Annotated in this window: 53 protein-coding genes, 1 pseudogene and 1 riboswitch (1 of these 55 cut by a window edge); of the genes and pseudogenes, 22 read left to right on the plus strand and 32 right to left on the minus strand. The window is 67.8% G+C overall.

The annotated features are described in order from the left end of the window. On the minus strand, nt 1-658 hold a 658-nt coding region (locus ACIQ67_RS03510), incomplete at its 3' end, for a TorF family putative porin (protein WP_397532969.1). A 213-nt stretch (nt 659-871) separates the two neighbouring features. On the opposite strand from ACIQ67_RS03510, the pseudogene ACIQ67_RS03515 reads away from it, so the two are divergent. Further along, a pseudogene (locus ACIQ67_RS03515) lies at nt 872-1801 on the plus strand (ATP-binding protein); the annotation flags it as partial. Between the two features lie 127 nt (nt 1802-1928). On the opposite strand, the gene metH reads toward ACIQ67_RS03515, so the two are convergent. Then, the gene (gene metH / locus ACIQ67_RS03520; RefSeq protein ID WP_397532970.1) at nt 1929-4667 is read right to left on the minus strand and encodes a methionine synthase; all 2739 of its coding nucleotides are present in this window, start codon (nt 4665-4667) and stop codon (nt 1929-1931) included. Nucleotides 4668-4728: 61 nt separating this feature from the next. Then, a riboswitch (S-adenosyl-L-homocysteine riboswitch) is annotated at nt 4729-4822 on the minus strand. 97 nt (nt 4823-4919) lie between these two features. Here metH and ACIQ67_RS03525 point away from each other — a divergent pair. Beyond that, nucleotides 4920-6113, plus strand: coding sequence for an HD-GYP domain-containing protein (locus ACIQ67_RS03525; RefSeq protein ID WP_397532971.1), 1194 nt, complete (start codon nt 4920-4922; stop codon nt 6111-6113). 24 nt (nt 6114-6137) lie between these two features. Here the strand turns inward: ACIQ67_RS03525 and ACIQ67_RS03530 are convergent, their stop codons facing one another. After that, the gene (locus ACIQ67_RS03530) at nt 6138-7202 is read right to left on the minus strand and encodes a homocysteine S-methyltransferase family protein (protein ID WP_397532972.1); all 1065 of its coding nucleotides are present in this window, start codon (nt 7200-7202) and stop codon (nt 6138-6140) included. A gap of 37 nt (nt 7203-7239) precedes the next feature. Between ACIQ67_RS03530 and ACIQ67_RS03535 the strand changes: the two genes are divergently transcribed. Then, entirely contained in the window at nt 7240-7635 is a 396-nt protein-coding gene (locus ACIQ67_RS03535; protein WP_397532973.1) for a rhodanese-like domain-containing protein, read from the plus strand. Between the two features lie 92 nt (nt 7636-7727). Further along, nucleotides 7728-8543 carry a prohibitin family protein gene (locus ACIQ67_RS03540; RefSeq protein ID WP_397532974.1) on the plus strand — a complete coding sequence of 272 codons (816 nt, stop codon included), beginning with the start codon at nt 7728-7730 and terminating at the stop codon, nt 8541-8543. A 20-nt stretch (nt 8544-8563) separates the two neighbouring features. Here the strand turns inward: ACIQ67_RS03540 and ACIQ67_RS03545 are convergent, their stop codons facing one another. Then, nucleotides 8564-9328: a TOBE domain-containing protein gene (locus ACIQ67_RS03545; RefSeq protein WP_397532975.1), complete on the minus strand. Its 765-nt coding sequence runs from the start codon at nt 9326-9328 to the stop codon at nt 8564-8566. A gap of 67 nt (nt 9329-9395) precedes the next feature. Between ACIQ67_RS03545 and modA the strand changes: the two genes are divergently transcribed. From modA to modC, 3 genes are read left to right on the plus strand one after another with little or no spacing between them, the layout of a single operon-like run. Beyond that, entirely contained in the window at nt 9396-10148 is a 753-nt protein-coding gene (modA, locus tag ACIQ67_RS03550; RefSeq protein ID WP_397532976.1) for a molybdate ABC transporter substrate-binding protein, read from the plus strand. A gap of 3 nt (nt 10149-10151) precedes the next feature. Continuing rightward, nucleotides 10152-10841 (plus strand): molybdate ABC transporter permease subunit, encoded by a 690-nt coding sequence (gene modB, locus ACIQ67_RS03555; RefSeq protein ID WP_397532977.1) that lies wholly within the window; start codon nt 10152-10154, stop codon nt 10839-10841. Next, nucleotides 10838-11941, plus strand: a complete 1104-nt coding sequence (gene modC / locus ACIQ67_RS03560; protein WP_397532978.1) for a molybdenum ABC transporter ATP-binding protein — start codon at nt 10838-10840, stop codon at nt 11939-11941. Before modB ends, modC begins: the two co-directional genes overlap by 4 nt. Before the next feature lie 24 nt (nt 11942-11965). Here modC and ACIQ67_RS03565 read toward each other — a convergent pair whose 3' ends face one another. From ACIQ67_RS03565 to phnG, 15 genes are all read right to left on the minus strand, one after another. Further along, a complete protein-coding gene (locus tag ACIQ67_RS03565; RefSeq protein WP_397532979.1) occupies nt 11966-13561 on the minus strand; it encodes a diguanylate cyclase domain-containing protein in 1596 nt (531 codons plus the stop codon). A gap of 140 nt (nt 13562-13701) precedes the next feature. Further along, a complete protein-coding gene (locus tag ACIQ67_RS03570; RefSeq protein ID WP_397532980.1) occupies nt 13702-13911 on the minus strand; it encodes an oxidoreductase-like domain-containing protein in 210 nt (69 codons plus the stop codon). A 49-nt stretch (nt 13912-13960) separates the two neighbouring features. Then, nucleotides 13961-18853, minus strand: a complete 4893-nt coding sequence (locus tag ACIQ67_RS03575; protein WP_397532981.1) for a PAS domain S-box protein — start codon at nt 18851-18853, stop codon at nt 13961-13963. A gap of 118 nt (nt 18854-18971) precedes the next feature. After that, nucleotides 18972-19331 (minus strand): thioredoxin domain-containing protein, encoded by a 360-nt coding sequence (locus tag ACIQ67_RS03580; RefSeq protein ID WP_397532982.1) that lies wholly within the window; start codon nt 19329-19331, stop codon nt 18972-18974. Beyond that, nucleotides 19331-20320 (minus strand): cysteine synthase A, encoded by a 990-nt coding sequence (gene cysK / locus ACIQ67_RS03585; protein WP_397532983.1) that lies wholly within the window; start codon nt 20318-20320, stop codon nt 19331-19333. Before cysK ends, ACIQ67_RS03580 begins: the two co-directional genes overlap by 1 nt. Nucleotides 20321-20418: 98 nt before the next feature. Beyond that, entirely contained in the window at nt 20419-21105 is a 687-nt protein-coding gene (locus ACIQ67_RS03590; protein WP_397532984.1) for an MSMEG_1061 family FMN-dependent PPOX-type flavoprotein, read from the minus strand. A gap of 2 nt (nt 21106-21107) precedes the next feature. After that, entirely contained in the window at nt 21108-21785 is a 678-nt protein-coding gene (locus ACIQ67_RS03595) for a DUF4197 domain-containing protein (protein ID WP_397533041.1), read from the minus strand. 44 nt (nt 21786-21829) lie between these two features. Next, a complete protein-coding gene (locus ACIQ67_RS03600) occupies nt 21830-22975 on the minus strand; it encodes an alpha-D-ribose 1-methylphosphonate 5-triphosphate diphosphatase (RefSeq protein ID WP_397532985.1) in 1146 nt (381 codons plus the stop codon). Next, nucleotides 22972-23703, minus strand: a complete 732-nt coding sequence (phnL, locus tag ACIQ67_RS03605; RefSeq protein ID WP_397532986.1) for a phosphonate C-P lyase system protein PhnL — start codon at nt 23701-23703, stop codon at nt 22972-22974. The genes ACIQ67_RS03600 and phnL overlap by 4 nt, the downstream gene beginning before the upstream one ends. Continuing rightward, nucleotides 23700-24500, minus strand: a complete 801-nt coding sequence (phnK, locus tag ACIQ67_RS03610) for a phosphonate C-P lyase system protein PhnK (protein ID WP_397532987.1) — start codon at nt 24498-24500, stop codon at nt 23700-23702. The genes phnL and phnK overlap by 4 nt, the downstream gene beginning before the upstream one ends. Further along, the gene (locus tag ACIQ67_RS03615; protein ID WP_397532988.1) at nt 24497-25006 is read right to left on the minus strand and encodes a GNAT family N-acetyltransferase; all 510 of its coding nucleotides are present in this window, start codon (nt 25004-25006) and stop codon (nt 24497-24499) included. The genes phnK and ACIQ67_RS03615 overlap by 4 nt, the downstream gene beginning before the upstream one ends. Beyond that, on the minus strand, nt 25003-25878 hold the full coding sequence (locus ACIQ67_RS03620) for an alpha-D-ribose 1-methylphosphonate 5-phosphate C-P-lyase PhnJ (protein ID WP_397532989.1): 876 nt from the start codon (nt 25876-25878) through the stop codon (nt 25003-25005). The genes ACIQ67_RS03615 and ACIQ67_RS03620 overlap by 4 nt, the downstream gene beginning before the upstream one ends. After that, nucleotides 25875-26948 carry a carbon-phosphorus lyase complex subunit PhnI gene (locus ACIQ67_RS03625; protein ID WP_397532990.1) on the minus strand — a complete coding sequence of 358 codons (1074 nt, stop codon included), beginning with the start codon at nt 26946-26948 and terminating at the stop codon, nt 25875-25877. The genes ACIQ67_RS03620 and ACIQ67_RS03625 overlap by 4 nt, the downstream gene beginning before the upstream one ends. 1 nt (nt 26949) lies before the next feature. Then, nucleotides 26950-27576, minus strand: a complete 627-nt coding sequence (gene phnH / locus ACIQ67_RS03630; protein WP_397532991.1) for a phosphonate C-P lyase system protein PhnH — start codon at nt 27574-27576, stop codon at nt 26950-26952. Then, nucleotides 27573-28052 (minus strand): phosphonate C-P lyase system protein PhnG, encoded by a 480-nt coding sequence (gene phnG, locus ACIQ67_RS03635; protein ID WP_397532992.1) that lies wholly within the window; start codon nt 28050-28052, stop codon nt 27573-27575. The genes phnH and phnG overlap by 4 nt, the downstream gene beginning before the upstream one ends. 69 nt (nt 28053-28121) lie before the next feature. Between phnG and phnF the strand changes: the two genes are divergently transcribed. Both phnF and ACIQ67_RS03645 read left to right on the plus strand, forming a co-directional pair. After that, on the plus strand, nt 28122-28850 hold the full coding sequence (gene phnF, locus ACIQ67_RS03640) for a phosphonate metabolism transcriptional regulator PhnF (protein ID WP_397532993.1): 729 nt from the start codon (nt 28122-28124) through the stop codon (nt 28848-28850). Nucleotides 28851-28852: 2 nt separating this feature from the next. Then, complete coding sequence (locus ACIQ67_RS03645; RefSeq protein WP_397532994.1) at nt 28853-29548, plus strand: DUF1045 domain-containing protein; 696 nt, start codon at nt 28853-28855, stop codon at nt 29546-29548. Here ACIQ67_RS03645 and ACIQ67_RS03650 read toward each other — a convergent pair. Beyond that, complete coding sequence (locus ACIQ67_RS03650) at nt 29521-30522, minus strand: fumarylacetoacetate hydrolase family protein (protein ID WP_397532995.1); 1002 nt, start codon at nt 30520-30522, stop codon at nt 29521-29523. The genes ACIQ67_RS03645 and ACIQ67_RS03650 overlap by 28 nt on opposite strands. Nucleotides 30523-31153: 631 nt before the next feature. Between ACIQ67_RS03650 and ACIQ67_RS03655 the strand changes: the two genes are divergently transcribed. The 3 genes from ACIQ67_RS03655 to ACIQ67_RS03665 all read left to right on the plus strand — a co-directional run bounded on the left by ACIQ67_RS03655 (nt 31154) and on the right by ACIQ67_RS03665 (nt 34320). Beyond that, entirely contained in the window at nt 31154-31474 is a 321-nt protein-coding gene (locus ACIQ67_RS03655; protein ID WP_397532996.1) for a hypothetical protein, read from the plus strand. A 153-nt stretch (nt 31475-31627) separates the two neighbouring features. Then, complete coding sequence (locus tag ACIQ67_RS03660) at nt 31628-31918, plus strand: DUF3567 domain-containing protein (protein ID WP_397532997.1); 291 nt, start codon at nt 31628-31630, stop codon at nt 31916-31918. A 113-nt stretch (nt 31919-32031) separates the two neighbouring features. Then, nucleotides 32032-34320 carry an ATP-binding protein gene (locus ACIQ67_RS03665; RefSeq protein ID WP_397532998.1) on the plus strand — a complete coding sequence of 763 codons (2289 nt, stop codon included), beginning with the start codon at nt 32032-32034 and terminating at the stop codon, nt 34318-34320. 134 nt (nt 34321-34454) lie between these two features. Here the strand turns inward: ACIQ67_RS03665 and ACIQ67_RS03670 are convergent, their stop codons facing one another. From ACIQ67_RS03670 to ACIQ67_RS03690, 5 genes are all read right to left on the minus strand, one after another. Continuing rightward, nucleotides 34455-35018, minus strand: a complete 564-nt coding sequence (locus ACIQ67_RS03670) for an HD domain-containing protein (protein WP_397532999.1) — start codon at nt 35016-35018, stop codon at nt 34455-34457. Continuing rightward, on the minus strand, nt 35015-35824 hold the full coding sequence (gene phnE, locus ACIQ67_RS03675; protein ID WP_397533000.1) for a phosphonate ABC transporter, permease protein PhnE: 810 nt from the start codon (nt 35822-35824) through the stop codon (nt 35015-35017). Before phnE ends, ACIQ67_RS03670 begins: the two co-directional genes overlap by 4 nt. Nucleotides 35825-35864: 40 nt before the next feature. Continuing rightward, nucleotides 35865-36851, minus strand: coding sequence for a phosphonate ABC transporter substrate-binding protein (gene phnD / locus ACIQ67_RS03680; RefSeq protein ID WP_397533001.1), 987 nt, complete (start codon nt 36849-36851; stop codon nt 35865-35867). Nucleotides 36852-36896: 45 nt separating this feature from the next. Next, nucleotides 36897-37751: a phosphonate ABC transporter ATP-binding protein gene (phnC, locus tag ACIQ67_RS03685; protein ID WP_397533002.1), complete on the minus strand. Its 855-nt coding sequence runs from the start codon at nt 37749-37751 to the stop codon at nt 36897-36899. 638 nt (nt 37752-38389) lie between these two features. Further along, nucleotides 38390-38803 carry a VOC family protein gene (locus ACIQ67_RS03690; RefSeq protein ID WP_397533003.1) on the minus strand — a complete coding sequence of 138 codons (414 nt, stop codon included), beginning with the start codon at nt 38801-38803 and terminating at the stop codon, nt 38390-38392. A gap of 47 nt (nt 38804-38850) precedes the next feature. Here ACIQ67_RS03690 and ACIQ67_RS03695 point away from each other — a divergent pair, with 47 nt between their 5' ends. Genes ACIQ67_RS03695 through ACIQ67_RS03705 form a run of 3 tightly spaced genes read left to right on the plus strand, consistent with a single transcriptional unit; the run spans nt 38851 to nt 41322 of the window. Then, nucleotides 38851-39345, plus strand: coding sequence for a TIGR02281 family clan AA aspartic protease (locus tag ACIQ67_RS03695; RefSeq protein WP_397533004.1), 495 nt, complete (start codon nt 38851-38853; stop codon nt 39343-39345). Between the two features lie 42 nt (nt 39346-39387). Further along, the gene (locus ACIQ67_RS03700) at nt 39388-40119 is read left to right on the plus strand and encodes a PhaM family polyhydroxyalkanoate granule multifunctional regulatory protein (protein ID WP_397533005.1); all 732 of its coding nucleotides are present in this window, start codon (nt 39388-39390) and stop codon (nt 40117-40119) included. 18 nt (nt 40120-40137) lie between these two features. Then, entirely contained in the window at nt 40138-41322 is a 1185-nt protein-coding gene (locus ACIQ67_RS03705; protein WP_397533006.1) for an FIST N-terminal domain-containing protein, read from the plus strand. A gap of 26 nt (nt 41323-41348) precedes the next feature. On the opposite strand, the gene ACIQ67_RS03710 is transcribed toward ACIQ67_RS03705, so the two are convergent. From ACIQ67_RS03710 to ACIQ67_RS03735, 6 genes are all read right to left on the minus strand, one after another. Next, nucleotides 41349-42224 (minus strand): hypothetical protein, encoded by an 876-nt coding sequence (locus tag ACIQ67_RS03710; protein WP_397533007.1) that lies wholly within the window; start codon nt 42222-42224, stop codon nt 41349-41351. Nucleotides 42225-42297: 73 nt separating this feature from the next. Further along, the gene (locus ACIQ67_RS03715) at nt 42298-43191 is read right to left on the minus strand and encodes an EamA family transporter (protein WP_397533008.1); all 894 of its coding nucleotides are present in this window, start codon (nt 43189-43191) and stop codon (nt 42298-42300) included. A gap of 14 nt (nt 43192-43205) precedes the next feature. Further along, the gene (locus ACIQ67_RS03720) at nt 43206-44180 is read right to left on the minus strand and encodes an SDR family oxidoreductase (protein ID WP_397533009.1); all 975 of its coding nucleotides are present in this window, start codon (nt 44178-44180) and stop codon (nt 43206-43208) included. Continuing rightward, entirely contained in the window at nt 44177-45091 is a 915-nt protein-coding gene (locus ACIQ67_RS03725; protein WP_397533010.1) for a bile acid:sodium symporter family protein, read from the minus strand. The genes ACIQ67_RS03720 and ACIQ67_RS03725 overlap by 4 nt, the downstream gene beginning before the upstream one ends. 13 nt (nt 45092-45104) lie before the next feature. Beyond that, nucleotides 45105-46421: a flavin-containing monooxygenase gene (locus tag ACIQ67_RS03730; protein WP_397533011.1), complete on the minus strand. Its 1317-nt coding sequence runs from the start codon at nt 46419-46421 to the stop codon at nt 45105-45107. A gap of 11 nt (nt 46422-46432) precedes the next feature. After that, on the minus strand, nt 46433-47260 hold the full coding sequence (locus tag ACIQ67_RS03735; RefSeq protein WP_397533012.1) for an SDR family oxidoreductase: 828 nt from the start codon (nt 47258-47260) through the stop codon (nt 46433-46435). 142 nt (nt 47261-47402) lie between these two features. Between ACIQ67_RS03735 and ACIQ67_RS03740 the strand changes: the two genes are divergently transcribed. Further along, entirely contained in the window at nt 47403-48170 is a 768-nt protein-coding gene (locus ACIQ67_RS03740) for an IclR family transcriptional regulator (RefSeq protein ID WP_397533013.1), read from the plus strand. Between the two features lie 58 nt (nt 48171-48228). Here ACIQ67_RS03740 and ACIQ67_RS03745 read toward each other — a convergent pair whose 3' ends face one another. After that, nucleotides 48229-49611 (minus strand): MATE family efflux transporter, encoded by a 1383-nt coding sequence (locus ACIQ67_RS03745; RefSeq protein WP_397533014.1) that lies wholly within the window; start codon nt 49609-49611, stop codon nt 48229-48231. A gap of 65 nt (nt 49612-49676) precedes the next feature. Between ACIQ67_RS03745 and ACIQ67_RS03750 the strand changes: the two genes are divergently transcribed. The 6 genes from ACIQ67_RS03750 to ACIQ67_RS03775 form a co-directional block, all read left to right on the plus strand. Next, the gene (locus tag ACIQ67_RS03750; RefSeq protein ID WP_397533015.1) at nt 49677-50276 is read left to right on the plus strand and encodes a TetR/AcrR family transcriptional regulator; all 600 of its coding nucleotides are present in this window, start codon (nt 49677-49679) and stop codon (nt 50274-50276) included. A 123-nt stretch (nt 50277-50399) separates the two neighbouring features. Beyond that, nucleotides 50400-51899 carry an FAD-linked oxidase C-terminal domain-containing protein gene (locus tag ACIQ67_RS03755; RefSeq protein WP_397533016.1) on the plus strand — a complete coding sequence of 500 codons (1500 nt, stop codon included), beginning with the start codon at nt 50400-50402 and terminating at the stop codon, nt 51897-51899. Beyond that, entirely contained in the window at nt 51899-52978 is a 1080-nt protein-coding gene (glcE, locus tag ACIQ67_RS03760) for a glycolate oxidase subunit GlcE (protein WP_397533017.1), read from the plus strand. The genes ACIQ67_RS03755 and glcE overlap by 1 nt, the downstream gene beginning before the upstream one ends. Continuing rightward, nucleotides 52965-53657: a class I SAM-dependent methyltransferase gene (locus ACIQ67_RS03765; protein ID WP_397533018.1), complete on the plus strand. Its 693-nt coding sequence runs from the start codon at nt 52965-52967 to the stop codon at nt 53655-53657. The genes glcE and ACIQ67_RS03765 overlap by 14 nt, the downstream gene beginning before the upstream one ends. 10 nt (nt 53658-53667) lie before the next feature. Then, nucleotides 53668-54924 carry a glycolate oxidase subunit GlcF gene (gene glcF, locus ACIQ67_RS03770; protein ID WP_397533019.1) on the plus strand — a complete coding sequence of 419 codons (1257 nt, stop codon included), beginning with the start codon at nt 53668-53670 and terminating at the stop codon, nt 54922-54924. 252 nt (nt 54925-55176) lie between these two features. After that, on the plus strand, nt 55177-55207 hold the beginning of the coding sequence (locus ACIQ67_RS03775) for an alkaline phosphatase family protein (RefSeq protein ID WP_397533020.1). Its footprint extends 1640 nt past the window's final position; 31 of the gene's 1671 nt are visible here — the first part of the coding sequence; its start codon is at nt 55177-55179; its stop codon lies beyond the right edge, outside the window.

Below are 55207 nucleotides of genomic sequence, written 5' to 3' on the forward strand. Positions count from 1 at the left end.
GGCCCACATAGGCCTTGGTGTTGGTGTCGACCAGGGCCACGCCAAACAGGAAGCCGCCGAAGTCCTTGTTCACCGTCAGCGAGTAGTCGGTGTAGGTGAAGTCGCTGTTGTTCTTGACCTTCTGGTAGCCGATGTGCGGGGTCAGCGTGTAGCCGTCGCCCAGATCGAAGGTGGCCGACAGGTCGAAGTAACCGCTGCCCTTGCTGTTGGCAAAGCCGAACAGATTGGTCGTGCTGTGCGAGTACTTGGCCGTCACAGGCCCGTAGCTCATCGCGCCATACAGCTCGGTGGTGTTCGCGCTGACGGCCAGCTTGTTGCTCGGGTAGTTGTAGGTCAGCACGCCCACGTCCAGCGTCACGCCGGGCGTGATTTCAGTCTTGTAGCCGCCGTAGACATCGATTTCCACATTGGAATCGCCGCCGCTGTCCTTGATCCACTTGATGCTGGAGCCCCACGCACCGACGTAGAAGCCGCTGGCGTGGGCGTAGTCCACACCGGCCTGCACGGCGGGCTTCAGGCGGGTCTGGGAGAGGCCGCGGTAGCGATAGTCGCTGGTCACGCTGGCATTGAACGACAAAGGATCAGCCGCTTCCTGGGCATGCACCGGCAGGGAAGACAAGGCCAGCGTGGCAGCGAGTGCGGCAAGAATCGTTTTCATTGATGACTCTCCTCAGGTGGATTGATTAGAAGAACTTTGGACGACATCCCCTTCTTTGCAGCTTCCGTGCCAGCATCAAGCACGCCTGTTTCAGGCTTGCGACGACAGGGAATGCCTTGGGGTCGCCTGGTTATGCACCAAGCAGGGGCATGCAGCAGGATGCGCCGCTTCGGTGCGCGCCCCAATCCCGTGCGCCACTCGGTCGTGCCCGCCTTGAAACCGAGCAAACCCCAGCCTCCTGAGGAGCTCAAGCGATGTCACTTGCCGTCAATCCACAGCCGAGCCCTCGACGGACTGAAGGCAGCCCCCGTCAGCGTTGAAGTGCACCTGGCCAATGGCTTGCCCGATTTCACCCAGGTCGGTCTGGCCGAAACCGAAGTCAAGGAATCGCGCGAGCACGTGCGTGCGGCCCTGCTGAACAGCGGCCTGTCCTTTCCTCACAACAAGCGCATCACGGTCACTCTGGCGCCCGCCGACCTGCCCAAGGAAGGCCGCCGCTTCGGCATTCCTATCGCACTGGGCATCCTGGCGGCCAGCGGCCAGCTCGACATGGCCCAGCAGAACAAGCTGGAATGCGCGGGCGAACTGTCGCTGGCTGGCGAACTGCGCCCGGTGAGCAGTGCCACCGAGGCCGCCCTGGTGCCTGGCGTCGCCGTGCGGCAGGCCGCACACCTGCTGGAAATGGTGGCGGCATTGGCACCGGCCGTCATGCCCGACCTGCTGCCACCGCTGAGCGAGGACGAAGCGCTGGAATCCGCGGCCGTGCTGAGCCTGGCCGGACAGTTCGACGCCAGCCGGTGGGGCCAGCGCGTGATGCGCACGCCACACCAAACGGCCTCCAGCGTGGCCCTGGTCGGTGGCGGATCACCGCCCAGGTCCGGCGAGATCTCGCCGGCACAGCATGGGATGCTGTTCCTGGATGTGCTGCCCGAATACCCGCGGCCGGCGCTGGAGGCGCTGCGCGAACCGCTGGAGACCGGCCGCGGCCAGATCGCCAGCGCAGCGCGCAGCACCGAGTTCCCGGCTCGCTTCCAATTGATCGCCGCGATGAGCCCCTGCCCTTGCGGCCAACTGGGCAATCCCTTGCGCGAATGCCGCTGCGCAGCCGATCAGGTGGCGCGCTACCAGGGCCGATCTAGCGGCCAGCCCCATCATCAGCAGCGCACACATGGTTGAAGCCCTTCAGCTGCGACATTGCCTGCCTGGGGCGCGCTGAGGCGCCCGATCCAGGCCTGCGCTCGCCCGCCAGCCGTCAGCAGCGCTTAACGGCTCATGACAGCAGCGGCGCCAGCGCACGCTGTGCCGCAAGCTCGTCCAGCGCCATGCGCGCGGCCCAGTCCTTCAGCTGATCGTCGCCGATGCGGCCGACATTGAAATAGGCCGCTTCCGGGTGGGCGAAGTAGAAGCCGCTGACGCTGGCCGCTGGCGTCATCGCCATGCTCTCGGTCAGGCCCATGCCGATCTCTTCGGGTGTCAGCGTGCGGAACAGATCGCGCTTGACCAGGTGATCCGGGCAGGCCGGATAGCCTGGCGCCGGGCGAATGCCGCGGTACTGCTCGGCGATCAGTGCTTCGTTGGACAGCGCCTCGTCCGCCGCATAGCCCCAGAACTCGCGCCGCACGCGCTGATGCAGACGTTCGGCCAGCGCTTCGGCCAGGCGGTCGGCCAAGGCCTTCAGCATGATGGCCGAATAATCGTCATGGTCGGCCAGGAACTGCGCTTCCTTCTTCTCGCAGCCAATCCCGGCAGTCACGGCGAACAGGCCGATGTAATCCGGCACCGCCCCCTTCGGCGCGACGTAGTCCGCCAGGCAACGGTTCGGTCGCTTTTCACCATCCACCACCGGCCGCTCGCTCTGCATGCGCAGCCCGCGCCAGGTCATCAGCACCTCGCTGCGGCTCTCGTCGCGGTAGATCTCGATGTCATCGTCATTCACCTGCGCAGCCGGGTACAAGCCCAGCACCGCATTGGCGGTCAGCCAGCGGCCTTCGATCAGGCGCTGCAGCATGCGCTTACCGTCGCTGAACACACGCTGCGCCTCGGCGCCGACGATCTCGTCCTTCAGGATGGCCGGGAACGGGCCGGCCAGGTCCCAGGTCTGGAAGAAGGGCGCCCAGTCGATGCATTCGGCCAGATCGGCCAGGTCGTAGTTCTTGAACACGCGCCGGCCGGTGAACTGCGGGGCTGGCGGCTGGTAGCCCGCCCAGTCCAGCTGCAGCTTGTTTGCACGCGCCTGCGCCAGCGTCACCAGCGGCGTCTGCTTCTTGTTGGCGTGCAGTTCGCGCACCTTGTCGTAATCGGCCTTCAGCTCGGCGATATAGGCCGCGGCGCGGTCGTCACTGAGCAGCTCGGTGCACACACCCACCGAACGCGAGGCATCCGGCACATAGACCACCGGGCCCTCGTAGTGAGGGCTGATCTTCACTGCGGTGTGCACGCGGCTGCAGGTGGCACCGCCGATCAGCAGCGGGATCTTCTTCATGCGGAAGTAGTCGTCGCGTTGCATCTCGGCGGCCACATGCTGCATCTCTTCCAGGCTGGGCGTGATCAGGCCAGACAGGCCGATGATGTCGGCGCCTTCCACCTTGGCCTTAGCCAGGATGTCCTGGCAGGGCACCATCACGCCCATGTTCACGACTTCATAGTTGTTGCATTGCAGGACCACGGTGACGATGTTCTTGCCGATGTCGTGCACATCGCCCTTAACGGTGGCGATGACGATCTTGCCCTTGGGTTTGACATCGCCGCCGGCTGCCTCGAGCTGGCGCTTCTCTTCCTCGATATAGGGCACCAGATGGGCCACTGCGGACTTCATCACCCGCGCGCTCTTCACCACCTGCGGCAGGAACATCTTGCCCTGTCCGAACAGGTCGCCGACGATGTTCATCCCGGCCATCAGCGGGCCTTCGATCACATGCAGCGGGCGGCCGCCGCCGGCCTTGATGGCGACCCAGGCTTCCTCGGTGTCTTCGACGATGAAGTCGGTGATGCCATGCACCAGCGCATGCGACAGGCGTGCGTTGACATCGCCAGCGCGCCAGGCCAGGCGCGCGCTGTCGTCCTTGGCCGCGCCCTTGGCGCTTTCGGCCACCTCGATCAGGCGCTCGCCGGCATCAGGTCGGCGGTTCAACACCACGTCTTCCACACGCTCGCGCAGCACCGGCTCCAGCTCGTCATAGACGCCCACCATGCCGGCATTGACGATGCCCATGTCCAGGCCCGCCTGGATGGCGTGATACAGGAACACCGTGTGGATAGCCTCGCGCACCGGATCGTTGCCGCGGAAGCTGAAGCTCACGTTCGAGACGCCGCCCGACACCTTGGCGCCCGGCAGGTTCTGCTTGATCCAGCGCGTCGCGTTGATGAAATCGACCGCGTAGTTGTCGTGCTCCTCAATGCCGGTGGCGATCGCGAAGATGTTCGGGTCGAAGATGATGTCCTCGGGCGGGAAGCCGACTTCATCGACCAGGACCTTGTAGGCGCGCTCGCAGATCTCGATCTTGCGCTCGAATGTATCGGCCTGGCCCTTCTCGTCGAAGGCCATCACCACCGCCGCCGCGCCATAGCGGCGCACCAGCTTGGCTTGGCGGCGGAACTCGTCCTCGCCCTCCTTCATAGAGATCGAATTGACGATGCCCTTGCCCTGGATGCACTTCAGGCCCGCCTCGATCACCTCCCACTTGGAGCTGTCGATCATGATGGGCACGCGCGCGATCTCGGGCTCGGAGGCGATCAGATTCAGGAATCGCACCATCGCCGCCTTGCTGTCCAGCATGGCCTCGTCCATATTGATGTCGATGATCTGCGCGCCGTTCTCGACCTGCTGGCGCGCCACCGCCAGCGCTTCCTCGAACTGGCTGTTGAGGATCAGGCGCGCGAAGGCCTTGGAGCCGGTCACATTGGTGCGCTCACCGATATTGACGAACAGGCTGCCCTCGCCGATCAGCACCGGCTCAAGCCCGGAGAGCTTCATCGATGGCGGGGTCTGGAGCGTGACGGTGGTGGTCATGGCGGCTATCTCGACAACAGGTGACGGGCCGCGAACTCACCGCGGCCACGTGGAAATGGTGACTCGGTGAGCGCCGTTGAGCGGGATGGACGCATCCCGGGGTTCGAGCCTGGCAGCCAATCCCTGAACTGGCCGTCGCAGCGCTCCTCGAACCCGAGCAATTTTACGCGCGGCGCTGCCTACCGTGGACCAAGTCCTCAAGCTGGAGTGGATGCAGGCCGACAATGACGCTAAGACCCTCTGCGAGACATCTTGGAACTGATCCATCTGCCCCCCCAAGCCCTGCGCCTCGGCCAGGTGCTGGACTATTCGATCTACGACGCCGAAGGCAAGCTGCTGCTGGCGCGTGGCCAGGTGCTGCGCAACAGCCCCTTGGGGCAGACCTTGATGCTGCAGGGCGGCTGGGTGCAGCCGCATGAAACCAAGGACTACCAGCGCGCCGTCGCCCACCAGGCCGACACGCTGATGCACCAGGGCGCCACGCTGGGCGCCATCGCCAATGCGCGTCCGGCCGGCTTCCGTGCCGAGCGCGACTCCAAGCCCACCGTCAGCAACCTGGCCGCCTGGGCGGACCTGCAGCTGCGCGCGCATGCGCTGCTGCGCGAACCCCGGGCCGAGGATTTCCTGCAGCGCTTCGACCTTGTGCTGCAGGAGCTGCAGACCCGTCTGCTGAACCAATCCGACGAGACGCTGCTGCTGCTGATCTTTGAAGCCGGTCAGGGCTTCGAGCACTACAGCGCCCGTCATGGTCTGCTGACATTGGCGCTGGCCGACCAATGCGCGCGCCAGCTGGGCTGGGCGGACGATCTGCGCCAGGTGCTGGCCCAGGCGGCGCTGTCGATGAATATCGCCATCAGCACTTTGCAGGATCGCCTGGCCTCCCAGTCCGACAAGCCCGGAGAGATGCACCGCCGCGAACTTGCCGCGCATGGCGACCGTGGCGCCGAGCTGCTGCGCGCACTGGGCGTGCAGGACTCGCTGTGGCTGCAGGTGGTGCGCCTGCATCATGAAGCCGGCCCCGGCCCGCTGTCCAGCCGCAGCATGCCCGACCAGATGGCGCGCGTGCTGTGTCGTGCCGATATCTATGGCGCACGACTGAGCCCGCGCCGCTCGCGCAAGGCGCTGTCAGCGGCAGCGGCCGCACGTGCGGTCTATCTGGATGAACTGGGGCAGCCGGACGAGGTCGGCGCCGCGCTGATCAAGGCTATCGGCCTGTACCCGCCCGGCTCGCTGGTGCGCCTGGCCAGCGGCGAGGTGGGCATCGTGCACAAACGCGGCCACAGCGCCAACGAGCCGGTCGTGGCCTCGCTGCTGGGCAAGAGCGGCGCGCCCTGGAGCGAGCCCGTCACGCGCGACACACGCCTGGCCGCCCAGGCCATCAGCGCCAGCCTGGCGCCGCATGAGCTGAAGCTGCACGTCAATCTGGGCAAGCTGGTCAGGCCCTGAGCCCGCTCCTGCCGCTAGGCAAGCTCAGGCGTCCACCAGTTCGCTGAAGAACTTGTGACCGCAGGCGCGCGGCTTGTAGGCCGAGACGTTCTGCGCGATCGCCGCGATATGCGCCGGCGTCGTACCGCAGCAGCCGCCGGCGATATTCAGGAAGCCGCTGGCCGCGAACTCCTTCATCAGCCGGCCCGTCACCTCGGGCGTCTCATCGAAGCCGGTGTCGCTCATCGGGTTGGGCAGTCCGGCATTCGGATAGCAGCTGATCGCGGTATCGCCGGCCACCTTGGCCAGCTCTTCCACATAGGGCCGCATCAGCGTGGCGCCAAGCGCGCAGTTCAGGCCGATGGCCAGCGGCCGCGCGTGCCGCACCGAGTGCCAGAAGGCGGTGACGGTCTGGCCCGACAGGATGCGGCCCGAGGCATCGGTGACGGTGCCGGAAATGATCACCGGCAAGCGCTCACCGGTATCTTCCATCAGCTCATCCAGCGCAAAGATCGCCGCCTTGGCGTTCAGCGTGTCGAAGATGGTCTCGACCAGGAACAGGTCCACGCCGCCATCCAGCAGGCCCTTGGCCTGCTCGTAGTAGGCCGCTTTCAAGGTGTCGAAATCGACATTGCGGGCGCCGGGGTCGTTGACGTCAGGGCTGATGCTGGCGGTGCGCGGGGTCGGGCCCAGGGCGCCGGCCGCGAAGCGTGGCTTGTCGACTGACGAATGCTTGTCGCAGGCGGCGCGTGCCAACTTTGCGGCGGCGACATTCATCTCGTAGGCGTACTCGGCCAGGTCATAGTCCTCCTGTGCCACCGAGGTGGTGCCAAAGGTGTTGGTCTCGATGATGTCGGCGCCGGCCGCCAGGTACTGCTCGTGGATTTCGCTGATGACCTCGGGCTTGGTCAGCACCAGCAGGTCGTTGTTTCCCTTCAGGTCCTTGGCATGCTCGGCAAAGCGCGTACCGCGGTAATCCTGCTCGCCGAGCTTGTAGCGTTGGATCATCGTGCCCATCGCGCCATCGAGGATGACGATGCGCTGTTGCAGAATGCCGGGCAGCGACGCGCCGCGCGTGTAGGCAGATGAGGCAGGGACCTGGGTGTTCATGTCGCCATTGTATGAAGCGCGTCAATACCCTCAGGCCATGAAGCACCTACTCCCCAAAGAGGCCCACGCCTTTCTCAGCCAGCACCCGGACGCGCTGTTCCTCGACGTCCGCATGGAGCTGGAGTACCTCTATGTTGGCCACCCACCCGGCGTCGTGCATCTGTCATGGTACGAGTACCCGGAGATGGAAGCCCAGCCGGAACGTTTCGTGGACCAGGTGCGGCGCGAGGTGGGCGGCGATCTGAGCTGCCCGGTGGTGCTGCTGTGCCGTTCAGGTGCCCGCACCGTGGCCGCCGGCCAGGCGCTTGAGGCCGCCGGCTTCAGCGAAGTGATCAATGTGCTGCACGGCTTCGAGGGCGATCTGGACGAGAACTTCCAGCGCGGCCGGCTGAACGGCTGGCGCCATGACGGCCTGCCCTGGGAGCAGATGTAGCCGCTGCGACTCACCCTTTGGTGCCATGGGCCAAACGCCGCCGCGCTGCTAGCCTCGCGCCTGCGGCATGGTGGCCGCGCTGAAGGATTTCCGTGACTCAGAACATCGTTGCCTGGATCGTCCGCATCGCCCTGGCCCTGGTGGCCCTCTACATCTTCTTCGCCGTGCTCAGCCCGATCCGCATCGTGCAGTCCGGCACGCGTGGCGTGATCACCACCTTCGGCAAGGTGGACCAAGAGCCGCTGGGCGAAGGCATCCACTTCGTCGTGCCAGTGGTCAACCGCGTGCACATGATCGATGTGCGCCTGCAAAAGAGCGAGGGCAAGGGCGTTGCCGCCTCGCGCGACCTGCAGCAGGTCTCGGTCTCGGCTGCGCTGAACTGGCGCCTGGACCCGGTGCTGGTGGCACAGACCTACCAGGCCATCGGCAACGAGCAAGCGGTCGCCGTGCGCGTCATCGAGCCCGCCGCGCAGGAGGCCACCAAGGCCATCGCAGCCCAGTACACCGCCGAGGAACTGGTGACAAAGCGCACCGAGGTCAGCGGCAAGATCCGCGATGCGCTGGAGCAGCGGCTGAAGCGTCATGGCGTCATCGTCGACTCGCTGGCCGCGGTCAACTACGACTTCTCGGCCGTGTTCGACAAGGCCATCGAGGCCAAGGTCGAGGCCGAGCAGAAGAAGCTCACGGCCGAGCGCGATCTGGAGCGCATCAAGGTGGAAGCCGAGCAGGCGCTGGCCAAGGCGCGCGGCGAGGCCGAATCGCTGAAGGCCAAGCGCCTGGAGATCACGCCCGACCTGCTGCGCCTCAAGCAGCTGGAAAACGAGGCCGAGGCGATCCGCAAATGGGACGGCAAGCTGCCGCAGGTCACCGGCGGCGCCACGCCATTCGTGCAGCTCAAGCCGCAGTGATCCGCGGCCGCGGCGGCGACTCAGTCCGCCAGCGCCAGCACGACGGCTGCGTCTGAAAACACCGCCCAGGCCGCCCCGCGCAGGCGCAGGCCGCTGTCCGGCCCGCAAAAGCCCACCAGGTTCTCGCCGCCGGGCAGGCGCAAAGCCACCTCGCCGCCATAGCGCGCGCGGCTCAGGCGCTGCACTTCGCCGGCCAGCAGGTTGCGCCCCTCGGCGGCTGGCGCCTGGGCCAGCACCTCCACCGCCGTCGCCTTGCACAAGGCCAGTACGCGCTGTCCGGTCTGCAGGCCCAGCAGTTGCGCACTCTCACGCGTGATGCGCGAACGGATGCGGCCCTCACCATCGCCCAGCAGCAACACAACCTCCAGCGCGCCGCGATGCGGCTTCATCGCCTGCAGCGTGCAGGGGAGCTGATTACGCATGCTGGTGCGCAAGCCCAGTGCCGCGGGCAAGGCCGCTGCGCTGCGGCCAGGTGCCAGCCGACCCATCACCTCGCGGCGCGCCTGTTCCAGCAGCCCCGCTGCGCGCAGCAGCTGCTCGCCCTCGGCGGTCAGCTGCGCACCGCCGCCGCCGCGGCCACCCACCGCCTTGGCCACCAGCGAGGCGCCGGCCAGATTGCTCAGCGTATCCAGTGCCTGCCAAGCCGCCTTGTAGCTGACGCCGCACCGCCGCGCCGCGGCGGAGATCGAGCCGCAGCCGCCCACGGCACGCAGAATCTCGATGCGCTTGTCGGCCAAGGGATGGGCCAGCGCTTGCTGCATCTGTTCGGAGCGGCGATTCGGCATGCGGGGCTGGAAGGCAAAGGGCTGTGGCTATACTTTCGCTATTCCATTGATGAATAGCGACGCAACAATGAAGCGATTGTCGCGAACTTTTCTCGGTAGCGCGCTGCTCCTTCTGGCTGGACTGGCGCATGCGGATGAAGTCCTGGTGGCGGTGGCCGCCAACTTCAGCGCGCCGATGCGTGAGATCGCCGCCGCCTTCGAGCGCGACACCGGCCACAAGGCCGTGCTGAGCTTCGGTGCCACCGGCGCCTTCTACACGCAGATCCGCAACGCTGCGCCCTTCGAGGTACTGCTCGCCGCCGACGACCGCACGCCCGCCAAGCTGGCCACCGAAGGCCTGGCGCTGGAGCGCACACGCTTCAGCTATGCCACCGGGCGCCTGGTGCTGTGGAGCACACAAGCCGGCCTGGTCGATGCCGGCGGCGCCGTGCTGCGAAACGGCCGCATCGATCGCCTCGCCATCGCCGACCCCAAGCTGGCGCCTTATGGCCAGGCCGCTGTCGACGTGCTCGCCAAGCTTGGACTGCTCGACGCATGGCAGCCGCGACTGGTGCAAGGCAAGAGCATCACCCAGGCACACCAGTTCGTCGCCAGCGGCGGCGCGCCGCTGGGCTTCGTCGCGCTGTCCCAGGTACAGAAGGACGGTGTGATCAGCCAAGGTTCTTCTTGGATCGTGCCGGCCGATCTGCATGCGCCCTTGCGCCAGGACGCCATCCTGCTGCTGCCCGGCAAGGACAAGGCCGCGGCCAGCGCGTTGCTGGCCTATCTTCGCGGCGACGCCGCGCGGCGCATCGCCGCCCGCTATGGTTACGGGTTCTGATCGATGGATGCCTGGTTCGGACCTGCCGCCTGGCCTGCCATCTGGCTGACGCTCAAGCTGGCCGCCGCGACCACCTTGCTGCTGCTGCTGCTGGCAACGCCGCTGGCCTGGTGGCTGGCTCACAGCCGCTCGCGCTGGCAGGCCTTGGTCTCGGCCCTGGTCACGCTGCCACTGGTACTACCGCCCACGGTGCTGGGCTTCTACCTGCTGGTGGCGCTGGGGCCGCATGGCCCGCTGGGATCGCTGAGCGAATCGCTCGGCCTGGGCCGTCTGACCTTCAGCTTCAGCGGCTTGCTGATCGGTTCGCTGATCTACTCGTTGCCCTTTGCGGTGCAGCCGATCCAGCGCGCCTTCGAAGCCATCGGCGCGCGGCCCATGGAAGCCGCAGCCACCTTGCGCGCCAGCCCGCTGGACGCCTTCTTCAGTGTGGCGCTGCCGCTGGCCCGGCCGGGGCTGCTGACGGCAGCGGTGCTGAGCTTCGCGCACACGCTGGGTGAATTCGGCGTGGTGCTGATGATTGGTGGCAACATCCCGGGCCAGACCCAGCTGATCTCGATGCTGATCTACGGCCATGTGGAGGCAATGGAGTACCGCCAGGCCCATGCGCTGGCGGCGGCGATGCTGCTGTTCTCCTTCCTGGTTCTGGTGGCACTGAACCTGCTGAGCCGGCGCCAGAGCCGGGTGGCCCGATGACAGAGCACTCTCAGCAGCCAGTGCCGGACTGCGAAGTGCGCCTGCAACTGCAACGCGCGGATTTCAGCCTTGATGTGGACCTGCGATTCCCGAGCCGCGGCATCACGGCGCTGTTCGGCGCCTCAGGCTCGGGCAAGACCACGGTGCTGCGCTGCATCGCCGGTCTGGAACGCCAAGGCCGCGGACTGGTCCGCATCGGCGAGGACCGCTGGCAGGACGACGCGCAAGCCCTTTTTCTGCCCACCTGGCGCCGCCCGCTGGGCTATGTGTTCCAGGAAGCCAGCCTGTTCGACCATCTCGATGTAAGCGGCAACCTGCGCTACGGCCTAAAGCGCACGGCGGGCCGCTCGGGCGAGGTGACTCTGGCCCAGGCCGTCGAGTTGCTGGGCATTGGCGCCTTGCTGGCACGCCAGCCACATCAGCTCTCGGGCGGCGAGCGCCAGCGTGTGGCGATTGCGCGCGCGCTGGCCACCCAGCCACGCCTGCTGCTGCTGGACGAGCCGATGGCCGCACTGGATGCCGAACGCCGCCACGAGATCCTGCCCTGGCTGGAGCGGCTGCGGGATGAGCTGGCCCTGCCCATGGTCTATGTCAGCCATGCGGCTGACGAGGTGGCGCGGCTGGCCGACACCCTGGTGCTGCTCCGTCAGGGCCGCGCGCTGGCGCAGGGGCCCATCAGCGCGCTGATGCTGCGCGACGACGCGCCCGATCTGTTCGGCGAGGATGCCGCCACGCTGCTGAGTGGCCAGGTGGCCGAGCGCGATGCCGCTTACGGACTGCTGCGCATCGCCTTCGATGGCGGCAGCGTCTGGCTGCGCGATACCGGGCTTGCGCTGGGCCGCCCGGTGCGGCTGCGGCTCCTGGCGCGCGACATCAGCCTGACGATGGACCAGCCGCAGGCCACCAGCGTGCAGAACCACTGGCCCGGCCTCGTCGACGCCATCTTGCCAGACCGCCATGCGGCGCAGGCACTGGTGCGCTTGCGCTGCGGGAATTCGCTGGTGCTGGCACGCCTGACGCGGCGCGCGGTGGACACGCTGGCGCTGGCGCCGGGCGTGCCGGTCTGGGTGCAGCTGAAATCAGCAGCGCTGGTGGGCTGAGATGCTCCAGGCCGCAAGGGCGGCTCAGCGCGCCACCGAGCAGGTGTCACGCCCTGCGCGCTTGGCCGCATAAAGCGCGCGGTCGGCGCTTTCCAGCAGCCGCGCCAGCGTTTGCCCGGCATGAGGATAGACCGCAATGCCGATACTGGCTGAGACCTCGACGCGCACGCCCTCATAAGGTTGGCGCAGCGCCGCCAGCAGGCGCCGGCTGAGCTCCACGGCCGCTGCCTCATCGGCACGGGCCAGCAAGACCAGGAACTCATCGCCACCGGTTCGCGCCGCGACATCGTTGGCGCGGATGCTCTGCTGGATGCGCGTTGCGACCGTCTTCAGCAGCAGGTCTCCGCACGCATGCCCCTGCTCATCGTTGACCGGCTTGAAGTTGTCCAGATCGATGGCCAGCAGCGCCACGGGCGCGAGCTCACGCTCGGCGCTGGCAAGCTGCAACTGCGCCAGCTCAAGGAAAAGGCCACGGTTGGCCAGCCCGGTCAGCAGATCATGGTTGGCCCGATGCCGGACATCCGCCATCAGCTGCGAGGCCTGGACGATGGCCTGCCCGACCGCCTGTGCCTCATGCAGCTGCACGGCCGGCAAACGCACCGGCCGGCCATCACCGAGAGCCAGCGCCGCGGCGTTGAGCTGCTGCACCGAGGACAAGACGCGATTGGCCTGCCGCACGGCCAGCCACAGACCGAGGCCGAAAAGCGCCAGCGCAGCGGCCAGGAAGCCCGCCAAGCGCGCCAGCTGCGCTTCGTAGAGCGCCTTCGGGGCTCCGATCGCCACCGTCCAGGACCAGCGCGGCAGCGGCAGGTGAACAGTCATCACGCGCTGCCCTTCCTTGGTGACGGTTTCAAGCGAGCCGGTGGTCCGAGACCGCACCCGCTCCAGCAAGGCGGGCACGGCCTGCTGACCCAGAAAGCGCTCAGCATCGCGGGAGCGGCCGACGATGGTGCCCGAGCTGTCCAGCACCGCCACCAGCCAGCCTTCTGGCAAAGGCTGGCTTCGCAGAACCTGATTGATGCGATCCGGCGACAGCCCCACGTTCAAGCTGTAGACGACCTCGCTGCCCTGCAGTACGGGCACACCCATCGCCAGCACCGGCCTTCCCACCACCGGCCCAGGAAACAAATCCGTCAGCACGGTCTCGCCGCGGCTGAAGACCTGCCCGATCTGTGCGGGCGTGCCTGTCTGTGGCAGCGCGCTGCCCCAGGGTCTGACCGTGTTCATCACCTGTCGGCCCGCCCTGTCGGTGAGCACGTAGTTGTAGACCGTCTGGGTCTCCAGTGCAGCGCCGGCCACACTGCGGAAGCGTTCAAGCTGGCCCTCGCGCAGCGCCTCGGATGTCGCCAACACCCTGAGCCCCGATTCAATGGCTGAGAACTCGCTGTCGAGCTGGGCGCCGATGCGCCGCGCCAGAACCTCGGCTTCGCTGTAGAGCGCCTGCCGCTTCAGCTGCAGGTTCATCAGGGCCAGGTAGATCGACACCAGCAGTGCCGGCAGCGCGCACAGCAGCACCAGCAGGGCCAGGCTCTGCCGCAACGAGAGCTTGCGCGCGCGCAGCGTGGACAGGGCCTCGCTGCCCACGCGAGCATCCAGGCGAGCCCGTCCCTCGTGCTTCACGTTCGCTCTCCTCAGAAGACTTTGCCCCCAGGCTGGCAGGTGGCGCCACCTCATCACCCTGCAACGGCAGGGCAGACAGATGGAACGGCAGGTCGGCCTGAGTCTAACGAAGTCGGCCGCCGCCTCCAGCAGTGGCGGGCTCAGTCGTCAAGCATCAGCAGGGCTTCGTCGCGCCAGTAGGCGACCGCCGCAAAGTAGCCTTCCCACACGCAGCCATTGCAGCCCCGGCCGCAGCAGCTGGTCGGCTCGGGCGGTGCCTCACGCAGTTCGAGGCCGCGCGCCGCGGCGCGTTGCATCAGGTGATCGAGCACCGCCTGGGCGGTCTCACGGTCAGTGATCGGAAAGTCCACGGAATCTCGGGTCTCGAAAGGTCGGAGGCGCGAGCATAGCCGGCTCCCTTCAAGCCGCTAGATCGAGCAGCGCCTGCGCCGTGGCGAAATCCAGCGCCTGCACTGCTTCGCTCAAGCGACCGAACTGCACGTCGCCGATGCGCTGCTGCAGGCCCGGCCCCAGTCGTTCGAACAGTTCCAGCGCGGCCATGTCCTGCTGCCCGAGCAGGGTATGCAGGCTTTGCAGATCGCCAGCCGACAGGGCAACAGGCTCGCTGCGCTCCGCCGCCCGCTGCGCGTCGGCATGCAGCCCGGCCAACGCCGGTTGAGCCGCCGCGGCCAGCTGTTCAAGCGCCTGCGCCATGGCCTGCAGGGCCGGCACGGCATCGCGGCCTTGCATCAAGGCCTGCTCGGCCTCGGCAGCGCAGTGCTGCAAGGCTTGTGCGCCCAGCAGGCCAGCCGTGCCACGGAGCTTGTGCAGCTGGGCCGCTCGCGCCTGCCGCAGGGGCACCGTCTCCAGGCCTTCAGCGCGGGTCAGCGCCGGGCCATCGGTTTCCTGCAGAAGGCGCTCCAGCATGCGCAGGAACAAGGCCGCATCACCGCCCAGGCGCGCGGCCACCTCGGCCGAGCTGATGCCCTCGATCGGCGGCCAGCCCTGCGGCAGCGCCGGACTGCTGCGCGCTGCTGAGCCCAGCTGAAGCACGCTGCCGCGCACCCGCTCCACCGCGCTGCGCACAGCGCGAATGAGCCGCTGCGGCTCCAGCGGCTTGGTAAGGAAGTCGTTCATGCCCGCCGCCTCGGCGCGGCGGCGCTCTTCTCCGAGGGCGCCAGCCGTCAGCGCCAGCACCGGCAACTGCGTCAAGCCGAGCTCGGTGCGGAGCCGCCGGGTAGCCTCGTGGCCATCCATCTCGGGCATCTGCACATCCATCAGAACGACATCGAAAGCCTGCGGCTGTGCCTGCAGCAGGTCCAGCGCGATGCGGCCATTGCCTGCGGTTCGGACCTGGGCACCTTCGCGCTGCAGCAGGCGTGTCGCCACTTCGAGATTGATCTCGCTGTCATCGACCACAAGCACGCGCACGCCCTCGAGCCACCGGGCCCCGATCGCGTCCAGCCGCGTCGCTGCCACCACACGGCTGGTCGTACCGGTGTAGCGTGCGATGCCCTTGTTCACCGCGTCAAACAGCTCGGACGCGCTCAAGGGCTTGGTCAGCACCTCGTCGATCACAGGCTTGTTCTCCTGGCAGGCTTCGATCGTGCTGCGCAGGCTCTCGCGCTCGTGCGAAGAAACGATCAGCGCAGCGGGAACTCGGTCAGCGCCCTGCTCGCTCAACAGGGCCTGCAAGGCTTGCAGCCCGTCCATACCCGGCATCTGCCAATCCACCAGCAGGGCGTCAGGTGCGAGCTGTCCGCGCGCCCGGCGCGCGCGGAAGTGGGCCAGCATCTGCTCGCCACCCTCCAGCGCGGTGACCTGCCAGCCCAGTGATCGGCAGAGGCCCGCCATCAGCTCGCGGTCGCGGGGGTTGTCGTCGACCAGCAGGACGTCGATGCCGGCCAAGGTCGATTCCGAAGCAATGGCCAGTGTGGCTGTCTCGAAAGGCAGCTTCACGGTGAAGGTGCTGCCCTCGCCAAGCCGGCTCTGCACTTCGACATCACCGCCCATCATGCGCGCCAGACGGCGCACGATCGACAAGCCCAGGCCGGTACCCCCGAAGCGGCGCGTGGTCGATGCATCCGCCTGCGAGAAGGGGTCGAAGAGCTGTGGCAAAACCTCGGGCGCGATGCCGATGCCGCTGTCGCTGACGCTCCATCGCAGCCAGGTGTGATCCTGCGCATCCGTCTCGGGCTCGACGCTCACACGCACCTCACCGCGCTCGGTGAACTTGAGCGCATTGCTGATCAGATTGGAGAGGATCTGGCGCAGACGCAGCGCATCGCCCATCACCGCTGGCGGCAGCGCAGCCCTGCCATCCACGCGCAGATCGACGGACTTGGCCTCAGCTTGCGCAGAGAACAAGGCCGCCAGCTCGCCCAGCAGCTCGGCCGGGCTGAACGGCGCTGTCTCCAGCTGCATCTCGCCAGCCTCGATCTTGGCCAGATCCAGCACGTCATTGATGATGCCCAGCAAGGAACGGCCGGCAATCTGCAGCTTGCCCAGCAGCTGGCGCTGATCCGCGTCCAGCCCCGTGTGCTCCAGCAGGTGCGAGATGCCGATCACCGCATTCATCGGCGTGCGGATCTCGTGGCTCATATTGGCCAGGAACATGCTCTTGGCCGCGTTGGCCTGCTCCGCCACATCCCGGGCATGCAGCAGCGCCGCCTCGAAGCGCTTGCGCTCGGAGACATCCTGCGCAATGCCCAGATAGCCGGTGATCACGCCAGCCGCATCGCGCATCGCCGTCACCACCAGCGAGACTGGCAGCACCTGGCCGTCCTTGCGCACATAGCTCCACTCACGGGTCTCCGCGCCCTCAAGCTCGGGCTTGTGCACGAAGACGCGGAAGCCCTCGATGGGCATGCCGTACTCGGCGCTCAGCGTTGCAGCACGCACCTGCAGCTCCTGCGGCAGGTGCAGCGCCGCGGGCGAGGTCTTGCCGACCATGTCCTGCGCCGCATGGCCCAGCAGGCGCTCCGCGCCGGCATTGAAGATCGTGATCGTGCCTTGCGGATCCGTCGCAATGATGGCCAGCTCGGTGGCCGCGCGCAGCACGCTGGCCAACAGCCCCGCCACACGCCGCAGCTCCAGCTCGGCGGTCTTGATCGCAGTGATGTCTTGCTGCGTGCCGTACATCCATTCAGGCTGGCCGTCGGCGGTGCGGCTCGCCAGCCGACCGCGGGTGTGTACCCAGACCCATTCACCCGACTTGTGGCGCATGCGGTACTCGCAGGCGTAGTAGGGCTGTTCGCCCTTCAGGTGCAAGCGCAGCCGTTGCTGGGCGATCGGTGCATCGTCGGGATGGCTGAGCTTCAACCAGGTCGTCACACTGAAAGGCAGTAGCTCATCCAGGCGATAGCCGAGCTTCTCCGCATAGCGCTCGTCCAGGGTGATTTCGCCACTGTGCAGATTCCAGGCCCAGGTGCCGACATCGGTGCCCTCGATCACATTGGCCAGGCGCTGGCGCTCGGCGGCCAGTGCGCGCCGGCTGACCATGACCTCGGTGGTGTCGTGCACGATCACGTAGAAGCCGCGCACCTGGCCCTCCGCCACATCGGGCAGATACTGAGCCAGCGTGTGACGCTCCCCGTCGCCGCCGGGCCGCTGCAAGGTGTACTCGAAGTGCTGGGGCTCACCGCGCAGCGCCGCTTCCACACGTGGCCGCAACTTGGCGAAGAGGGGCTCGCCCACCAGCGCGGGCATGGTCATGCCGCGCACCTTGTCCGGCGGAATGCCAAACCAGGACAGGTAGGCTTGATTGGCCACGCGGTTGCACAGCTGGGCATCCCAGTAGCCGATCAACGAGGGCACGGAGTCCAGCACCGTCTGCATATCGCGCCGCGCCGCATCCAGCTCCGCCGTGCGCTCGACCACCTGCTGCTCCAGGCTCTGGCTGAAATCCTGCAGGCGGCGCTCGGCATCCTTTCGCTCGCGGATATCGCGCATCAGCAGCGCCAGACCGATGACCCGGCCGCCGCGCGAACGGATGGCACTGGCGGTGATAGAGAGGTCAATGCTGTGGCCGTCCGCGTCGCGGCGGGTGGAATCGAACGGCGGCAGGCGGTCGCCCCGCACGATTCGCGCCAGCAGCTCGGCGTCTTCGTGGCTGCGCCCATCTTCCAGCAGCAGGCTGGCCAAGGGCTTGCCCAGCGCCTGCGCCGCGCTGTAACCGAACAGCTGATCGGCAGCCCGGTTCCAAAGGATGACGCGACCGTCCAGGCCCTCGCCGATGATGGCATCGGCCGAGTTCTCGATGATGGTGGCCAGCTGCGCCTGCTGGTCGGCATGCTGGCGCGCACGGGCACGGCTGGCGCGGATCACGCCGACCAGGGCCGCCAGCAGCAAGGTGGACAGCAGACCCGCCAGGAACACCGTGCCCGGCCGGGTCTGGTTCAACCGCTCAACAAAGCTCGGTCTGGCGTGCAGCTCGATCACCCAGCGTCGACCCAGCACCTCTTGCACGCTGCGCATCAGCAGGCCGGTGTCCTGGCCGACGGAGTCCCGCTCAGTACCGGCCAACTCGGCCGAATCGAACACCAACTCACCCGACTGGCCGGCCTTGCCCGCGCTGATGTCCAGCAATCGAATGTCATAGCTGGCGCCGGCAATGCCGAAGTCCGACAGCACCTCCTTCAGTGCCAGCGGCGCATAGGTCCAGCCCAGTGTGGCGGCCTCGCGCTGCGCTGACGTCTGCAGCGGCATGCCGGCGCTGTAGACCGGCAGCAGCAGCAGCAGCGAGCGCTGCTTCTCGCCCTCCAGCTGCACCAGCGTGATCGGACCGGACAGCGTGGGCTCACCGCTGCGCATCGCGGACAGCGCCGCCTGCCGGCGGTTGGTCTCGGAGGCAATGTCCAGGCCCACGGCCGCCCTGTTGCGCTCAACCGGCTCGATGTACTGGATGACAAAGCGCTCACCCTCATGCGGGCCCAACTCGCGGATCGCGAATTCAGGCCAGCCATCGGCCCTGGCGCGTGCCGTGAAGCGCGCCTCCAGCTCACGCGGCACGCGGCGGATGAAGCCGAATCCCCGGGCGCCCGGAAACTCGTGCTCCACATCCCGGGTGCGGCTGTAGCGCTGGAACTGCTCGCGCGTCAGCACCTCGCCACCCGCCAGGGCCACGGCACCACGCGCGCCGCGCAGGCCATAGGCATACAGGCGCATGCGCTGAAGCAGCTGATCACTGACCAGCTCAGCCTGCTCGGCAAAGCTCTCCTGCGCCTGCTGCCGGTTGTGAAAGTCCTGGCTCCAGGCGGCCACCAGGCTCAGGCACAGGCCCAGCACCAGCGCGGCAGCCGACCAGGCCAACACGCGGGCGTTTTCATTCGACCTTCTCGGCATTGGAGCGATTCGCGGCTGCGGGGTGCGATCAGTGGCAGGTCATCCAAGTATCGGTCACAGCCAGGCGGGCCAGCGCGGTCCGCGCGGCTCAGACGCAGGCGCGCTGGCGCAGACGCTGCGCGAATGCCTCGACCTCGCCTGGCACCGCGGGGCGGCGTTCCGTCAGGTCGGCAAGCAAGGCGCGCAGCAGACGTCGCAAGGTCTCGGGCTGCGGCGTCAGCGGGCCAGCGAAGTGCACCTGCTGCTCGTCGAGCAGCACCAGCGTCGGAAAGGTCTCGACATCGAAATCGCCCACCAGTGCAGCCTCGTCCTCGATGTCGATCCAGTGCAATTGCAAGGCAACGCCGTCGGCGGCGACCTCGGCGCCCACCTCGTTCAGCACCGGCTCATAGGCCTCGCACAGCCGGCACCAGGCTGCGCACAGACAGGCCAGTTGAAGCTGGGCCATCAGGCCGCGACGGGCAAGCCGGCAGCGTCGAAGAAGCCTTCAAACAGGGCCGAGCTCAGATAGCGCTCACCCGAATCCGGCAGCACGACGACGAGGGTCTTGCCGGCGTTCTCGGGCTTGTGAGCCAGGCGCACCGCCACCGCCGCCGCCGCGCCACAGGAGATGCCCGCGAGGATGCCCTCCTCGCGCGCCAGGCGGCGAGCAAAGGCGATGGCTTCCTCGTTGCTAACCTGCTCGACGGCGTCCACCAGCGACAGGTCGAGCACCTCCGGCACGAAGCCGGCGCCGATGCCCTGGATCTTGTGCGGCGCGGGCTTGATCTCCTCGCCGGCGCGGGCCTGGGTCAGCACCGGGCTGGCCGTGGGCTCGACGGCCACCGACTGAATGGCCTTGCCCTGGGTCTTCTTGATGTAGCGCGAGATGCCAGTGATGGTGCCGCCGGTGCCCACGCCCGAGACCAGAATGTCGATCGCGCCGCCGGAGTCTTCCCAGATCTCCGGGCCGGTGGTGGCTTCGTGGATGGCCGGGTTAGCCGGATTCTTGAACTGCTGCAGCAGCACATAACGGGCCGGGTTGGAGGCAGCGATCTCCTCGGCCTTGGCGATGGCGCCCTTCATGCCCTTGGCGCCTTCGGTCAGCACCAGGGTGGCGCCATAGGCCAGCAGCAGCTTGCGCCGCTCGATGCTCATGGTCTCGGGCATGGTCAGCGTGACCGGGATGCCGCGCGAGGCTGCGACGAAGGCCAGCGCGATGCCGGTGTTGCCGCTGGTCGGCTCGACGATCTCCTTGCCCGGGCCCAGCAGGCCGCGCTTCTCGGCATCCCAGATCATGGCAGCGCCGATGCGACACTTGACCGAGTAGGCCGGGTTTCGGCCCTCGATCTTGGCCAGCACGGCGGCGCCGGCACCGTCGGTGACGCGGTTCAGACGCACCAGCGGCGTGCGTCCGATGGACAGGGAGTTGTCGTCGAAGATGCGGCTACTGCTCATGCTCGGGCCTCGCTTTTCAGGGAAAGCAAGCGTAGCCAGCGAGCCGCCGCCGGTCAAAGAACGAATCGTTGCTTCGATATGCGCGCCAGCGATGAAGCTCAGTACAGCGTCTGCTGCTGACGGGCGGGCAGCGCGGCGTCATAGGCCTGCGCATCGAAGCCAGCGCTCAAGGCCGCAATGATGCTGCCGGTCGACGGCAGGCTGGCCCGCTCGACCTGCGCCGCCGGGTCCCACAGCCCCGAGCGCTTGACGGCGCGGGCGCACTGGAAGAAGACCTTGTGCACCTCGACCACCAGCACCGAGCGCGGCAGCCTGCTTTCACCGTCCGGACCAGCCACGGCAAAGCGCTGCAGCAGCGCCGGTGCGGCGCTGAGCCGACCGCGGCCCATCACGCGGAAGGCCTCGCCGAAGCCAGGAATCAGGAACAGCAGGGACAGTTCGGGATCGCTGAGCAGATTGCGCAGGCTGTCGATGCGGTTGTTGCCGCGGCGGTCGGGCATCAAGAGCGTGCGCCCTTCATCGACCACCTCCACCAGCGTGCCCGGCGCATCGCCGCGCGGCGAGGTATCGATGCGGCCGGTCTGCGCGTCACGCGTGGCCAACACGCAGAAGGGCGAGGCCTCGATGAACGGGCGGTACAGCGCATGGATGTGGTTGCACTCTTTGTCCAGCGTAGCTCGTGCAGCGGCGCCGGCCAGCGCCGGGTCGGGGTAGATCGCGCGCAGCGCGGCCAGATCGGCCAGGTCGTGGCGGCGGTCCAGCCAGGGTGCGTCGTCCTTGTTCATCTTCAGAGTCCTCCGAAAACCTTCTTCAGGATGGCGCTGCCGCTGCCCACCGGGTCCTGGCGGATTTTCTTCTCCTCCTGGGCAATCATCAGGAACAGGCCGTCCAGCGCACGGCGCGTTACATAACTCTGTATGTTGGCATCCTCCGGCTTGACCAGGCCCAGACCCAGGGCCTTGCCGGCCACTGCGTTGTACTTGTCGGCCAGCGCCACCTTCTCGGTGCTGCGGGTGACGATGGGCAGGAACTTCTCGGTCAGCGGCGTGCGCGTCTTGACGGCGAAGAACTGCGTCACCGCATCGTCGCCACCGCGCAGGATCTTCAGCCCGTCTTCCACGCTCATGGACTTCACGGCATTGACCAGCAGCGGCCTGGCCTCAGGCACCGCAGCCTCAGCGGCACGGTTCATCGCGGTGACCAGCTCATCCACGCGCTTGCCCTGGCCGGTGGCCTTCAGCACCTTGACGGCGTCCTTCAGATAGCCGGGCAGCTCGATGCGCACCAGCGGATTGCCCAGGAAACCGTCGTTGCGGCCCAGCTGGCTGACCGCCGCTGCCGCGCCGCGCTCCAGCGCCGCGCGGATGCCGGACGCCGCATCGGTTTCGGTGAGGCCAGCAGCCTGCGCCGCGCTCAGGCCGAACGGCAGCGCCAGGGCGGCGCAGGTGAAGTGACGACGGTGCAGGGACATGACGGGCCTCTTCTGAATCAGGAGGCCCGATCTTGCCATCAGGCGACGCGCCGCCCTTGCACCAGCACCTCGCGCATCACCGGAAAGCCCTCCACCTCGCCCACGCGCAACAGATCGGCGCGCAAGCCAGGTGCGATCTGGCCGCGGTCGTGCAGGCCGCAGGCCTGGGCCGGGTTCAGACTGACGACACGCATGGCCTCGGCGGGCGAGAAGCCGGCTTCACGCTGCAGGCGCCAGGCAGCTTGCAGCAGGCTGGTGGGCACATAGTCGGAAGACAGCATGTCCAGCACGCCTTCGCGCGCCAGCTCCACCGCTGCCACATTGCCCGAGTGCGAACCGCCGCGGATCACATTGGGTGCGCCGGCCACTGTCGCCAGCCCATGCTGCTTGGCATGGCGCGCTGCCAGCAGCGTGGTCGGGAACTCGCTCATCTGCGCGCCCAGCGCCACTGCCTCGTCCACATGGGCGATGGTGGTGTCGTCATGCGTGGCCAAGGCGACGCCATGCTGGCGTGCAAAGTCAGCAAACCAGGCGCGATTCGGCTCGGCGTACTCGGCCTGGCGCTGCGGTGCGATACGCACCTCTTCGTCGAACTGCGCATCGGTCCAGCCCTTCTTGCCGGTGTAATAGATGCGCGCATGCTCGATGTCGGTCCACTGGCGCTGGCCGGGCGTATGGTCCATCAGCGAGAGCAGCTTCAGGCGCGGATGGTGGGCGAAGGGCTCGAACAGCTCGCGCGCATTCGGTGCAGGCAGCTCGCAGCGGATGTGGATCAGGTGGTCGGCGCGCAGCGCACCGGCCGCGTCAAGCTTGTCCAGCAGTGCCAGCACCTCGGCTTGGCTGCGCGCGCGAAAGCCCACGCCGTAAGGATCGCCCACACCGATTGCGTCGAACACCGTAGTGATGCCGGCGGCCGCCACCTCGGCGTCATGCGCCTGCAGCGCGCCCAGCATCGGAAAGACGATCTTGGGACGCGGCGTGACATGTCGCTCGAGATTGTCGGTATGCACCTCCACCAGGCCGGGCAGCAGCCAGTCGCCGCCCCAGTCCTCGGCCTGCGGCAGGCTGCTGCGGCCTTGCTCGACGGCGGCGATGCGGCCGTCCTCAATCAAGACCTGACCCTGAATGGTCTCGCCGGCCAGCACGATGCGGGCGTTGTGGATCAGTCGCTGGCGGCTCGTCATGCAGCTTCCTTGTCGTGTTGATCGGGGGCAGGAGCGCCCATCGTATGGCAGCGGCTGGCCACCGCGTCGCGCACCTCCTCGTCGTGGAAGATGCCGACGATGGCAGTGCCGGCCGCCTTCGCTTCCTCGATCAGCTCGATCACCACACGGCGGTTCATCGCATCCAACGAGGCGGTGGGTTCGTCCAGCAGCAGCAGCTCGGCCGGCGCGATGAAGCCACGCGCGATATTGACGCGCTGCTGCTCGCCGCCCGAGAAGGTGGCCGGCGGCAGACCCCACAGGCCCTGCGGCAGGTTCAACCGCGCCAGCAGATCAGCAGCCTGCTCGCGGGCGCGCTGCTCGTCCGTCTCGCCAGCCGAGATCGCGCGCTCAGCCACCACCTCCAGCGCCGAGACGCGTGGCAGCACGCGCAAGAACTGGCTCACATAGGCCAGCGCGCGGCGGCGCAAGGCGATCACCTGCTGCGGCGCAGCCTTCACCAGGTCCAGCGTCGCGCCGTCCGCGGTGTTGACGAGCAGCTGGCCGCCATCGGCGCCATAGCTGCCGTACAGGCACTTCATCAAGGTGCTTTTGCCTTGACCCGAAGGACCGACCAGGGCCAGGCATTCGCCGCGGGCGACCGTCATCGAGACCGCGTTCAGCACCGGCAGGCGCAGCCCCTCGCGCAGATGCAGCGTGAAGGTCTTGTGGAGGCCGCGCACATCGAGAACCGGCTGCTTGTACGTCATGGAGCCACCACCGAAGAAACGAGAAGTTGGGTGTAGGGGTGCTGCGGATCGTCCAGCACCCGGTCGGTGAGGCCCTGCTCGACGATGCGACCCTGGCGCATCACCAGAGTGCGCTGCGCCAGAAGGCGCGCCACGCCGAGGTCATGCGTGACGATCAAGGCCGACAGGTGCAGGCGTGCCACCAGGCTGCGGATCAGGTCCAGCAGCCGGGCCTGCACCGAGACGTCCAGGCCCGAGGTCGGCTCGTCCATCAGCACCAGACGCGGATGCGTGACCAGATTGCGCGCGATCTGCAGGCGCTGGCGCATGCCGCCGGAAAACGCCCGGGGGCTGTCGTCGATGCGCTCGGCATCAAGCTCCACCGCGCTCATCCATTGACGGCCCTGATCGCGCAGCGTGTCGAAGCGGCGCTCGCCCAGCGCCATCAGGCGCTCGCCCACATTGGCGCCGGCGCTGACGTTCATGCGCAGGCCGTCGGCTGCATGCTGCTCGACAAAGCCCCATTCGGTGCGCGCCAGCAGGCGGCGCTCGCGCTCAGGCAGCGCATGCACGTCCACCCAGGATTCGCTGGCGCGGCGGTAATGCACATGGCCCGGCGCGCAGGCAATGCGGCCGGCGATGCAGTTCAGCAGGCTGCTCTTGCCTGAGCCCGATTCGCCGACAATGGCCAGCACCTCGCCGGGATGCAGCTCCAGACTAGCGTCTTGCACCGCGTACGCGCCGTCGCGCGCGCCGGGGTAACGCAGGTTCAGGCCCTGCACCTTCAGCAGCGGCTCGGCATGGATGTTGGCGTTCATTGCAGCGTTCCTCCCGCCAGCGGCACGACAAAGCTGAAGCCGTGGCGCGTGAAGCCCAGGTGTTCGTAGAAGGCATGCGCGTCCACGCGCTTGGCATTGCTGGACAGCGCCAGCTTGTAGCAGCCGTGTGCCCGCGCCACCGCCATGGCCTGCTCCATCAGCAGCCGACCCAGGCCCAGGCCTTGGGCTTTGGGATGCACGGCCACGTCTTCCACCAGTGCTTCGGGCGCCTGGCGATGTGCCAGCAGCGGCAGGATGTAGAGCGTCAGGCAACCCAGCACCTCGACGCGGCCGCCCTGGCCCGCCACCTCGGCCAGCCACAGCTCCGCACCCAGCGCCTGCATGGCCTGCCAGCTTTGCAGCGCGCCGTCCAGCGGCACGTCCTCGGCCGCATCCAGCCCGCTGGCGACGAACAGGCCCAGCACGGCCGGCAGATCGGCCGCAGTGCCCGGGCGCAGCCGCGTCTCGGTGATCGCGAAGCTCGCGTCTTGTTTCTTCTCGCTCATGTCTGGGGTCCTTTCTGCGCCTGCTGCTGCAGCTCTTGCTGCCCCCGGCAATGGTCGGTATCCGAGCAGGTCCACAGCGTCTCGCCGCCGGCCAGCGGCACTTCGTCCAGATAGCTCGTCGTGCAGCCGCACAGCGCGCAGGCATGGCCTTGCGGCTCGATATGGAACGGCCGGTCGGCGAAGTCCAGGCTCATCACATCGGTATAGGGTGGTACGGCGTACAGACGCTTCTCGCGCCCGGCGCCGAAGAGCTGCAGCGCCGGCATGCGATGCATCTTGGGGTTGTCGAAGCTGGGGATCGGCGAAGGCGCCATCACATAGCGGCCGTTCACCAGCACGGGGTGGTCGTAGCTGGTGTCGATGCGGCCCCAGTGCGCCAGATCCTCGTAGAGCTTCACATGGATCAGGCCATATTCCTGGAAGGCATGCAGTCGCGCGGCCTCGCTGCGGCGCGGCTCCAGCTTGTACAGCGGCTCGGGCTGCGGCACCTGGTAGACGAGGATCTGAGCCTCGGTCAGCGCGCGCTCGGGGATGCGGTGGCGGGTCTGGATGAGGCTGGCCTCGGCCGTACGCTCGGTGGTCGCCACGCCGGTGGTGCGGGCGAAGAAGCGGCGGATGTTGACGGCATTGGTTGTGTCGTCCGCGCCCTGGTCGATCACCTTGAGCGTGTCGGCGCGGCCGATCACCGCCGCGGTGACCTGAATGCCACCAGTGCCCCAGCCGTAAGCCAGCGGCATCTCGCGCGAACCGAAAGGCACCTGGTGGCCCGGAATGGCCACCGCCTTCAGCAGGCTGCGGCGGATCATGCGCTTGGCGCGCTCATCCAGGTAGGCGAAGTTGTAGCCCTGGGCGGTGCTGTGGGTTTGGCTCATTCCTGTTGCTCCTCTCGGATCGCACGCAGCATCTGCAGCTCGGACTCGAAGGTCACGTAATGCGGCAGCTTCAGATGCTGGACGAAGCCCGAGGCCTCGACGTTGTCGCTATGCGCCAGCGCGAACTCCTGCAGCTGCGCCGGGCTGGTCAGGGTTTCGTCGAATTCGTCGGCGCGCAGCGCACGGTCAACCAGGCTCATCGCCATGGCTTTGCGCTCGGCATGGCCCAGCACCAGGCCGTAGCCGCGCGTGAACTGCGGCGGCCGCTCGGCGCTGCCGACAAACTGGTTGACCATCTGGCACTCGGTCAGCTCGATCTCGCCGATCTCGATCGCGAAACCCAGCTCGTCGGGCACCAGCTCCACCGCGACATGGCCATGGCGGATCTCGCCGGCAAAGGGGTGGGTGTTGGCATAGCCGCGCTGCGTGCTGTAGGCCAGGCCCAGCACCCAGCCTTCGTCGCCGCGCGCCAGCATCTGCAGGCGCGCCGCGCGCGGCAGCGGATACAGCGGCGGCTCGCGCGTGATGTCCATGGGCTCGGGGTCGCCTGCGGGCGGCGCCTCCTGTTCGATCAAACCGTCGGCGCTGAGAGCGGCCAGCGCATGCGGCATCGGTTCGGAGGGTGCCGCAGGGCTTGCAGGCTCTGACGCCACGGCGTTCTCGGCCTGCAGCAGCCCGAACTCCAGCAGGCGCTGGCTGTAGTCGAAACTCGCGCCCAGCAGCTGGCCGCCGGGCAGGTCCTTGAAGATGGAGCTGATGCGGCGTTCGCAGCGCATCGCCGCGGTGTCCAGCGGCTCGGCATAACCCAGACGCGGCAGGGTGCTGCGGTAGGCGCGCAGCAGAAAAGTCGCCTCCAGCGCATCGCCCTGGGCCTGCTTGAGCGCCAGCGCGGCCAGTTCGGGGTCGTACAAGGATCCCTCGCCCATCACCCGCGACACCGCCAGGCCCAGCTGCTCGCGCAGCTGCGCCACCTCGATCTCACGCAGCGCGGCATCGCCACGGCGCCGCTCATCCAGCAGCCGCAGCGAAGCAGCGATGGCGGCTTCACCGCCCTTGACAGCGACGTACATCTCAGCCCTCTCCGATCAGCGTTGAGCGCGGCAGCGCGACGATCTGATCGCCGGCGGCGAACACGATGTCGATGCCGCAGGGGAAGTCGGCCTGCTGCGCCTGGCGCCAGGCCCAGAGCGCATCGCTCACGCCTTCGATGCCCAGCCGGTGTTGATGCTCGATGCCCGGCCCCTGCCAGCACAGCGCACCTTCGGCGCTGATGCCATCCACCGCGATCAGCGCGGTGGCACTGTCCTGCGGCGCCACATCGTCGCCCGGGTTTAGGCGCAGCAGCAGCGCGGGCGTTGCCTCGGCGGCATTCATCAGCGCGAAGTCAGCCTGCTCGGGCTCGGCCACCAGCTGCGCGCCGCAATGAAAACGGCACCAGGCACGCAGCGCGGGCTGGTCCAGCTGCGGGCTCAGCCACAGCCGCGTGTCGGCATCGAGCAGGGTCAGCAAGCTAGCGGCCAGGGCCGGCTGCACGTCGGCCGGATGGCCCAGGCCGGCCAGCGCCGGCAAAGCCTGGATGCGACCGGGCCGGCTCATGGCCTCCAGCAGCGTGCGAAAGACCTGCTGGCCGTCATGCACCGGGTCGGCAAAGGCCGGGGCCAACTCGCCCAGGGTGCCGGTGTCGAGAACAGCGCTCATGCCGAGGCCTCCGTCTGCAAGGTGAAGAACTGCACGCGGCTGGCTTCCACGCGCGCCCGCTCTGCGGCCAGCTGCTGCTCGCGCGCGGCGCGCAGCGGCGCGATCACCTCGGCCAGCAGCAGGGCCTGCTGATCGGGCTGCTGCAGCAGCGCGTCCAGCGCTGCCACCCACTGCGCCCGCGCCTCGTCGCGGCCCAGCACATAGCCCAGGCCGACGCTGACGGCGCCCTGTGCCGTGCGGTAGCGCAGCGCGCAGCGCGTCACCGTGGCCTCGGCCAGGTTGAAGCGCGCGCCGCTGTTGCTGGCGCGGCCGCGCAGCATCACCAGGCCGGCCTCGGGCGCACGCAGCGCCTCGAAGCGGTAGTCGGCCAGCACACGCTCGCCGTGGGGCGCCAGCGCGGCGCGCGGCGCCTGGGCCAGCACGGCCAGCCACTGCTGGCGGGCCGTGTCCGGGGCGTTTCGGGTTTCTGGGTTCATGGCGATGTCATCTAGACCACTTAAGATGGCGGCCAGTATCACCTTCGGACGTGACAGTTTCTTGACCCCATGAGCACAAAGACTGAAACGAACAGCACGCGGCGCTGGGAGCAGATTGCGCAGGAGCTGCGCGCCGATATCGCCAGCGGCCGCTTCGCGCCCGGCACGCGCCTGCCCAACGAGAGCCAGCTGGCGGAGCGCTTTGCGGTGAACCGCCACACGCTGCGCCAGGCGGTGCAGGCGCTGGTGCGCGAGGGCTTTCTGAAGGTGCAGCAAGGCAGCGGCACCTGGGTGCGCGAGCTGGTGCTGGACTACGCGCTGCAGCGCCGCACCCGGCTCTCAGAAAACCTGGCCGAGGCGGGCGAGCGCGCCGAGCGCGAACTGCTCGCGCATGAGCGCTGCGCTGCCGGCAGCTGGGCGCAGGCCTTGAAGGTCAGCCCGGCCAGCCCGGTGGAGCTGCTCTACACCCGCTCGACGGTGCGCGGCCGGCCGATCAGCCTGAGCACCGCCGCCTACCCCTGCCCGCGCCTGGCGGGCATGGCCGAGGCCTTTCAGCGCGAGCGCTCGATCACGCTGGCCTTCCAGTCCCTGGGCATAGCCGACTACACCCGCCTGCGCTCCAGCATCTCGGCCCGCCTGCCGACGCCGGCCGAGGCCGACGCGCTGGCACGGCCGGTCAGCCAGCCGGTGCTGGTGGTGCACTACACCAATATCGATCTGCAGGGCCAGCCGGTGGAGGCCGCCTGCACGCTGTTCGCATCGGATGCGGTGCAGCTACAGGTCGAGGGGGAGCTCTGAGCATGCAGCGCTATGCCGTCTATTACGCACCAGCCGAAGATCACCCGCTGTGGCAGGCCGGCTGCCAGTGGCTGGGTCGCAACCCGGCCGATGCGCTGGACTTGCGCGATCCGCCCGCAGCACGACGCGAGCCCTGGCGCTACGGCTTCCACGCCACGCTGAAAGCCCCGCTGCGCCTGTGCCCCAGCCTGCGCGAAGGCCAGTTGCATGCCGCGCTCAGCGCCCTGGCCGCCGCCACGCCGGCCTTCGAGATGCCCCGCCTGCAGGTCACCACGCTGACCGACTTCATCGCGCTGCGCCCGGCCGAAGCGCTGGCCCGCGAGCATGCGCTGTGGCGCCTGGCCGACGCCTGTGTGCGCGAGCTCGATGCGTTCCGCGCGCCGCCCACCGCCGCCGAGATGGCGCGCCGCCAGGCCAGGCCGCTGGAGCCCGCCGCGCAGGCACGGTTGCAGCAATGGGGCTATCCGCATGTGCTGGAGGGCTGGCGCTTTCACATGACGCTGAGCGACAGCCTGGTCGATGAAGCGGATCGCGCGGCGCTCCTAGCGCTGGCCCAGCAGCACTTCGCCGCCTCGCTGGCCGTGCTGCCGCTTTACTGCGCTTCGATCTGCCTGTTCCTCGAGAGTGCGCCGGGCGTGCCCATGCAGCTGCAGCGGCGCTATCCGCTGGCTCAGTCGCCCGAATCCGCCAGCGACTGAACTTCCTGGTCGATCGCACCGAAGACGCTCTGGCCGTCGCGGCCCTTCATCTCGATGCGCACCGTGTCACCGAACCTCATGAAGGCGGTCTTGGGCTCAGCGCCGGGCTGCTCGATCATCTCCAGCGCACGCTTCTCGGCGATGCAGCTATAGCCGCGGCTGGCATCCGCATTGGCCACCGTGCCGGAGCCGACGATGCTGCCGGCGCGCACCGCGCGCGTCTTGGCCAGATGTGCGATCAGCTGGCCGAAATGAAACTGCATCTCCGGCCCCGACTCCAGCAGGCCGACCTTGCGGCCGTTCCACATGGTCTGCAGGCTGAGGTGCACGCGGCCGCGCTGCCAGGCCTCGCCCAGCTCGTCGGGTGTCACCGCCACCGGACTGAAGGCGGTGGACGGCTTGCTCTGCAGAAAGCCAAAGCCCTTGGCCAGCTCGGCCGGCACGAGGTTGCGCAGCGTCCAGTCATTGGCCAGCATCAGCAGGCGCACACCTTCCAGCGCCTGCTCGGGGCTGGCGCCCTGGGCCACATCGCCGGTGACCACTGCCAGCTCGGCCTCAAAGTCGATGCCCATGGCTTCTGAGGCAAAGCGCGCCGGCTGCTCGGCGCCGAGGAAGTCGTCGCTGCCGCCCTGGTACATCAGTGGGTCGCGCTGAAAGCTCTCGGGCATCTCGGCGCCACGCGCGCGGCGCACCCGCTCCACATGGGCGAGGTAGGCCGAGCCGTCGGCCCATTGATAGGCGCGCGGCAGCGGCGCCATGCACAGCTTGGGGTCGAAATTGAAGGCGTGGCGCAGGCGACCATGGTTCAGGCCGGTGGAGAGCTCTTCGAGCTGCGGCGCCATGAAGTTCCAGTCGTCCAGCACCTGCTGCAGGCGCGTGGCGATGCCGTTGGCGAAATGGGCGCCGGTGAGGTCGCGCGAGACGACGACCAGCTGGCCGTCGCGCGAGCCGTCCTTGTAGGTAGCAAGTTTCATGATGAAGGCGGGGGAAAGCGTTTCGGCACTGCGATGGCAGCATTGTCCGATGAAGCCGGCCCTGCACCCTTTTAGCCGCCGCTGGCCGCTGCCACAGCTGGCCACGGCGCTGGGCCTGAGCCTGCTGGGGCATGGCCTGCTGCTTGACGCACTGGAGCCCAATGTGCCGCGCCTGACAGCCGCCACGGCGGCCTCGGCACAAACCAGGCCGGACCGGCCCATAGCCCCTGCCGTCATGGTTCAGGCGGTGGCCGAAGATGGGCGACGCGAAGCCGCAGGCGACTCAGCACCCCCCGCTGCCCCAAGAGCTCCTGCTGAGCCCAGCGCCGTTCAGCGCTCGCTGCGCCCTCACGCAACAAGGCCGCAGCGGCCAGGACCGCCTGCACTGGCACAGCGAAGACCGCCGCTACGCCTTGCGGCTGGAGCGCTGGCCGGACGATGGCCGCCCGCTACACAGCTGGCATGGCCGTGGCCGTTGGGATACCCGGGGCCTGGCGCCGGAACACTTTGCCACCGCCGAGCGCGGTCGCGAGAAGCAGGCCACCAGTTTCAGGTGGGGGATTGATCAGTTTCTCGTCCAGCACGGAGCAGCAGGCCCTCATCCTAGGGGGGGGCAGGATCGTCTGAGCTGGTGGTTGCAACTGACGCGGCATTGACACAGGCGGCGCCGGCCAGCCTGACTCTGGGCCAGGCGCTGCAACTGCCCATCGTCGCGATGCGTGGGCCGGTGACGGCCTGGCGCTTTGCCGCCAGCGGCCACGAGTCCCTGGCCCTGCCCGATGGCCGCGTGGTTCAAGCCGTCCGGCTCGAAGGCAGCGCTGAGGGCCCGCCATCGCAACGCATGGCGGTCTGGCCGGCCGGAGAGCCCCCCGGCCTTGCCGCTGCGCCTTCGCCAAACTTGGCGAGCCAGGAGATTAGCGAATACCGGCTGACTCCTGTGGACCAACCGTGATGTTGTGACGCCTCCACCACAGGCAGGCCTTGACCACTCTCCCGAGAAGCGCGGCTTTCTGCCAGTATGAGGGCGTGGACAAGGGCAGCACGCCGTGCTTCACCCCTTGAAAACAGATAGCCCGACCACAGCTATCGAGCAAAGGAGTATCGAATGCACACGCTCTACAACTCCCCCAGCTTCATCGTGGTCCAGTTCGATGTCCCGGTTGAGGGACCGCTCCATGGCGACCACGCCGTAGAGCCCGGACTGCAGCTCAGCCGCGAGGGCTTCGAGATCGTCGACAAGTTCGCGCGACGCGAGATCTTCATCGAGGGCGCCCTCGCACAGCAGTTCCAGGAGGGTGTCGAGCACCTGATGGAATCCGATCCGTCCGAGGACGATCTGGATGATTTCATCGAGCGCTATGCCAACCTCGGCCAGCACCCTGTCGTGATGCATTGAACACGGATCGGGAGGGGACACTCAGCGCCCCTCTTGTTTGACCGGCGTCCCTGCGCCAAGATGGGGCGGCGCGCGAGCGTTTTGCCGCTATTGATTCGCGCGAGGAGTGGTTCATGGTCAAGCGTCTGGCAGACACGCGGGTGCTCGCATCGCCCGGCCTCAAGAGCGCCGCAGTGCTGGATCGGATGTGCTCGCACTTTGTGCTGACGCTCACCGTCAAACATGGCTCGCGCTTCAATCTGCGGCGCGATTTCAACGGCCTGCTGTCCTTCACCGGCCGGCATCTGGTCTGGCCGCTGCGCGTGCTGCAACGTCTGCGCAGCTATTTAGCGCTGCGCTGCCAGGGCAATGAACTCTGGAGTGGCCACGAGGCGCTCAGCGACGAAGCCTTCCTGAACCGCTACGGCGTCTGGAACGGCCCCTTCGCCGAGGCCACGCTGTTCTTCTACCTGGACGAGTACATCAAGGACGCGCCCAAGGACATGATGGCCCTGTTGGCCAGCACCTGCGAGGCGCTAGACCGCCAGCTCAAGCGCGAATCCACGCTGATCGAGAAGAACATCGCCGCGCTGGCCGGCCTGCTGCAGCTCAACCCGGCCGAGCGTGCGCTGCTGCTGTACGGCACGCTGGCGCGCTACCAGCGCGAATTGCGCGGCGCGCTGGTGGAGTTCAAGGTCAACACCGCACAGGAGGCTTATGCGGCGATCGCCGCGGTGGCCGGCGTCGATGCGCAGGATGTGGCCGAGGCGCTGCGCGCTGGCTCGCGGCTGGAGCGAATCGGCATGGTGGAGAACCTGATCTCCGAGCACAACATCACCGACCTGGCCGACCTGATGAAAGTCAGCGACCAGCTGCCGCCGGTGCTGATGCGCGAGTACCGCGGCCCCGACGACCTGATGGCGGTGTTCACCCGGCCGGCGGTCAAGAGCGAGCTCGCGCCGCGCGACTTCGAGTTTGTCGCGGAAGACCTGCAGGTGCTGGCCACGCTGCTGCGAGAGGCCGTGGCACGCCAGCAGTGCGGCGTCAATGTGCTGCTCTACGGCCCGCCCGGCACCGGCAAGACCGAGCTGGCCAAGGTGGCGGCCGAAGCCGCAGGCCTGCAGCTCTACGAGGTGGAGTACGCGGACCGCGAAGGTCATTCACTGACCGGCCGCGACCGCTATCGCTCGCTGCAGATCAGCCAGCAGTTCCTCAAGGCCAGTCATTCGGTGGCCCTGCTTTTTGACGAGGTCGAGGACGTCTTCCCGCCCTTGTCGACCGACACCGTGCAGCTGATGGCGCGGCTTGATGCGGCGCTGGATGCGCCGGCCTCGGGCTCGGTCAGCGGCAAGGCCTGGGTGAACCAGATCCTGGAGACCAACCCGGTGCCGGTGATCTGGGTGACCAACCGCATCGAGCAGATCGACCCGGCCTTCCGCCGCCGTTTCCAGTACCACCTGGAGCTGAAGTCGCCGCCGCCCGGTGCGCGCTTGGCCCTGGTGCAGCGCGCGCTGGCCGAGGTGCCGGTGAGTGCCGAGTTCAGCGCGCGGCTGTCCGAGCGCCGTGGCCTGACGCCGGCGCAGATCCGCACCGCGGTTCGCTTCGCGCAGCTGGCCGGCCCGCCCGAGGCGGCTGAAGGCTTGATACAGCGCCAGCTGCTGAATGCCGACAAGGCGCTGGGCCACAGCGGTCAGGACAAGCCCGAGCGCCGCGTCGTCACGCAGTACGCGCTCGACCTGTTGAACTGCGAATCACGCTTCGAGATTCCGCGCATCGTCGAGGCGCTGCAACGCCGCGGCAGCGGCCAACTGTGCTTCTACGGCCCGCCGGGCAGCGGCAAGACCGCCCTGGCCGAGCACATCGCGCAAGCCCTGGGACGGCCGCTGATGGTGCGCCAGGCCAGCGATCTGTCCAGCAAGTACGTCGGCGAGACCGAGCAGAACATGGCCCGCATGTTCGAGTCCGCCCTGCAGGAGGATGCGGTGCTGCTGCTGGACGAGGCCGACAGCTTTCTGCGCAGCCGTCGTCGGGCGGAGCGCAATTACGAAGTCAGCGAAGTCAACGAGATGCTTGCCGGCATGGAGCGCTTTGCCGGCGTCTTCATCTGCACGACCAATCTGTTCGACGAGCTGGATGAAGCTGCGCTGCGGCGCTTCGCCTTCAAGATCCGCTTCAAGCCGCTGACAGCCGAGCAGCGCGAGGCTATGTTCCGCCGCGAGGCACGCGCTGCAGAGATGGATGCTGAGCAATGCGAACGCCTGGCGGCGCTGGACCAGCTGACGCCGGGTGACTTCGCCGCGGTTCGCCAGCAGGAGGAGATCCTGGCCGAGACACTGACACCGGACGAGTTCCTGACCCAGTTGGAGGCCGAACACCGGCTCAAGCCCGAGGTGCGCTCGCGCAGGGGGATCGGCTTCCGCTAGCAGGTCTTGCTTCGGATTGAGCGACCGCCGGGCTGCGGGTGCGCCACTGCGTAGCTACGGCAGATCTCGTCCCCGGAGGGCACAAGCAGCAGGCCTGCCCGCCCTCCTGCGCCCTTAGCCGCAGTCGCGGTTTTTCAGCTGTTTACCAACTCGCCCAGCAGCGCCAAGTAGTAATCCAGAGGTGGCGTCACTTTCGACGGATCTTTGGCCAGATCGTCCCAACGGCGCAGCGAAACTGCGTCCTGCGCAAAGGGCAAGGCGGCAAAGGCAGCGCATTCCTCGTCATTCATGGCGCCGCCTTGCAGCGTCAACGAATGCACCGAAGCCGGCGACAGCGTGGCCAGATAGCCAGGGTCAGTCGCCACCAGATAGCGCTTGGCCGCCACATGCAGGCGGATCGGCTCCAGCACCGCGGCGCCGAAGCCCTCGCTCAGCAGCGCCAGCGCGCGCAGCTCGTGCACGTCGTCCACCTGGTCACCCAAAGACACCACTTCATCGTCGGCGAAGTGGCCGATGTCGTGCAGCAGCGAAGCCGCCACCAGGCTCGGCGCGGCACCCGCCCATTCGGCCAGCTGCGCGCATTGCAGGCCATGGGCCAGCGCGCTGACGGCCTCGCTGCGCGCGCCGTCGTAGGCCACTTCGGCCTGGCTGCGCAGAATATGAGCGATGTGCTCGATCAGATCCGGAGCACCACTCATATCAGGCGCTTGCGCAGTTGCGCGGACAGCATGTCGATCAGGCTGACGCTGACGATCAGCATCAGCAGGATGGCGGCCGTCTGGCCGTACTGGAAGCCTCGGATCACCTCCCACAGCAGCATGCCGATGCCGCCGGCACCAACCATGCCCACCACTGAAGCTGAGCGCACATTGGCTTCGAAGCGGTACAGCGTGTACGAGATCCACAGCGGCATCACCTGCGGCAGTACGCCGTAGGCGATCTCTTCCAGGCTGTGCGCACCGGTGGCGCGAATGCCCTCCACCGGCTGGGGGTCGATGGCCTCCACCGCCTCGCTGAACAGCTTGGCCAGCGTGCCTGTCGTGTGCACCCACAGCGCCAGCACGCCGGCAAACGGGCCCAGGCCCACCGCCACGACGAACAGCAGCGCGAACACCATCTCATTGATCGAGCGGCAGGCATCGAGCAGGCGGCGCACTGGCTGGTGCACCCACCAGGGCGTGATGTTGCCGGCCGCCAGCAACGCCAGCGGCACCGAGCAGATCACCGCCAACGCCGAGCCCCAAAGCGCGATCTGCAAGGTGACGATCAACTCCTGCAGATACTGCCGCCACTCGAGGAAGTCGGGCGGGAAGAATCCGCGCGCGTACTCGGCCATATTTCCGCTGTCGCGCAGCAGGTCCAGCGGGCGCATGTCGGCACCCTGCCAGGAGCCCGCCAGCAGCGCGATCAGCAGCCCCCAGCCAAGGAGGCTCCACAGACTGGGCTTGGGTGGCGCCGGAACGGCGCCAACGGCTTTCAGCGCAGGGCTGACTGCAGCACTCATGGCGAGGGCTCCTCTTTCTTTCCTGGATGGACCGGATCAATCAGTTGGTGGCGGCCGCCATGCGGCCCAGCTCGGCCATGCGCTGGTCGATGACCTGCAGGCGCTTGGCCTTGTCCTCGGCCGACAGGTTCGCGTCACCCTCGATCTTGGTGCGCTCAGCCACCAGACCCAGTTGGCGCACAGGGACAAGTTGGCTGTTGTCGGACTTCATGAATCCACCGATGGTCAGCTTGGACAGGATCTCCTTCTCGCGCGGCTGCTTGCCGTAGGCGAGGAAGAAGTCGGCCACCTTCTTCTTGGTGCCGGCATCCAGGTCAGCACGCCAGACCATGGGGTCGCTGGCGATCAGGGGGGAACGCCAGATCACCTTCAGCTCGTCGTGCTTCTCGGGCTGCTTGAGCTTCATGCGCTCCATGGCATCGCTGGCCACAGTGGCGATATCGATCTGCTTGCCGTGCACGGCCAGGATATTGGTCTCGTGGTTGGCACGCACCATGCGCTTGAAGTCCTTGGTCGGGTCGACCTTGTTCTGCGCGAAAGCGTAGTAGCCAGGCACCAGCGCACCGCTGGTGGAGTTCGGGTCACCAAAGCCCAGGGTCAGGTTCTGGCGCTGCTTGATCACATCGTCGAGGCTGTTCAGCGGGCTTTCCTTGCGGGCGACGATGAAGCCCCAGTAACCGATGCCGCCATCCGGCTGCACCATGCGGGCGAAGACCTCGCCCTGGGCACGGTCCACGGCCTCGATGGCCGACTTGTTGCCGAACCAGCCCACCTGCACCTTGTTGAAGCGCATGCCCTCGATCACGCCGGCATAGTCGGGCGCGAAGAATGCATTGACCTTCAGGCCGGTGACCTTTTGCATGTCTTCCAGCAACGGCTGCCAGGCGGCCTTCAGATTGGCCGAGGACTCGGTCGAGATGATGCCGAAGCTGATCTCCTTGCTGCCGGACTGAGCCTGCGCCTGGGGCAGCAAGGCGGTGGCGCTGAGCGCAAGGACGGCAAGGGCACGACGCTGAATGGTGAACATGGGGACTCCTGAAGCGACGAAAAGAATGGAGAGGGACGAAGAAAGTCAGGCGGCCTGCGCCACCGGAATCAGACCGGCAGGTGCGAAGGCCTCTGGCAGCGGCTGCGTGTCGCGATGCGGCGTCAGCAGCTCGCCAACCTGGGTACCGTAGAGCTGCTGCAGGCGCTGCTCGCTCAAGGCGGCGGTGGGGCCGTCATAGACCACCTCGCCATTGCGCAGCGCCACGGTGCGCGGGCAGTAGGCGAAGGCATAGTCGATCTGGTGCAGCGACACCAGCACGGTGACGCCTCGCTCGCGGTTGACCTGCGCCAGCAGCTCCATCACGCGGCGGCTGGAGGCCGGATCGAGCGAAGCGATCGGCTCGTCGGCCAGAATGATCTTGGCGCCCTGCACCAGCGCGCGAGAAATCGCTGCGCGCTGCTGCTGGCCGCCCGACAAGGTGGAGGCGCGCTGCCAGGCGCAGGCCTCGATGCCCACATGGCGCAGCGCCTCGTAGGCACGCTGAAGCTCAACGGCCGGGAAGGCCCGCAGCAGGCTGCGCCACATCGGCAGGCGGTGCAGCGCACCGACCAGCACATTGCTCATCACCGGCAGGCGGTCCACCAGATTGAACTGCTGGAAGATGCTGGCCACCTCGCGGCGCAGTGCGCGGGTCTCGCGGCTCAGGCGTCCACCGCTTTGCAGCGTGCGGCCCAGCAGCTTCACCTCAGAGACCGAGCCTGAATCGGCGCGGTGCAGGCCATTCAGATGGCGCAGCAGCGTGGACTTGCCCGATCCCGAGGCGCCAAGCAGCGCCACCATCTCGCCCGGCTGCACCGAGAGAGAGACCTCACGCAGCGCAGCATGGTTGCCAAAGCGTTTGGACAGTGAACGGACTTCGATAGCGGCGGTAGAGCTCATCACGGCTTCTCCTGCAAGGCGAATGCCGCGAATCATCTAGACCTGCGGTGACAGGCGCGTGACAGGCTGAACCCGGTTGATCCCTGATGAGCACCCCGTTGCCATCGCCCACTGGGGTGATTCACGCCCGGGGCTGGGGGCTTGCACACTGTGCGTTGTCCAGCATCGTTGCCGATGCGCCGCGGCGCCAGCTCTGGCCTCAGACCTTCAGGGAGTGACCCACGTGAAAAGAACCATCGCCATCGCGCTGGCATGTCTCATGGCTGGCACCGCACAAGCCAACGAGTCCTGCGCACTGAAGGTGGCGCGCCTGCTTTCGACAGGGCAGATCGATACCTTGTCAGCCCTGTTCGCTGGCACGCAAGACTTGGAGCCGGCGCTCAAGGCGATGGCGGAACAGCATGGCATCTTGTCTGCAGTGACAGAAGCCAGCGGGCCCAGATTCAAGACACACCGGCGCCTCAGCGTGGGCCAAACGACAGGCCCATACACCGGCGCCTGGGTGAACGCGAGGTCGGAAAAGCTGGGGCCAATTCAGCTGCATCTCGCTCAGCAGCAAGGATCTGCCTGCACATTGCTGGCACTGCACCTGGATGCCGCTCAACGCTGAACAGTCCGCAAGCGCCTTGGCCGCGTCATCAGCTCGTGTACACCGTCTCCAGCGATCTGAAGCCCTTGATCTCGATCGGATTGCCGAAGGGATCGAGCAGGAACATCGTCCATTGCTCGCCGGGCTGGCCAGCAAAGCGCAGCTGCGGCGGTAGCACGAACTCGACATCGGCTGCCTGCAGCTTGTCGGCCAGCGCCTGCCAGTCAGGCAGTTCCAGGATCACACCCAGGTGCGGCATCGGCACCCGCTTGTCGCCCACATGGCCGGTGTTGGCAGTGGCGAAGGGTTCACCCAGGTGCAGCGAGATCTGGTGGCCGAAGAAATCGAAGTCCACCCAGCTGGCGGTGCTGCGGCCTTCGCGGCAGCCCAGCAGGCCGCCGTAGAAGGCGCGGGCCTGGTCCAGATCGCTGACGTTGAAGGCCAGGTGGAAGATGCTGCGCATGAGGAGAACTCCGGCAAGGGCATTGGAAACCGTGGCATCGTAGCGGCATGAATCGTCCGTCCAGCAAGGAACTGCCGCACAGCGCCAAGCTCGTTACCATCTGGCTGTTGGTGACCCTGGTCGTGTTTCTCGGCTTCAAGGCCTGGGAGCACCACCAGCAGCAGTCGCAGATCGCGCTGCATGAGGGCCGCATCGTGCTGCAGCGCGGGAGCGATGGGCATTTCCACTGGCGCGGCCGCATCAACGGCGTGGAGGCCGATTTCCTGGTGGATACCGGCGCCACCGGCACCGCCATCCCGCAGGCTCTGGCCGAGCGTGCCGGCTTGCGCGCCGAAGCGCCGATACGCTCCAAGACCGCAGGCGGCATGGTCGAAGGCTACCTGGCCCGCGCCGACCTGGAGCTCGCCGGCGGCGTGCGCGCCGAACGCCTGCCGGTGACGGTGCTGCCCGATCTGCATGCGCCGCTGCTGGGCATGGATGTGCTGTCCAAGCTGCGCTTCGTGCAAGAAGGCGGACGCCTGAGCATCGAGGCACCGCACTGACTGACGTAGGATGGCCACACCCCCCTCGAGAGGAGCAGATCCATGGCAGACAACAGCTTCACGAAGTTCGTCCCCGGTTTCGACTTTCTGCAAGGCCTGGTCAAGAACGCCGGCGCGGCCCTGCCCGGCATTGGCCAGTGGGTGGCGCCGACGCTGAACCCTGAAGAGCTGGAAAAACGCATCGAGGAGTTGCGCACCGTGCAGTTCTGGCTGGAGCAGAACGCCCGCATGCTGGGCGCCACCATCCAGGCGCTGGAAGTGCAGCGCATGACGCTGTCCACGCTGCAGTCGATGAATGTGCCGCTCGGCGAGCTGCGTGAAGCGCTCAAGGTGCCAACACCAGTCATCAGTCCACTGCCCGCCGTGCCCGAGGCACTGGCCGCCGCGCTGCCCAAGGCCGAAGCGAAGCCCAAAGCTGGCAGCAGCAAGAACGCCGCATCGGCAGCGGCGACTGCGGCTGCGGTCGACCCGATGCAATGGTGGTCGGCGCTGAGCCAGCAATTCACACAGCTGGCCGCCAACGCGATGAAGGACAGCGCCACCGATGCTGCGAAGAACCTGGCCGGCGCCATCGTCAAGCAGAGCTTCGACGCCGCCGGCGACACGCTGCGCAAGGCGGCCTCCGTGCCCGGCGCGGTGGTGGGCGCTGCGGCACGCAGCGTCACCGGCACCCCAGCGGCCCGCACTGCCGCCAATGCGCGCAGCAAGAGCGTCAGCAAGACCAGCAGCAGCAACAACGCCAAGCCCGCGGCTGCCGCGCGCCGACGCAGTTAGCGTCAAAGCTTCTTCCTGATGAGCCTGCCTCCCCTCAAGCCCTTCGCGCACGCCCACGCGACCCATCCCGACGCGCATATGGCGTTGGCGCTGGCGGCCGCACAGATCGATGCCCAGCGCGCGCAGACTGGTCTGCAACCCAGCCTGGGCTGGATCTACCTGACCGAGGCATTCTGCGGCGCGGCCGAGGGCCTGCTGGCCGAGTTGCGCCAGCGCTGGCCGGGCGTGGCCTGGCTGGGCGCCAGCGGCCCCGGCATCTGTGCCGGGGGCACAGAGTACTTTGATGAGCCTGCCCTGGCGCTGATGCTGGCCGAGCTGCCGCACGAGCAGTTCCAGCTGTTCTCGGGTCTGCAGCCGCTGGGCGACTGGCAGCCCGAGCTGCTGCAGGTGCATGCCGATCCGCGCACACCCGACCTGCAGGAGCTGATTGCCGAACTGGCCGCGCACAGCCGCAGCGGCTATGCCTTTGGCGGCCTGGCCGCCGGCCGCGGCGACGCGCTGCAGATTGCTGATGGCGTGTGGCGTGGCGGCCTGTCGGGCGCGGGCTTCGGCGCCGGGCTGCAGCTGGTCTCGCGCGTCAGCCAGGGCTGCCAGGCACTGGGGCCGGAGCGCCGCATCGACGCCTGCGATAGCGGCCTGGTCACCGTGCTGGACGGCCAGCCGGCGCTGGACTGCCTGCTGCAAGACCTGGCCCTGCCGGTCACCACCGCCGGCGCCGGCCTGCGCGACGCCTTGCCGCGCATGCGCCGCACCTTGGCCGGCATCAGCCGTGACGATGATCAACAGGACAGACGGCATGTCCGCGGCGCTGGCGCCTACGGCCCGCAGGTGCGGGTGCGGCATCTGGTGGGCATCGATCCGGCAAAGCGTGGCGTGGTGGTGGCCGAGCCCTTGCAGCCGGGCCAGCGCCTGAGCTTCTGCGAACGCAGCCCAGAGGCCGCGCGGCGCGATCTGCTGCGCATCTGCACCGAGCTGCGCGCGCTGGCGGAAGATCGCGAAGGCGGCCCGGCCCGCATCGCCGGTGCGATCTACATCAGCTGCAGCGGCCGCGGCGGCCCGCATTTCGGCGCACCCAATGCCGAGGCCCAATGGGTGCAGCATGCGCTGGGCGATGTGCCGATGGTGGGCTTCTTCGCGGGCGGCGAGATCGCGCACGCCAGCCTGCATGGCTACACCGGCGTGCTGAGCGTGTTTCTTTCCTGACCGCAGGCCGTCTGGATCAAACAGCCTCAGGGCTTCTCGCGCGTCAGGTCGAGGTCGTACTGGCGGTAGTCGAAGTCCATGCCCTTCGGCGGTGGCGCCTCCAGATGAAAGACCCGCCGTTTGCCGAGATCGACATAGGGCAGCGAGGGGCGCAGATAGTCGCGGAACTGGCTCAGCAGCGAGCCGTCGCGGTAGGCCATCAGCAAGCCCTTCTCGATGCGCTGCGCCACGGCCCGGTCCTTGTGATTCATGTGGAAGAACTGCGGCAGGTCGTAAACCAGCGCGATGCTGCGGTCCAGCAGCAAGTCGGGCTGATCGGCGCGCGCCAGGGCCTCGTGGCGCACTTCCAGCACGCTGCGGCAGAACAGGTCGACTCGGCCCTTGGCCACCATAGCGAACAGATTCTCGTAGGCACTGACCTCGGTGACCTGGAAGCCATTGGCGCGCAGCACCGCCACATCGCCCCAGCCTGTGCCCTGGCCAATGCTGAAGCGGCGCAGCTGCTCGATCGTCCTGACCCCCTCCACCGCCTGCTGGGCCTGCGGCGAGACGAAGCACACCCGATAGCCCACGGCGCCAAGCAGGATGGGAAATCTGACCGGCACCAGACCGCCCGTCTGCCGCCCTTCCTCGTAGCCGGCCATCACCACGAAGTTCGGGTACTGGCGCCGCGCCGCCGTGAGCAGCGCACGCTGCTTGTTCATGCGATCCGAGAGCTTCAGCGTGTAGGGTCCGTGGCTGTCGATCGTCTTGTCCAGCGCCAGGCGCAGGGCTTTCTCGATGTAGATCGAGCGCTGGTCATTGGTCGTCTCCGGCGCACGCAGCGTCAGGACCGTCTCGGCCGCCTGCACGGCCTGCATGAGCCCGCCAACAGCAAGTAGACAGATCAGTTGCTTGAACACGGTGTCGAGCGGCTGGGATGCGTGAAGGGCCTCGATTAAACCATCGCCGGCATGGCGCGCAGCCGGCAGGCTGTCAGGCGCGCGGGCCTATCCGCGACAGCAAGCCCTGGTTGATCAGCAGGCCCAGCAGCACCGCCGCCGTGCCCAGCCACTGCAGCGGCAACGGTTGCTCTCCGAACACCGCAGCCGCCGCCCACAGGCCCACCACCGGCACCAGCAGCGACCAGGGCACGATGCGGCCCGGGCTGTGGCGCTGCAGCAGCCTTGTCCAAAGGCTGTAGGCCAGCAGCGTGGCCAGCAGCGCGAGATACAGCACGGCGCCGACGCCGCGCGCGCTCAGGCCTGCCAGCTGCTGCAGCAGCGCCGCCGGGCCGTCCTGCCAGGCCGCCAGCGCGAAGAAGGGCACGATGGGCACCAGGCTGCTCCAGACGATGAAGCCCAGCGGGTCATAACTACCATGCTTGGCGGCTGCGATGCGGCTGACCAGATTGGACACCGCCCACATCAGCGCCGCCCCCAGCGTCAGCACGAAGCCGATCAGCGTCATCTGGCCCGGCCCCTGGCCATGCGCGCTGGCAATCGCTACCAGCCCGCCCAGCGCCACCGCTAGGCCCAGCCACTGGCGCGGCAGCGCGCGCTCGCCCAGCAGCGGCGCGGCCAGCAGCAAGGTGAAGAAGGCCTGCGTCTGCATCACGACCGAGGCCATGCCAGCCGTCATGCCCAGCTGCAGCGCGGTGAACAACAGGCCGAACTGGCCCACGCCCTGGGCCAGGCCGTAGCCGATCAGATAACGCGGCGGCAGCTTTGGCAGCGGCACGAACAGCAGGAGCGACAGCGCCGCCACGCTGAAGCGTAGCGCGCCCAGCAGCATCGGCGACAGGCCTTGCAGGCCAAGCTTCATGACGACGAAGTTCAGGCCCCAGATCAGCACCACGGCCAGCACGCGGGCCACATCGCCCGCGGACATCGGTGTGATCGCACTCACAGCGGCCGGCCCTGCTGGCGGCGCGCGGCGATTAAGGCCAGCAATGCCTCGCGGCTGCTCTTGCGCGGCACATAGCCCAGCACTTCCTTCAGCCGCGTATTGGCTAGCACCGGCCGGTAGCGCAGAAAGTCCAGCTGCTCGGGGCCGTAGCGCGACACGCCCAGCCGCGAGCCCAGCCATAGCGCAGCGCGCAGCAGGCCGGGCGAAAAGCTGCGCGTGCGCTTGCCCAAAGCAGCGGCGATCTCGTGGATGCTCAGCGCACCGTCGCCGGCCACGTTGAAGCAGCCGGCCCTGCCGGTCTCGATCGCATGCAGGAAAGCACCGACCACGTCCTCGTCCCAGATGAAGACAAAAGGGCTGTCGCTGCCGCGGATCGCGATCAGGCGCGGCTTCTCGAACAGCGCGGTGATCTGGTTGTCCACCCGCTCGCCCAGGATGGTGCCGATGCGCAGCACCGTCTGCTTGAGCTGCGGGTGATGGTGGCGGTACTGCGCCAGCATCTCCTCGACCAGGCGCTTGTGGTGCGCATAGGCGAACACCTCATTGCCACGCAGCGCATCGTGCTCATCCAGCCAGACCGGGTTGTCGGCGTGATAACCATAGGCGGCGCCGCTGGAGCTGACCAGCAGCTGCTTCACGCCGCTGGCGATGCAGGCCTCCAGCACATGGCGCGTGCCGTCCACATCGACCGCGTATTCGAAGGCACGGTTCGAGTCGCGCCCCGGTGTGACGATTGAGGCCAGGTGCACCACGATGTCCAAGCGGTGGCGCGCCATGCTCGCGCTGACGCCCGCGGCATCGCGCACGTCCTGCTGCTCGTAGACCACGCCGGCAATGCGGCGCTCACCCGGCACCTCGCGCACGTCCTGCACGACGAGCTGATGCCCACGCGCAGCCAGCGCCGCCACCAGGCTGCGGCCGAGGAAACCGTCGCCGCCGGTGACGAGGATGCACTGCGTCCCTGCACTCATTGTGGCCGCCCTTCGGCCGGCTTGCGGCCCCACCAGCTGGCCAGCGCCAGGCCGGCGATGATGTCCCAGAAGCCCCAGACGCCGGCCACTACCGCCATGCCGCCCAGGCCGCCGAAGAAACCGAAGATCAGCACCAGGCCTAGGCCCGCATTGCGGATGCCCACCTCGATGGAGACGGCGCGACGCTCGTACTCCTTCAGCCCGGTCAGCGAGGCGCAGGCATAGCCGATGCCGAAGGCCAGCGCGTCGTGCAGCACCACGGCCAGGATCACCAGACCCACATAGTCGAGGAAGTAGCGCCAGTTGCCGGCCACCGCAGCCAGGATGAACAGCACCAGGCAGGCGAAGCTGGCGATGCGCGCCGGCTTCTTGATGCGCTCGGTCAGCGCGGGCAGGCGGTTGGCGAAGGCGATGCCCAGCACGAAGGGCAGTCCGATGATGGCGATGATGTGGCCACCCATCTCCAGCGGGTCCAGCGCGATCGAGCGCAGCAGCGGCGCGGCCGTGGGATGCAGGCCGCCCCAGAAGGCCACGTTGAGCGGCATTAGCACGATGGCCAGCGCATTCGAGATCGCCGTCATCGACACCGATAGCGCCACATTGCCGCCGGCGCGGTGCGTCAGGATGTTGGAGATATTGCCCGGCGGGCAGCAGGCCACCAGGATCATGCCCAGCGCGATACTGGGACCGGGCTTGAGCAGCAGCGTCAGCACAAAGGTGGCCGCCGGCAGCACGATGAATTGCGCGGCGATGCCCACCGCCATCGCAAACGGCATGCGCAGCACGCGCTTGAAGTCCTCAGCCTTGGTGTCCAGCGCGATGCCGAACATCAGAAAGCCAAGCACCACATTGAGCAGAACCAGCGAGGCGGGGTTGAAGTTGAGGCGGACCTCGTCGACGGGCAGCATCATGGCGGTGGTTTCCTCAGGCGAGTTCAGCGCTGGCGGCGCGCACGGCGGCGCGGTAAGTGTCTTTGTGGACGTAATAGGCCATGCGTTCCAGCTTCAGGTACTTGAAGCCTCCAGTCAGGTCAGGCGCCGGGCCGGCCTTCCTGGCGGCGAATTGCGCACCCTTGTCGGAGCCACTGGCCTTAAAGGCGCGGGCAATCAGCTCGGCCTGCTCATAGCGCCCCTGCCAGCCGATGCCGCTGGCTTCGATCATGCCCATCACGGCTAGGTTGTCGAAGCGCGGCGCGAAGATGTTCAGGTAGAGCTGCGGCGCCATACCCTGCCAGTTCAGCAGCTCGCGCGCGATGAAGGGGTAGTGCAGCTTGTAGCCGGTGGCGGCCAGCACCAGGTCGTAGTCGTCCTGGCTGCCGTCCTTGAAGTAGACCGTCTTGCCCTCGAAGCGCGCGATGTCGGCCTTGACACCGATATCGCCGTGGCCCAGGTGATGCAGGATCAGCGAGTTCACCACCGGGTGCGACTCGTACATCTTGTAGTCGGGCCTTGGGAAGCCGAAGCGCACCGGATCACCGGTGAACCACTGCAGGATCACGCTGTCGATCTTCTGCTTCAGCCACGGCGGCAGCTTCAGGCCGCCCACCGTGTCGGCCGGCTTGCCGAACACATACTTGGGCACGAAGTAGTAGCCGCGGCGCACTGAGATGTCTACCTTGCGAGCGCGGTGAACCGCATCCACCGCGATATCGCAGCCCGAGTTTCCGGCGCCGACAACGAGCACGCGCTTGTCCTCGAACAACGCTGCGCTCTTGTAGGCGCTGGTGTGCAGCAGCTCGCCCTCGAAGCGACCTTCGAAGCGCGGCATGTTCGGCTCGGCCAGCGTGCCGTTGGCGATGATCACGCCCTTGAACAAGGCTTCACGCGCTTCGCCGCCGCCTCCCTCGCTCCAGCGCACGCGCCAGAGCGGCGCGGCGCCTTCGCCCACCGGCTCGACCTGCAGCACGCGCGTATTGAAGCGGTAATGCGCGCGCAGGCCGAAGCGGTCGGCAAAGGCGGCAAAGTAGCCACAGAGCTCGCGGTGGCTGGGGTAGTCGGCCACGCTGTCCGCCATCGGGAACTCGGCGAACTCGGTCATGCGCTTGCTGGAGATCAGGTGCGCCGATTCATAGACCGTGCTGCGCGGGTTGGCGATATTCCAAAGCCCGCCCACATCCGAGTAGGTCTCGAAGCCGGTGAAGGGCAGGCCCAGTTTCTGCAGATTGCGCGCCGCGGCCAGGCCGGAAGGGCCGGCGCCGATCACGGCATAGCGGTCGCGGGTGTCGTGGGTGCTGTTGAACATGGTGGCTGGGGTCAGGTCTTGCGATTGTTCTGGAGGGACTGGGCATCGAGCCCCGGGATGGCGGTGCTGCCGGCTTCACCGACGCGCGGCTTGCGCGGCTGGCCAAGCAGGATGCGGTCGTGCCAGGCCGCAGGCAGCAGGCCCAGCGCACGCGCGAGCCAGGCCATGCGGCGCGGCAGCACGATCAGCTCGGCGCCGCGCGCTGCGCGCGCCAGCAGCTGGCGCGCGGCCTCGTCGGGCTCCATCAGGCCCGGCATCTTGAAGCGGTTGCCGGCGGTCAGTGGCGTGCGCAGATAGCCCGGGCAGACGGTGGCCACCTGCAAGCCGCTGCCGCGCAGTTCGGCGCGCAGGCTCTGCAGATAAGCAATCACGCCGGCCTTGCTGGCGCAGTAGGCGCCGTTGCCGGGCAGGCCGCGCCAGCCCGCCAGACTGGCCACGGCGACCAGGCGACCACGGCCGGCTGACTTCATTGCACCCAAAAAGGGCTGGAAGGTCGTGGCCACGCCGAGCAGATTGATCTCCAGCATCCTGCGCATCACCGCCAGGTCTTCGGCCACGGCGGTGTCGAAGCCGCCGGCCACGCCGGCATTGGCGATCACCAGATCCGGCGTACCGTGACGCAGCAGCCAATCGGCGGCCACGGCCTGCATCGCCGCGGCGTCGCTGACATCCAGCGTGTAGATGGCCGTGCGCTCAGGCGCCAGTGCCTGCAGCGCTTCCAGGCGCGCTCGGTCCAGGCCCAGCAACGCAACCCGGGCGCCCTGCGCCAGCAGCTGTCGCGCCAGCGCCTGGCCCAGGCCGCCGCAGGCGCCCGTGATGACGGCATTGCTGAACTGCATCGGGCTTGTCTCCTCGGGAAGCTCGGCGGGTTTGCTTGTACGTACGCACCTCTGGATGCGTCGATGTTTGCGTGCAGCTTAGCCAGCGCCGACAATCGTCTTGTTTTCTTTTACGAATTCGTCTCGTTTTTCGAGATTTCAGATGTCGAACGATGCCTCCCCCGGCCTGCGCCTGATCGAGCTGCTGGAACTGCTGGCCACCCAGGGCCGACCGCAAAGCCTGGCCGAGCTGCAGGCGCTGGGTCCCTGGCCCAAGCCGACCCTGCACCGCATGCTGCTGCAGCTGGAGAGCGGCGGCCTGCTGCAGCGCGAGCCCGATGGCCGCCGCTATGCGCTGGCCGGCCGCAGCCTGCGCCTGGCCGAAAGCTTGCTCGCCGCCAGCGCGCAGCAGGGTGTGCGCCATGCGGTGCTGAAGGCCCTGGTGGCCGATATCGGCGAGAGCTGCAATCTCACCGCGCTGTCGGGCGCCGAGGTGATCTATCTGGACCGCGTGGAGACCGCCTTTCCGCTGCGCCTGGAACTGAAGCCCGGCACGCGCGTGCCGCTGCACTGCTCTGCAAGCGGCAAGTTGTTCCTGGCCTTCGCGCCGACCCGGCAGCGCCGCCAGCTGCTGGATGGCCTGCAGCTGACGCAGCACACCGCCAGCACGCTGCCAGACCGCCGCACGCTGGATGCCGAGCTGGAGCGCATCCGCCGTGAGGGCTACGCGGTGGACGATCAGGAGTTCGTCGAAGGGCTCAACTGCGTCGCGGTGCCGGTGCGCGAGGCCGGCGCCGATGAGAGCGCGCCGGTGCGCTGCGCGGTGGCGCTGCAGGCCCCTGCCGCGCGGCTGCCGCTGAGCCAGGCTGTCGCCCTGCTGCCGCGCCTTCGCGAAGCCGCCGCCGCGCTGGGCCGGAGCCTCTCGATGTGAAGCGTCAAGGCCTTGTGTCGTGAAGAGCAGCGCCTGGAGATAGGCGAGAGGCAGCCGATCAGCGATCCCGGTCCTTGCCATGGCCTGGAGCCGTTTCAGCCAGCAGGCCCAGTCGGGCCGGGGTCGTCTGCTGCAGAAAGCGCCACACCAGCAGCACCGCCGCCAGGCCCAGCGCAATGATGAAGCCGGTCCAGACCCCCGCCGGCCCCATCCCCAGCGACTGCGCCAGCACCCAGCCCAGCGGCAGCCCCAGCGCCCAATAGGCCAGCAGCGACAGCCAGGCCGGGAAGCCGGTGTCCGAAAGTCCGCGCAGCGCACCCGTCATGGTGGACTGCACCCCGTCCATCACCTGGCTGAAGGCAAAGACGAAGAACAGCGCCGCAGCCACGGTGACGACCTCCGGCTCGTCTGTGATCCATCCGGCGATCGTGCGCCCGTACAGGCCCAGGACGGCCGCCGACGCTGCCAACCACGCCGTCGCCAGCAGCAACGCAGCCCAGGCGATCGGCCGCAGCGCCGCGTCGTTGCCCGCGCCGCGCTCCTGCGCCACCCGGATCGCCACCGCCCCGGCAACCCCCAGCGGCACCATGTAGAGCAGCCCCCCCACCGACATCGCCACCTGATTGCCGGCCAAGGCGAGCGCGCCGAAGGACCCGATCATCAGCGTCGCCACCGCCATGGCACCGGTCTCGGCCACGTACATCAAGCCCAGCGGCGCCCCTTCGCGGGCCACCGAGGCGATCACCGTACCGCTCAAGGCGGCTCGCAGACGCAGCCGCCGCATCGACCGCGCCCGCACCCAGAACACCCAGGCCGCCGCCAGCGCCAGGCTTTCGGCGGCCAGCGAAGCGATGCCAGCACCTGTCAGGCCCAGCATCGGCAGGGGCCCGACGCCCCAGATCAGCGCGTAATTCAGCGGGATGTTGACCCCGACCGCCAGAAAGGCAAAGCCGGTGCCGACCCAGGGCCTGTCCACCGCCTCGAAGGTGGCCTTGAAAACCATCAGCATCGAGAACGGCAGCATCAGGACTGCGATCGACACCCAGTAGGGGAACATGATCGCCAGGACCTCGGGCGGCTGGCCCAGCAGCGGCAGCAGCGGCCAGGCCGCCAGCATCGCCACCATGCCCAGCGCGCCGACGATGGCGCCCAGCACCAGGCCGTTGCGCAGCAGCGCCGGGATCTGCCGCCCCTGCCGGGCGCCATGGGCCGCGCCTACCCGCACCGCCATCGCCGACAAGAGCCCATAGATCGCCGCGAACAGGATGATCGCCACGGCATTGGTGATGCCGACTGCGGCCAGCGGCAAGGGCCCCAGAGGCGCCAGCATCACCGAGTCGGTGACGCCCAGCAGCGTCGACGCGCCCAGGCCCGCCACGATGGGCACGGCCAGGGCCAGGATCGCGGGGACCTCGCGGCGGATGGTGGACAGGACAGACATCTTGCGCTCTCAGACAGGATTGACATACGCTCCGTATGTCATTCTAAGCCTTCCATACGAACCGTATGTCAACTGATCGAATCACACGTGCCCAAGCCGCCCAAGCCACGACTGAGCGGCTGATCGCGGCCGCGCACCGAGCCTTTGCCGAACGCGGCTTCGCCGAGGTCTCGCTGGACGCGCTGGCGGCCGAGGCGGGGGTCACGCGCGGCGCGCTGCACCACCACTTCGGCAACAAGGCCGGCTTGTTCGAAGCGGTTCTTCGCCGGATCGACGCCGAAATCGCCGCCGAGATGCAGGCCGTGTGGGACGCCAAGGCCGATGCCTGGGAGGGCTTTCGCGCCTGCTTCCACGTCTACCTCGACGCGGTCCTGCGCCCCGACCGCCGGCGCATCCTCTTCCAGGACGCGCCGGCGGTGCTGGGGATGAAGTCGGTCGACATCCTGATGGAGTCGGGCTTTGGCGACATGGTGTCGGACTTGCAGGGCCTCATCGCCAACCGCCGCATCAGCGCCCCCGATGCCGAGGCGCTGGGGCACCTGCTGAACGGAGCGTCGATCAACCTCGCATTCTGGGCAGCCGAAGACCCGGCTGACCAAGGTCGCCGCGATCGCGCGCATGCGGCGCTGGCGGCGCTCTTTGACGGGCTGACGCAGGCGCCCTAGCCAAGGCCGGCAGCGCATTGCGCGCCTTTCGGTCACAAGCGCTTTGCTGCAGTCGCGGCAAGCTTTCAGCCCGGCGTCAGGCCGCGCAGGCTACAGTTGCCCACCCGCCCTGGAGAGCCTCGCTTGAACGCCGTTTCCTCCCCTGACAACGCCCCGTCCAGCCGTGCCCAACTGCAGGCCCGCGTGGTGGCCGCGCTGTCGGCCGAGCTGCCTGCCCATGCGCTGCTGTGGCAGAGCGAGGACACCATTCCCTACGAATGCGATGGCCTGTCGGCCTATCGCGAGCGGCCGCTGGTGGTCGCACTGCCCGAGACTGAAGCCCAGGTGGCCGCGGTGCTGAAGGTCTGCCATGCGATGCAGGTGCCGGTGGTGGCGCGCGGCGCGGGCACCGGCCTGTCCGGCGGCGCCCTGCCCAATCCCTTGGGCGTGACGCTGGCGCTGGCCAAGTTCAACCGCATCCTCGACCTCAGCCCCAGCGCGCGCACCGCGCGCGTGCAGTGCGGCGTGCGCAATCTGGCCATCTCCGAAGCCGCCGCGCCGCATGGCCTGTACTACGCCCCCGACCCCAGCAGCCAGATCGCCTGCACCATCGGCGGCAATGTGGCCGAGAACTCGGGCGGCGTGCATTGCCTCAAATACGGCCTGACCTTGCACAACGTGCTGCGCGTCAAGGGCTTCACGATCGAGGGCGAGGCGGTGGAGTTCGGCTCCGAGGCACTGGACGCGGCCGGGCTGGACCTGCTGTCGGTGATCGTCGGCAGCGAAGGCATGCTGGCCGTCACCACCGAAGTCACCGTCAAGCTGGTGCCCAAGCCGCAGCTGGCGCGCTGCATCATGGCCAGCTTCGACGATATGCGCAAAGCCGGCGATGCGGTGGCCAACATCATCGCCGCCGGCATCATCCCAGCCGGCCTGGAGATGATGGACAAGCCGATGACCGCGGCGGTGGAAGATTTCGTCCACGCCGGCTACGACCTCACCGCCGAGGCCATCCTGCTGTGCGAGAGCGATGGCACGCCAGAAGAAGTGGCCGAGGAAATCGAGCGCATGAGCGCGGTGCTGCGCGACAGTGGCGCCACCGGCATCGCGGTCAGCGCGGACGAGGCGCAGCGGCTGAGATTCTGGAGCGGGCGCAAGAACGCCTTCCCCGCCTCGGGCCGCATCAGCCCCGACTACATGTGCATGGATTCGACCATCCCGCGCAAGCGCCTGGCCGACATCCTGCTGGCGATTGCCGAGATGGAGAAGAAGTACCAGCTGCGCTGCGCCAATGTCTTCCACGCCGGCGACGGCAATCTGCATCCGCTGATCCTGTTCGATGCCAATGACCCCGACCAGCTGCACCGCTGCGAGCTGTTCGGCGCCGAGATCCTGGAGACCAGCGTCGCGATGGGCGGCACGGTGACCGGCGAGCACGGCGTGGGCATCGAGAAGCTGAACTCGATGTGCGTGCAGTTCTCTGATGAAGAACGCGAGCAGATGCTGTCGCTCAAGCGCGCCTTCGATCCGGCTGCTCTGCTGAACCCCGGCAAGGTGATCCCGACCTTGCACCGCTGCGCCGAATACGGCCGCATGCACGTGAAGAAGGGCCTGCTGGCCTTCCCCGAGCTGGAGCGCTTCTGATGATGCTGAAAGCCCTGCAGCAACGCATCCAGGACGCGGCCGCCGCCGGCACGCCGCTGGAGATCCGCGGCCATGGCAGCAAGGCCTTCTACGGCGAAGCGCCAAGAGGCGATTTGCTGAGCACGCTGGAGTTCAGCGGCATCAGCAGCTATGAGCCCAGCGAGCTGGTCGTCACGGTGAAGGCCGGCACGCCGATTGCCGAGCTGGAAGCCGCACTGGCCGCTCAGGGCCAGCATCTGGCCTTCGAGCCGCCTCGGCTCGCCGGGCGGGGCACGGTGGGCGGTATGGTGGCCAGCGGCCTGTCAGGCCCGGCACGGGCGGCCACCGGCTCTGTGCGCGACCACGTGCTCGGGCTGACGCTGATCAATGGCCGCGGCGAGGCACTGAACTTCGGCGGCACGGTAATGAAGAACGTCGCCGGCTATGACGTGTCGCGTCTGATGGCCGGCGCCATGGGCATCCTGGGCCTGATCGCCGAGGTCTCGCTCAAGGTGCTGCCCCATCCGGTGGCCAGCAGCACGCTGCGTTTCGAGATGGACCAGGCCGCGGCGCTGAAGGCGCTGAACGCCTGGGGCGGCAAGCCGCTGCCCATCCAGGCCAGCGCCTGGTGGGAAGGCGCGCTGATCCTGCGCCTGGGCGGCGCCGGCGCCGCGGTGGATGCCGCGCGGCGCACTCTGGGCGGCGAGACCATTGCGCAAGACCTGGCCCTGCCCTTCTGGGACGGGCTGCGCGATCAGCACGACGAGTTCTTCTTGGGTGCCGAACGGGCCGTGGCAGGCGGCGCCCGGCTGTGGCGCATCGCCACGCCGCAGACCGCGCCGGTGCTGCATCTGCCCGGCGAGCAGTTGGTCGAATGGGGCGGCGCACAGCGCTGGCTCACCACGCCGGCCGGCGATGCCCAGGTGCGCGAGCTGGCCGCCGCAATGGGCGGACACGCCACGCTGTACCGCGCCCAGGACAAGAGCGCCGGTGTCTTTGCGCCGCTGTCGGCGCCGCTGCTGCGCATCCACCGCGAGCTGAAGAAATCCTTCGACCCGCAAGGGCTCTTCAATCCAGGGCGGCTGTATGGCGACCTCTGACCCCAGCGCGCTGCGCTCGCAAGAAGAACTGATGCCGCGCTATTACGCGCAGCGCGCGCAGGAATACGAGCGCGTGTTCGACAAGCCGCATCGCCAAGCCGACATTGCCACGCTCAAAGCCTGGCTGCAGCGCCAGTTCGCCGGCCGCCAGGTGCTGGAGGTGGCCACCGGCACCGGCTTCTGGCTGCCCGCGGCCACGGCCGAGGCCAAGCGCTGGCAGTGCACCGACCTCAACCCTGAGGTGCTGGCGCTGGCTCGTGCCAAGCCACTTGACTTCGCCAAGGTGCAGCTGCGCCTGGCGGACGCCTATGCGCTGGATCTGCTTGCCGAGGGCGAGCCCTCGCCTTTTGATGCGGCCTTTGCCGGGCTGTGGTTCTCACATGTGCCGCGCTCGCGCCAGGCCAGCTGGCTGGCTCAGCTGCACGCCCAGTTGCAGCCCGGCGCGCGCGTGGTGCTGATCGACAACGCCTATGTGGAAGGCGACAGCACGCCGATCACCCGGATCGACAGCGAAGGCAACGGCTACCAGCTGCGGACACTCTCCGACGGCAGCACGCACGAGGTGCTGAAGAACTTCCCCAACGAGGCCGAGTTCCGCACGCTGCTGGCCGGCTGTGCGCAAGACATCGGCTGGCAGCCGCTGACCTACTTCTGGGCCCTCAGCTACACCTTGAACTGATCGAGCCTTCATGCAGACCCATCTCGCCCCCGAGTTTCAAGGCACACCCGAAGGCCAGGCCGCCGAGGAAATCCTGCGCCGCTGCGTGCACTGCGGTTTCTGCACTGCCACCTGCCCCACCTACCAGCTGCTGGGCGATGAGCTGGACGGCCCACGCGGCCGCATCTACCTGATCAAGCAGGTGCTCGAAGGCGCAACGCCGACGCGCAGTACCCAGCTGCACCTGGACCGCTGCCTGACCTGCCGCAACTGCGAAAGCACCTGCCCCTCGGGCGTGCAGTACGGCAACTTGCTGGAGATCGGCCGCCATGTGGTCGAGGCCAAGGTCGAGCGCCCGACGAAAGAGCGCGTGGTGCGCTGGCTGCTCAAGGAGGGCCTGACCTCCGCCGCCTTCAAGCCGGCGATGAAGCTCGGCCAGGCGCTGCGCCCGCTGGTGCCCGCCAGCCTGAAGGACAAGGTGCCCGCCAAGGCGCCGGCGCGCGCCCACCAGTGGCCCACCCGCACGCACAAGCGCAAGGTGCTGATGCTCTTGGGCTGCGTGCAGCCGGCGATGCTGCCAAACATCAACAGCGCCACGGCGCGCGTGCTGGACGCCGCCGGCGTGCAGACCCTGGTGGCCGATGGCGCCGGCTGCTGCGGCGCGGTGCGCAGCCATCTGAACGACCACGAAGGCGGCCTGGCCGATATGCGCCGCAATATCGACGCCTGGTGGCCCGTGGTCGAAGGCCTGACCGAGGCGGGCCAGGTCGAGGCCATCGTGATGAACGCCTCGGGCTGCGGCGTCACCGTCAAGGACTATGGCCGCGCCCTTGCCCACGACGCTGCATACGCACAGAAGGCGGCCCGCATCTCCGCGCTGACCAAGGACCTGAGCGAAATGCTGCCCGAACTGCTGCCGGCGCTGAAGTCGCGCCTGCATGGCAGCAAGCGGCCGCGCCCCAAGCTGGCCTACCACCCGCCCTGCACGCTGCAGCATGGCCAGCAGCTGCGCGGCGGCGTGGAAGGGGCGATGCGCGAACTTGGCTTCGCGATCGATCTCGCCCCCACCGACGCCCATCTGTGCTGCGGATCGGCGGGCACTTACTCGGTGCTGCAGCCCGAGCTGTCGAAGCAGCTGCGTGAGCGCAAGCTCAAGAGCCTCGCGCCGCTGCAGGCCGACACCATCGTCTCCGCCAATATCGGCTGCATCCAGCATCTGCAGTCCGGCAGCAAGACGGCCGTTCGGCACTGGGTCGAGGTGCTGGATGAGGCCTTGGCTGGCGCTTGAATGCTGCGCCTCTGTGCCAAAAAGACACAGCAAGGGCAAATCGGCATTCCAGCGCGCGTGGGCGCTTCCCACAATCAGCGGCTGAACGCAGGAGGAGAAGAAACTGCGCCCCCAGGGTTTGCACCAGCGGCTTGAGCAGCGAGCTGTGAGCCGGCAGAGCGATCCGGGGAGGTGGGCCGGAGCCGCGATGCGGTTCCGGCCTTTCCAATTGGCGTTACGCTCCGGCGCTTGTCTCCCGACCCGCGCCATCTGATGAACGCCCGCATCCGCCTCAGTCTTCTCG

The sequence above is a fragment of the Roseateles sp. genome, assembly GCF_044373315.1.
Taxonomy (GTDB): Bacteria; Pseudomonadota; Gammaproteobacteria; order Burkholderiales; family Burkholderiaceae_C; genus JACDQM01.

Excerpts from the sequence above, each read along its gene's own strand:
- metH (WP_397532970.1), bottom strand. The coding sequence starts at position 4,667 with ATGACCACCACCGTCACGCTCCAGACCCCGCCATCGATGAAGCTCTCC.
- ACIQ67_RS03530 (WP_397532972.1), bottom strand. The coding sequence starts at position 7,202 with ATGAACACCCAGGTCCCTGCCTCATCTGCCTACACGCGCGGCGCGTCG.
- ACIQ67_RS03535 (WP_397532973.1), top strand. The coding sequence starts at position 7,240 with ATGAAGCACCTACTCCCCAAAGAGGCCCACGCCTTTCTCAGCCAGCAC.
- ACIQ67_RS03545 (WP_397532975.1), bottom strand. The coding sequence starts at position 9,328 with ATGCCGAATCGCCGCTCCGAACAGATGCAGCAAGCGCTGGCCCATCCC.
- modA (WP_397532976.1), top strand. The coding sequence starts at position 9,396 with ATGAAGCGATTGTCGCGAACTTTTCTCGGTAGCGCGCTGCTCCTTCTG.
- modB (WP_397532977.1), top strand. The coding sequence starts at position 10,152 with ATGGATGCCTGGTTCGGACCTGCCGCCTGGCCTGCCATCTGGCTGACG.
- modC (WP_397532978.1), top strand. The coding sequence starts at position 10,838 with ATGACAGAGCACTCTCAGCAGCCAGTGCCGGACTGCGAAGTGCGCCTG.
- ACIQ67_RS03580 (WP_397532982.1), bottom strand. The coding sequence starts at position 19,331 with ATGGCCCAGCTTCAACTGGCCTGTCTGTGCGCAGCCTGGTGCCGGCTG.
- cysK (WP_397532983.1), bottom strand. The coding sequence starts at position 20,320 with ATGAGCAGTAGCCGCATCTTCGACGACAACTCCCTGTCCATCGGACGC.
- ACIQ67_RS03590 (WP_397532984.1), bottom strand. The coding sequence starts at position 21,105 with ATGAACAAGGACGACGCACCCTGGCTGGACCGCCGCCACGACCTGGCC.
- ACIQ67_RS03600 (WP_397532985.1), bottom strand. The coding sequence starts at position 22,975 with ATGACGAGCCGCCAGCGACTGATCCACAACGCCCGCATCGTGCTGGCC.
- phnL (WP_397532986.1), bottom strand. The coding sequence starts at position 23,703 with ATGACGTACAAGCAGCCGGTTCTCGATGTGCGCGGCCTCCACAAGACC.
- phnK (WP_397532987.1), bottom strand. The coding sequence starts at position 24,500 with ATGAACGCCAACATCCATGCCGAGCCGCTGCTGAAGGTGCAGGGCCTG.
- ACIQ67_RS03615 (WP_397532988.1), bottom strand. The coding sequence starts at position 25,006 with ATGAGCGAGAAGAAACAAGACGCGAGCTTCGCGATCACCGAGACGCGG.
- ACIQ67_RS03620 (WP_397532989.1), bottom strand. The coding sequence starts at position 25,878 with ATGAGCCAAACCCACAGCACCGCCCAGGGCTACAACTTCGCCTACCTG.
- ACIQ67_RS03625 (WP_397532990.1), bottom strand. The coding sequence starts at position 26,948 with ATGTACGTCGCTGTCAAGGGCGGTGAAGCCGCCATCGCTGCTTCGCTG.
- phnH (WP_397532991.1), bottom strand. The coding sequence starts at position 27,576 with ATGAGCGCTGTTCTCGACACCGGCACCCTGGGCGAGTTGGCCCCGGCC.
- phnG (WP_397532992.1), bottom strand. The coding sequence starts at position 28,052 with ATGAACCCAGAAACCCGAAACGCCCCGGACACGGCCCGCCAGCAGTGG.
- phnF (WP_397532993.1), top strand. The coding sequence starts at position 28,122 with ATGAGCACAAAGACTGAAACGAACAGCACGCGGCGCTGGGAGCAGATT.
- ACIQ67_RS03645 (WP_397532994.1), top strand. The coding sequence starts at position 28,853 with ATGCAGCGCTATGCCGTCTATTACGCACCAGCCGAAGATCACCCGCTG.
- ACIQ67_RS03650 (WP_397532995.1), bottom strand. The coding sequence starts at position 30,522 with ATGAAACTTGCTACCTACAAGGACGGCTCGCGCGACGGCCAGCTGGTC.
- ACIQ67_RS03660 (WP_397532997.1), top strand. The coding sequence starts at position 31,628 with ATGCACACGCTCTACAACTCCCCCAGCTTCATCGTGGTCCAGTTCGAT.
- ACIQ67_RS03665 (WP_397532998.1), top strand. The coding sequence starts at position 32,032 with ATGGTCAAGCGTCTGGCAGACACGCGGGTGCTCGCATCGCCCGGCCTC.
- ACIQ67_RS03670 (WP_397532999.1), bottom strand. The coding sequence starts at position 35,018 with ATGAGTGGTGCTCCGGATCTGATCGAGCACATCGCTCATATTCTGCGC.
- phnE (WP_397533000.1), bottom strand. The coding sequence starts at position 35,824 with ATGAGTGCTGCAGTCAGCCCTGCGCTGAAAGCCGTTGGCGCCGTTCCG.
- phnD (WP_397533001.1), bottom strand. The coding sequence starts at position 36,851 with ATGTTCACCATTCAGCGTCGTGCCCTTGCCGTCCTTGCGCTCAGCGCC.
- phnC (WP_397533002.1), bottom strand. The coding sequence starts at position 37,751 with ATGAGCTCTACCGCCGCTATCGAAGTCCGTTCACTGTCCAAACGCTTT.
- ACIQ67_RS03690 (WP_397533003.1), bottom strand. The coding sequence starts at position 38,803 with ATGCGCAGCATCTTCCACCTGGCCTTCAACGTCAGCGATCTGGACCAG.
- ACIQ67_RS03695 (WP_397533004.1), top strand. The coding sequence starts at position 38,851 with ATGAATCGTCCGTCCAGCAAGGAACTGCCGCACAGCGCCAAGCTCGTT.
- ACIQ67_RS03700 (WP_397533005.1), top strand. The coding sequence starts at position 39,388 with ATGGCAGACAACAGCTTCACGAAGTTCGTCCCCGGTTTCGACTTTCTG.
- ACIQ67_RS03705 (WP_397533006.1), top strand. The coding sequence starts at position 40,138 with ATGAGCCTGCCTCCCCTCAAGCCCTTCGCGCACGCCCACGCGACCCAT.
- ACIQ67_RS03715 (WP_397533008.1), bottom strand. The coding sequence starts at position 43,191 with ATGTCCGCGGGCGATGTGGCCCGCGTGCTGGCCGTGGTGCTGATCTGG.
- ACIQ67_RS03720 (WP_397533009.1), bottom strand. The coding sequence starts at position 44,180 with ATGAGTGCAGGGACGCAGTGCATCCTCGTCACCGGCGGCGACGGTTTC.
- ACIQ67_RS03725 (WP_397533010.1), bottom strand. The coding sequence starts at position 45,091 with ATGATGCTGCCCGTCGACGAGGTCCGCCTCAACTTCAACCCCGCCTCG.
- ACIQ67_RS03730 (WP_397533011.1), bottom strand. The coding sequence starts at position 46,421 with ATGTTCAACAGCACCCACGACACCCGCGACCGCTATGCCGTGATCGGC.
- ACIQ67_RS03735 (WP_397533012.1), bottom strand. The coding sequence starts at position 47,260 with ATGCAGTTCAGCAATGCCGTCATCACGGGCGCCTGCGGCGGCCTGGGC.
- ACIQ67_RS03740 (WP_397533013.1), top strand. The coding sequence starts at position 47,403 with ATGTCGAACGATGCCTCCCCCGGCCTGCGCCTGATCGAGCTGCTGGAA.
- ACIQ67_RS03745 (WP_397533014.1), bottom strand. The coding sequence starts at position 49,611 with ATGTCTGTCCTGTCCACCATCCGCCGCGAGGTCCCCGCGATCCTGGCC.
- ACIQ67_RS03750 (WP_397533015.1), top strand. The coding sequence starts at position 49,677 with ATGTCAACTGATCGAATCACACGTGCCCAAGCCGCCCAAGCCACGACT.
- glcE (WP_397533017.1), top strand. The coding sequence starts at position 51,899 with ATGATGCTGAAAGCCCTGCAGCAACGCATCCAGGACGCGGCCGCCGCC.
- ACIQ67_RS03765 (WP_397533018.1), top strand. The coding sequence starts at position 52,965 with ATGGCGACCTCTGACCCCAGCGCGCTGCGCTCGCAAGAAGAACTGATG.
- glcF (WP_397533019.1), top strand. The coding sequence starts at position 53,668 with ATGCAGACCCATCTCGCCCCCGAGTTTCAAGGCACACCCGAAGGCCAG.